The following is a 57671-nucleotide window of genomic DNA, read 5'->3' as shown; positions in this document are numbered from 1 at the left end:
TTATTATGAGTTCTGGTGTCAACGAAGCTAGAAAATCATTGTCCGCATCAGAATAATGATAATTAAAGTGCTTATAAATAGGTCCATTCTCAAGATAATATTTATCAAAATTAGCCAAATATAGCTGATAACACACCCCGACTAGAGCAAAAACACCAATACCGGTGAGCAAAATATTTTTTAATCGTTTTCCCCGAACAGCGTAAGCTAGCCAAACCGTGGCTAAGATAAATGGCGCCCAAAGTTCGGCAATATACCGGTGAGTAATAGTAGGGTAAGACAATTGAAAAAGAGCGCCCGCAGATAAAGCAAAAAAACCTAACAGCAAAACCTGATTTCTCAGCTGCTTAATACCTTTCATAAGTATACCAACAGAAGTGACGACACATAACAATGGAACTAACCACAAAATCCCCAAGGGAATCAAAGGTAGTTCCCAACGACCATACCCTGTTTTAAGATGCCAAGTTAAACTCCAATGCCCCTGCCAATCACCAGTGAGGTAGATATAAGAATTGGCGATAATTCGAAAGAACCGTTTATATTCTGTTGTGGGTATTATTTTACATTTTCTATCCGTAATACCTTCCAAAAATGAATAGCCATAATTTCCCCCCATAAAAGCCATAGGATCTGCATATTTGATGTAGTTCAAGACTAGAATACTCAAACCACCAATAAATAATGTCAATATAGACACCCAATACAAGCGAATACTAGCAATGGCCACAACTGCGATATTTGTCGACTTTCGATTAGAGACTTGAAAGCGATATGCCTGAACTAAAAAAATTATCCCAGTACATAAGAATAGTGCTAATGCCATTGGCATTCTAGTATGAATAGCTAAAGCAGCCAAAATGGCGTATGGCAGAAAATTAGAAGAATGATCCGCTGATTGAAAAAAACCATCTTTAATAAGCAAAGCTAAATAGAAATTAAATAAACACAAAGAAGCCGCATAGGGCTCATGATAAATAGTCCCACCTTGGGAAATCATAAAGGTGGCAGAGCCCAACCAACTAATAGTGGTTAATATCAGCCAAATAAGTCCAGATTGTGAAAAAAGCCCTTTATCTCTTTTATAAAAAGCTTCATTTAACGACCTTTGCAACATAAACAAACCACTAAGGGTAAAGAGCATAATACAGAACAAAGAAGTGGGAGTTTGAGTTAGATCGACAAACGGGTATAGAAAAACCCTAGCTAGAGCGGGCAATAGACCATAATACATGTAGGCTTTACCTTCATAAAAACCACCCTCTCGCCCAATACTTTCAACTGGTACATCAAACCCACCATCCAAGAGCGACAGGAAATAGTAATTGTAGGCTTTCCATAAAAACTGTGGAGCAAATAAATCAAATGTCCAGTTGGTGCTCAAAGCAACTAGCACAAAGGCAAACAACAAAGGAATAGCAAATTGGGGAAAAAACGCGCCCGCAAAGATACGCTTGTTCGGCATAACAGTGTCCTTTTTGAAAAACATCAAAACATAATTTCCTTTTTAGCATATTCGTTGTTCACATTCGAAAAGAAGCCATTTTGAATGTCGATTCGACTTTTACGGATAAAATTATAACGTAAATGACAAGTATTAAACTTAAAATGATTAGATTATGTTATCACTGTGTACACAAATGAAAACTAGGAAATACAGTTGTTTGTCTAATTAACTAACGTTATGCTCGTCGGTATTTAAACTCTACGAAGTCAATCGGGAAAAACACAAATTTCAAAGCGAGGTCAGTACATTAATACTGGCTAGAGAATAATAAAAATTAGTGAAATATTATGGAAGAACCTATACGAAGACGACAGTTAGTTTCATTGATCGCCCCAATGTACAATGAAGAAGAGGTAATAGGTGTTTTTTTTAGCACAATCGACTCAACACTAAAAGATGTCGATGTAGATTATGAAATTATTTGTGTAAATGATGGCAGTACGGACTCCACACTTGATATTTTAAAGTCGTACATCGAGCAAAACAATCGGATAAAAATAATAGACTTGTCTCGTAATCATGGCAAAGAATTAGCGTTGACGGCTGGTCTTGACTATGCCTCTGGTGATGCAGCCATTCCTATTGATTGTGATCTACAAGACCCTCCAGAAGTTATTATAGAAATGATAAAAAAATGGCAAGAAGGCTACCAAGTCGTGCTTGCAAAACGCATTGATAGAACATCAGATTCTTGGCTTAAGCGCTGGACTTCCTCTTTATTTTATAAACTAATTGATAATATTTCAGACATTCATATTCCAGCAAACGTTGGCGACTTTCGTTTACTCGACAGAGTTGCATTAGAGGTAATAAAAACCTACAGAGAACGAACTAGGTTTATGAAAGGACTTTTTGCTTCACTTGGCTTTAAAGAAACAACTATCGAATACATAAGAGCACCAAGAGCTGCAGGTGAAACAAAATGGAATTACTGGAAACTCTATAAGCTCGCATTAGAAGGTATTATCTCCCTAACATCCTTACCACTCAAAATATGGTCATATATAGGTGCTGGGGTAGCTATCAGTGGCTTTATTTATGGTGTTTATCTAATCGTAAAAACCCTTGTTTTTGGTGTAGATAGCCCCGGTTACGCGTCGCTTATGGTTGTTTTGCTCTTTATGAGTGGACTTATATTGTTGTGCTTAGGCGTAATTGGAGAATATTTATCGAGATTATTTGTAGAAATAAAAGCTAGACCATTATATATAGTGATGGAAACTGTTGGTTTTGATGAATCAAGTAATGATAGCTAATCGCCACATACGAGTATTACTTAAGTTTTTTAGTATTGGTGTGATAGCGACATTGGTGCACAGTGGAACATTCTCACTTTGTATTGCGTTGCAATTAATGTCAGCGCAGTGGGCTAATTTAGTAGCTTACTTGGTTGCGCTTACCGTCTCGTATTTTGGGCAGCGCTACTGGACTTTTTCATCCAGCGAACCCAATAAGCAAACTAACACATTGGTTCGATTTATTGGAGTTAGTTTGCTTGGCTATTGCCTCAATGCTTTTTGGGTTTACACCGTTACCAGTTTATTATCTTTTTCAGCTTATTACGCATTGCTAGGTATTGGATTTCTCACTCCAGCATTGACCTTTGTCTTGCTTAAATATTGGGTTTTCACTCGCTAAGACGCTTTAATATAGCTTAATGAAAGTCGCAAAAATGATGCATTTGAATTATTCGCAAAATTTGATAGGAAAGCAACAATGAACATGGAAAAAAAAGTAATAGAATGGTATCTCTCACCTTCATCTCGGATTACCTCTTTCTTACTACTTTTCTTGTTTGTCGCTTTAGTGTTAATACTCTGTTGGAACTTATTTTTATATATTTATTTTTTTGATTATGCACTTCCTGTTGCTGATGATATTTGCAGAGCTAACGTTAATGATTGGTTAAATCATACTATAGAGTTGTACTTTCAGTGGACGGGAAGATGGGTTAGCATGGCAATACATACGTTTACTCTAACGCATGTAAAAGAGTATATTGTTAGCGACTACTATCTGTTATTACTTCCAGTAAATGCCCTCTTTATTTCAGTATTTTTCTTAATCACCTTCTCTCTTTTGAAAGAAAAAAATAGAACAATAGAAAAAATATTTTTTTCTGTTTTCTTGATTGTAATTTACTTACTTAGTTTACCCTACCCCGGTGAAACATTGTATTGGTGGCATGGAAATATAGAATATCAATTATCTTTCTTTTTCTTGTTTGTTAGTATTGCTAGCCTCATCTGTTCCTGCAACATGAAACAACATCGTAAACAAAGAGTATATTTAACGCTTTTAGGCATAATGACTGGCGTGATTGTTACTGGCATACATGAATTAGCTGCCATCCTATATTGTATGGTGGTTTTTCTTGGTTTGTTATGGTCATACTTTTATAAAATTTTTGTAAAAACTTGGCTGACTGCACTTACCTTTGCGGGCATAGGTACAGCGATAACAATATTTGCCCCTGGAAACTTTGTAAGAGCCGAAAAAGGAGATTTCTCAGTCTCTTTTATTCAAATGATTCTAAGCATTTTTGACCAAGCAACCAAACTCTATGCTCCATGGCTTCTTGATCCAATATTTATATTTTCAATGCTTTTTGCTGTTTGCTTTGCCCTAACTAGGTTTGACTCGTTGAGAATAATAAACAGCAAAATTAAATCTAAATTTTTACTGTTCAGTTCACTATACTCAATTTTCATACTTGTGATTTTGAGCACTTTCATTGGACTAACTGTCGGTGACATGCCAAATGGCAGAACACAAAACTTTTTGTACACATCCTTTTTCTTCATCATGACTTTCAATGTCTTGATGTGGGCACAATTTTTTGTATCTCGAAATCCAGCAACAAAACAATTCGCCAATCCTAGACTCAATATATTTATATGCGTGGCTTTACTTATAACAATATTTAGTAACAGTAACTTTTCAGTATTGAACCGTTACTACTGGAATAAACAAGTAATCAAAACCTGGCACGCTCAGATGATAAAGCGTTACAGTGTAGGAACAAACACGGAACTTAATAATCGCGAAGTCGTGTTTCAGTCAATTGATAATATACCACTTATTTATTTTCAAACTGTCCACTTGACGGCTGAGTCATCCGACTGGAAGAATAAATGTTTTGCAAAATTCACAGGCGTAAATAGCGTGACTGTAAATGATAACTATTACCAATCAGAAATTTGGGGCAATTCTAACTAGAAAAATACTACATATTGGGCGTTAAATATAACCAACATTACGGTATACAAACTCAGATTATATGTTGCCCAATAACTTAGCAGACATTTCTAAAGCTAATTCCAGCAAAAGAACATTGCTTAGATAACGCTGTTGCGAAAAGTGTACGCCTCGCGAAGTGAAACTAAAGCAGGTTAGTTTGATTACATTGAAGTATTTACCGTCGTTACACAGGTACATAACATCTGGTCATGTGTATACAGATGAATTTGCATCATTTTCTCATAGGAAAGCTAATACCAAAACGGAGGAAAAATCAAAATGGCTTCTTAAACTATCTGCATTAGCTTTAGCAGGAAGATAGAAACTGCTTGACTCAAGAAAACGATGACAAACACAAAGCATGATGTTTCCATCTAGATAACTATTGTTAAATCAAACATGTTATGTATATTATTTGACCTAACATATCGCCAGTTGTTTTAATGTATCGCAAACTATAGAGTTACTATTGCGTAAAAAAGGATTGTTAAATGGACGTAATTTCTTGTAGGCAGATCGTTATCCAGGCATTGGAACTCACCAATCAGTCCCGAAGCGATGACACTCAAATCCCCTTAACGGATACAACGGTTTTATTTGGTCAAGATGGGCACCTAGACTCAATGGCCTTAGTTGCATTATTAATGGACATTGAAGATGCACTACAAGAACAATCAATCGATGTGTCATTAAGCGACGAAAAAGCCATGTCTTTGTCACGTTCCCCCTTTAAAGACATTCCCAGCATTACCCAATATATTTACGACGTAATTGCAGCCCAAGCCTAATGCAAGTTCGTAATATCATGATTACAGGTGCTAGCCGAGGTATCGGTAAAGCGCTAGTTGAGCACTTTTTGGCAATGGGTGACACAGTCATTGGTGTGTCGCGCTCCAGGTCAGACATCGTTTCGGAAAATTATCATCACTTTTTAGCTGACGTAGCCACAGAGGCTGACGCAAAACATGTATTTACTAGCGTAAAGAAGCAACTTGGTAAGTTAGATGTACTAATCAATAATGCCGGCATTGCCAGAATGAATGCGTTTGCTCTTACCCCTGTTAGTAACGTGCAAGAAATCATGAACACCAATTTTATGGGCACGTTTATCTTCTGCCAAAAAGCGATTAACCTCCTTAGAAAATCGCCCAATGCTCGTATAATAAATTTAAGCACAGTGGCAGTACCTTTAAATCTAGCGGGTGAAGCAGCTTATGCAGCTTCAAAATCAGCGGTTGAAACACTCACCCGTATTATGGCTAAAGAAATCGGCAGTTTTGGCATTACCTGTAATGCTATTGGCCCCTCGCCTATCGCCACCCAACTTATCAGCGGAGTCGGTGACGAAAAGATCAATAAACTCATCCAGCAACAAGCCATAAAGAAAATGGCTACAGTGGAAGATGTCACCAATATTGTGGATTTTTATTTAAACCCAAACAGCCACATGGTCACAGGTCAAATCATCTACCTCGGGGGTATCTCATGAGCATTGCGTTTTTAAAGACCAAGATGCGAGAAGCTGGCGCGGCAGACGCAGTGGCAATTGGTGAAAACTGTATTAGTTATCAAGTATTGAGCGAACGATTGGATCATTGGCAATCCTATTTACAACATTCTGTATTACCTGCAGGTGCTGTTGTGGCAATCAAGGGCGATTATTCAGCCGATGCAATAGCCCTGTTTCTGGCTTTAGCTGACTACAAAGCCATTATTATCCCTTTATCAAATGATTCTGCCACCCAGTTTGATGAGTTCAGTGAAATAGGCCAAGTCGAATATGAATTTGTTGCGGTCGACAATGAATACCAACTAAAAGCAACTCAAACTAAAGCAGATCACGCTATTTACCAGCAAATACGCCAAAAAGGTACACCAGGCCTAGTGCTTTTTTCCTCTGGTTCAACAGGTAAAAGCAAAGCTATTGTCCATGATTTGGAGGCACTGTTAGCCAAATTCACCGTGCCACGTAACACCATGCGCACTGTGTTATTTTTGCAGTTTGACCATATTGGCGGTATCAACACCTTGTTGTATACCATAGCTAACAAAGGCATGGCCATCATCCCTGAAAACCGCAGACCTATAACTGTTTGCAAAGCAATAGAAACACAGAAAGGTGAAGTGTTACCCACTTCACCTACCTTTCTTAACCTGTTGTTGTTATCGGGCGCGGCACACGAATGTGACTTAAGTACTTTAAAATTAGTCACTTATGGCACCGAACCTATGCCCCAAAGCACACTTGAGGCAATGAACAAACACTTTCCTCATATTCGTATGTTACAAACTTATGGCCTGTCAGAGGTGGGCATATTGCGTTCTAAGTCACGTGATTCAGATTCGCTATGGGTCAAAGTGGGTGGAGAGGATTATCAAACCAAAATAGTCGATGGCAAACTCTGTATTAAAAGCAAATCAGCCATGCTGGGTTACCTTAATGCGTCCTCGCCTTTTGACGAAGACGGTTATATGAACACTGGTGACCAAGTAGAGCAAGATGGCGAATGGATAAGAATACTCGGCCGTGAAAGCGAAATAATCAACGTTGGCGGTGAAAAAGTGTATCCCGCAGAGGTCGAAAGTGTAATTTTACAACTTGACGGTGTTGAAGATGTGGCGGTGTACAGCTTAAAGCACCCTATTACCGGCATGACCGTAGCCGCAGAAATCAAAATCACCACAGATGAGACTTTGCGAGAATTTAAAGTTAGGTTACGGAATCATTGCGCTAAACTAATACCAGCCTTTAAAGTACCTAGTAAAATCACCTTAATTGACCAATACACGCACAATGCAAGATTTAAACGAATGCGTAAACGTACGGACTAAATAGGACAATGTGCAGTCTCAAGCGAAGGAATATGCCATGCGACATCTAATTAAAATGATCATTAATCGGGTATCACAACTTATTGCCCTGCCATTTGTGATCACATGTTGGCTTGAGTCTTTAGTGAATAAAAAGGTAGAAGTCATCTTTGTGTTTTGGACTAATGTTTTCGCCTTATTACCAGGGTTACCTGGGGTTTTCTTACGCAGAGGATTTTATTCGTTAACACTGCATCAGTGCTCTTTAGACAGTCATATTGGCTTTGGATCGTTATTTAGCCATCGAAACTCAATTATCGAAAACAATGTTTATATCGGTAACTATTGCACTATTGGCTCAGCCCATATTGGTGAAAACAGTTTAATTGGTAGTCGTTCTAGTTTGTTAAGTGGCAGCGGTCAACACATTCACAATGACGAAACCGGTACATGGGGCGCGTTTTCCACCGACAACATCAAACAAATTAAAATTGGTAAAAATGTTTGGCTAGGAGAAGCCGCAATTGTTATGGCCGATATCGGCGAAGGCTGCCAAATAGCTGCGGGCACTGTAATCTCAAGCGATACTAAAAGCTATGTGATGCTGGGCGGTAACCCTGCACGCTTTGTGAAAAGCTTACCTTTGCCGGCACAGTTACAAACTCCAGCTTCACAACCTCAAGAAACACCCTTACCAGAAACTGTAAGCGAACTCCCTAATGAAAAACAGAGTTGATTTTATAGACTGGCTAAAAGCCGTTGGTATGTTTTTGATAGTATTAGGGCATTACTTCGGCGAGCCATTTGACCAATTCACTCAACCTATTTATCCCAAACAACTAGGTGTAGCTTTTTTTGTGTTTGTGATGGGTTGGGGTTTAGCTAGTGAAACACGCCCCCAGTGGCAAGTAGTCTACAACCGACTGTTCCCTATGTATTTTTGGGGAGTTGTCATTGCCATTTTTATTAGCCTTATTTTTATGTTAACCAAAGGCCATCCTGCTATCACCAATTACCTACCATTTATTGGTGGCATCAATGTTTTAGGTAACTTTTTCCCATCTAATCCCACCACTTGGTATATAGGCACTTACCTGCACATAATACTGCTATGGGCCCTAGTCATGCGTAAAGTAAATGTCACTTTACCATTGATACTACTGGTTTTATTTTGTGAAATAGCCATCCGAAGTATTTTCATCGAGTTTGAAAGACTGTTCACCGGCTACATGCTAGTTTCCAACTGGATAACGGTATTTATGCTTGGCATGTACATGCATCAACAAAAAGATAATCACAATAACCTAAAAGCCCTATTAATCATGGTGCTATGGGCATTATTGTTATTTACGTGGGCTAGCCTGCTTAATCCTCTTAATATTACTCAAACCTTTCCTTTTAGGCTGCCAGTAGAACATTCAACACTAATAAGCAGTCTAGTCGTATCTGTAGCGATCTCGACCGTTTATCTAAGCAATACTCTATTAGCAGTTAAATTCTTCAGCGGTATTCCAGCCAATCCAGTAGTACGTTTTTTCTCACGCAATACTATTTTTATCTTTATCGGTCACATGCCGCTGTATGATGTTGCAGAACCTATCGCCCTAATATTTGTAGAAAGTGGCTGGGGTAAACGTGCGATTATTGTGTTTATTATGTATGTGGGCTTGGCAGTAGTATCGGAGTTACTACATAAAGCTGTAAATATTGATAAACTGAAAAAGCACTTGTGGTTACGACTGAATTAGTTAGAACCAAATTCATTAAAGTATGATCCAACAAATCCAACAAATCCAACAAATCCAACAAAATTCACTTTATTTAAATCACTCATAACATGTAATTCTTTCAATAGTAGCTTCAAAACAATATCAACATAGCCTACTCCCCTTTTAGCCATTTATAAGAATATAAAGCTACCTTGGAAACTAGTTTAATAACTAGGGTATTTTTGGAAATTAATTTTAGAGATAACGTTTGGAGGTATTCAAAAAGACAATTAACATAGAGTGGTTTAGGTTGGTTAAAAAAATATTGCCATTTTAAGCGAGTGAATTTAAAAAACGGGGAACTGCAAAATGGGCAATAGCAACTTAAGACTAGATATTCAGGGTTTACGTGCTTTAGCAGTGTTGAGTGTGGTCATTTTTCATATTTCTCCTGACCACATAACAGGTGGCTATTTAGGTGTAGATGTATTTTTTGTGATATCAGGCTACTTAATTATGGGCCAGATATGGAGAGCTCTAAACGAAAGTCGACTTAGTTTTACTGAATTCTATACTAAACGCTTTCAACGGTTACTACCTGCTTTAGTCACGGTGTTAATAATTTCAACCTTAGCCGCCTACTATTTATTGTTACCTGGCGAATATCGCGACTATACGTATAGTGTATTTTCGTCTTTGTTCTATTTTTCAAACTTCTGGTTTTATACCAAATCAGGTTACTTTGATGCAGAATTACAAACGTCTCCCCTACTACATACGTGGTCTTTGTCAGTAGAAGAACAATTCTATTTCATTTTTCCGTTCTTACTCGTATTTTTATACAAAGCCTGTAGTACCACTAAAAAGGCATTGGGCGCATTGGTTATTATTGCCATTGTTACCTTATTGCTAAGTGAATGGCTGCTTAGTTACGACCAATCTTTAAGTTTTTATGCGTCGCCTACGCGTTTTTGGCAGTTTATCGTCGGTGGTTTGTTAGCCATTTCAAAGATTAATGCGCCAAAGCAAGGTCTAAGTCAGTTACTGTCGTTGATTGGTTTAGCTATTTTAGTTTTTGTGATTTTTACTTTTGATGAGAAAACTCCCTTTCCGGGTTTTATGGCAATTCCAGTGACTTTGGCCACGGCCCTAGTTATCTACGCTCGCGCTGAGCGTGGTATAATGGGTTGGGTATTGTCTAATCCAGTCAGCAATTTTTTTGGCAATATTTCGTATTCTTTCTATCTGTGGCATTGGCCAGTAATTATCTTTTATAAAATCTATTTATTTGATGAATTTATAGAATTTGAAAAAGTCGAAAAGTTAATAGCATTAATTATCTCAATTGTGCTTGCTTCCGTTACTTATTGGTTTATTGAAATTCCTTTTAAAAATAGAAAGCTTACTCCAAGTAGCTTTAAGCCTATATTAATATCTATGACAGTAACATTAGGGTTAGCATTCACCGTTGTAGGGTCTTCATATTTTCAACGAACCCACTTTACACAACAGACTATACAATATGAATCTTATCTCGCTTATAAAAATCCAGAACGTCAGACTGATTGTTTTTTAACCTCTCTTAGGAACAATTTCGACTTATTTAATAAAGAGAAATGTATTACCGCGAAACCAGGTAAATTCAATATTCTCTTACTAGGTGACAGTCATGCAGAACATTGGTTTACTGCAATCAAACAAAATCTACAAGAAAACCAAACATTGTCAATGGTTACGGCAAGTGGTTGTAGGCCGCTTCTTCCATTACAGGGAATTAAACGGTGCACTGATCTGATGGATTGGGCGATCAACGACGTTATCGCGAACACTAAAATAGATAAAATCATAATTTCAGGCCGTTGGATTGAAAGAGACATTCAATATTTAGCATCTACTATTACATTACTTAAAAAGCACACTGACCATGTTTTGGTAGCTGGTCCGGTGATTGAGTATGAATACCCCTTACCTATGTTATTGGCAAAATTTGGCGACTCCCCCAAGGTTATGCAATTTACTGATTATGCAAAACGTAAACATCTTGATTTAGAGTTAGCTAGAGCAACAAGCATGGCAGGTGGTGAGTATCAATCAACAATCGATTATATGTGCAGTAGTGAGTTAAAATGCCAACGAACAACGAGCGAAGGTGTACCTATGCAATTTGATTATGGTCATCTAACCCATGAAGGAGCTGTGACGATTATGGATAAGTATATTTCAGAAAAATAACTTACTTCGTTAATACTCTTTAGTCCAACCTTCACATTTAGACAAAATAAAATCTATAGAACCTAATAGCGCTTATAAGAAAAAGGTATGTTAATAATAAATTACAATGACTATTAATTAACATGTGAGCTCAAGCTCCAAAGGTCCTAATCTCTATTATTTAAGAAAATATAAAGTGAGATTTATTTTTAAAACGTTTAAAGTCTAAACATCAAATTGATTCGCTAAAAAACACCTAGCTTTATTTGAGCTCCTTTCCTCAAACAGAATAATTAAATTTAAATAAGGACAATATTGTAGTGAAAAACAAGACATTTTTGGTGACTGGCGGCGCAGGTTTTATAGGTTCAGCAGTTGTCAGGGAGTTGATCAACAACACCCAACATAATGTCGTTAATTTAGACAAATTGACCTATGCAGGCAATTTGGAATCACTGCAAGATATTGAAAACAACGAGCGATACACTTTTATTCAGGCGGATATCTGTGATGCAGATAAAATGGATGCCGTTTTTGCAAAGTACAAGCCAGACATCATGATGCACTTGGCGGCTGAAAGCCATGTAGATCGTTCGATTGATGGACCAGCAGAGTTTATACAAACCAACATAGTGGGCACCTTTAACCTATTAAACTCAGCCAAAAAATATTGGGCAATCTTATCAGCTGAGCAAAAAGGTCAATTTAGATTTCACCATATTTCGACCGATGAAGTGTATGGCGATTTAGAGGGTACAGATGATTTATTTACCGAAACCACCTCTTATTCGCCTAGTTCGCCCTATTCAGCCAGTAAAGCTAGCTCTGATCATTTAGTAAGAGCTTGGTATCGCACTTACGATTTACCTGTAGTAATTACTAATTGTTCAAATAATTATGGGCCTTATCATTTTCCTGAAAAACTGATCCCCTTAACCATATTAAATGCCTTAGAAGGCAAACCATTACCCATTTATGGCCAAGGTACACAAATTAGAGATTGGTTATACGTTGAAGATCATGCCCGTGCATTAATTAAAGTCGCCACCCAAGGTAGCGTGGGCGAAACCTACAATATTGGCGGTCATAATGAAAAACAAAACATCGAAGTGGTTAAAACCATTTGCGCCATTTTAGAAGAACTCAAGCCACAAAAACCGGCAGGATTAAGCAATTTCGTTGATTTAATCACCTTTGTCACCGACCGCCCTGGGCATGATTTACGTTATGCAATTGATGCCAGTAAAATAGAAAAAGAATTAGGTTGGACTCCTAAAGAGACCTTTGAATCGGGGTTAAAGAAAACCGTTGAGTGGTATCTAACAAATACTAACTGGTGGCAAAGAGTAAGAAGTGGCAAGTATCAAGGTGAACGTTTAGGGCAGCTATGAATTTTTAGCTAATTTCATTGGTAACTAACCAAATAAAAATACTATTTTCTATCGCTACCGTCAGACTGGTTTTACAACAACTTTTACGATAAATTCAAATAACTGATTTGGCTAATTAGAATTTTTTAAATAACAGTAGTTAACGTGGCCATCAACAACATAAGTGAAAACGGATAATACTCAATGACCAAAGGAATTATACTTGCAGGTGGAAGTGGAACACGGCTCAATCCCCTCACCATAGGTGTATCGAAACAACTTCTCCCTGTATACGACAAGCCGATGATTTATTATCCATTGTCAGTTTTGATGCTAGCAGGTATCAAAGATGTACTTATCATTACCACGCCAGAGGATCAGGCCAGCTTTCAACGATTATTAGGTGATGGCAGCCAATTTGGAATCAACCTTAGCTATGCCGTTCAACCCTCTCCTGACGGGCTTGCCCAAGCCTTTATTATTGGTGAGCATTTTATTGGCTCAGATAATGTTTGTTTGGTATTAGGTGACAATATTTTCTATGGCTCTGGGTTAAGTCCCAAACTTAAATCTGCAGTACAACGAGATGTTGGCGCCTCGGTATTTGGTTATCAAGTAAAAGACCCCGAACGCTTTGGTGTAGTCGAAGTATGTAAAGAAACCAAGAAAGCCCTAAGTATTGAAGAAAAACCAACCAAACCTAAGTCAAACTATGCAGTCACTGGATTGTACTTTTACGATAACAACGTCATCGATATCGCCAAAAATGTTTTGCCCTCAGACCGTGGTGAATTAGAAATCACATCAGTCAATAACGAATATTTAAAACAAAATCAGCTCAATGTAGAAATATTAGGCCGTGGCTTTGCTTGGCTCGATACTGGTACCTACAATAGCCTGCTTGAAGCCGCGCAATACGTCGAAACAATAGAACGTTTGCAAGGTTTTAAAATAGCCTGTCTTGAGGAAATTGCTTTTAACAATGGTTGGTTGTCAAAAGAAGCAATATTAAATAAAGCGCAATCAACCATGAAAAACAGTTACGGCGAATACCTAATGAGTTTATTAAACTAGATGATTGCACTAAATAGCCCGCTTAAACCTGATCTTAAAAAATTACATCAATACTTAGAAAAAGTGAATTCATCTGGGTGGTTTACCAACTTTGGCCCATTACACAACGAATTAACAGACAGGCTTGAAGACTACCTAGGCGTAAAAAACCTACTCTTAGTCTCTAATGGCACTGTAGCGTTACAACTGGCAGGCCGAGCATTGGGGGTCGATAATTTAATAACGACACCATTTAGTTTTGTTGCCACTTCTAGTGCGTTTCAGTGGCAAAAAGACACGATTTCGTTTGCTGATATAGATCGCCAAAGCTATAACCTATGTCCTGACGCAACAAGCCGAGCCTTAACTCAAGATCCGGCCCTTGATACAATATTGGCAACCCATGTATACGGCAACCCCTGTGACGTTAAAGGTTTTGAATCACTCGGCAAAGAAAAAAATGTCAAAGTCATATACGACGCAGCACATACCTTTGGTATAAAAGTTGGCGACCAATCAGTACTTAGTTACGGCGATGCCAGCACCTTAAGTTTTCATGCTACTAAGTTATTTCATACTGTCGAAGGTGGCGCAGTGGTTTTCAAAGATAAACAACATTTTGAAAAAGCTAAGCTCCTGATTAACTTTGGTATTGAACCAGATAAAGGCATTGTAGAAACCGGAGTAAACGGCAAATTAAACGAATATCAAGCCGCTGTTGGATTAGTTAATCTAGAGCGAATGGATATTGTTTTACAGCACAGAGCTGAACTTTTCAGTCAATATATAACTGGTTTAAAAGATGTGGTTGAATTGCCAAAATGGCATTCAGAAGCAAATTACAATGGCGCTTACATGCCCATAAAACTTAAAAATAGCCAGCAAGCCTCTAAATTAATTACTAAGCTCGCTGAAAGCAATATTCAAAGCAGAACTTATTTTTCACCAGCTCTAGATTCAGTATTTACTGAATGTAAAAACCATGGCACGCCTAATTCTGATGCTGTTACCGATGGTGTACTTTGTTTGCCTTTGCATGTTGAAATGACGGCAGAGGATGTGGACAAAGTCATTTGTAAAATTAAAGAATCAGGTGTTTTGTAAATGATTAAATTGATAGGTTTGGAAAGTCTACCCATAATGCCCGCAAACCGGACGTTGATATGATTTTAGCTGTAATGCAACCTTATCTATTTCCATATTTAGGCTACTACCAACTTGCATACCATAGTGACAAATTTATTTTTTATGATGATGTGAACTTTATAAAAGGCGGTTATATCAACCGCAACAATATTCTGACTAATGGACAGAAACAGTTGTTTACTGTGCCAGTAGAGAAAGCATCTAGTTTCACTAAGATCAACGAACTTCACTTTGCCGCCAATCGAAAAAAAGTAATAAAAACTATTGAACAAAATTATCGTAAAGCACCTCACTTTGAAGCAGTTATGCCTGTAATAAGTCAAATATTTGCATCAAAAGAAACACAAGTTGCTCAGCTTTGCAGTAACTCCGTTTTGGCTGTTTTTAACTACCTTGCAATTGAATTAGATTATAGCTTTTCAAGTGAGTTAGATTACGATAAAAGTGCTTCTGCTGCCGAAAAGTTATACGCCATGTGCTCTTTAAATAATGCAGATAAATACTGTAATATGAAAAATGGCGAAGTACTTTATAAAAAAGAACAATTCAAGGCGAATAACATTGAATTATCATTTTTGGAAATGGGCGACGTAGCTTATCACCAAGGCAAGCATGAGTTTGTTAGTCATTTATCAATCATTGATGTGTTGATGTGGAATTCAATTGACGAAGTCAAATCGCTTTTGCAAAAATATGTAATTTCATAGGTACCGTTGATGAATCATATAGCCATACATTCTGTCCCAAGATCAGGTTCTTCTTGGCTTGGCGAAATAATAAATAGCTCACCTCAGGTGAAATATGCCTTCCAACCGTTATTCTCCTATAAATTTAAGGGACGATTAAGTACCGCAAGTACTCTAAAAGAGATCGATTCCTTTTATCAAGACATTGAAGTAACAGAAGACGACTTTGTCACTCAGATTGCAGGTAGACAGGCGGGTATAAAACCGCTGTTTACAAAGAGTCAAATCACACATGTGGCCTATAAAGAAGTCAGATACCACTATGTATTAGACAATCTACTAAGACAAAATCCTGCACAGAAAGTAATTGCCTTAGTACGTAATCCATTGTCGGTATTGAGCAGTTGGAAGAATGCACCGAAAGAATTTAGAGCCGATTTAGGGTGGTCTTTTGAAAATGAGTGGAAAGAAGCTAATTTGAAAAATCAACAGAAACCAGAAGAATATTTTGGGTTCGACCGTTGGAAAGAAACCACTCTACTATTTAAAAGGCTAACAGCACAATATCCTGATAAGGTTCGACTAATTTTTTATTCAGACCTTGTAAGTAATACTGAAGCTATTGTTAAAGATATATTCAACTTTGTTGAATTAGATTACTCATCACAAACTCAACAATTTGTTGCACAATCAATTAAAAAAGAGGTTGTTGATACGTACTCGGTTTATAAGCAAAAGCAGGGAACTGATAACAGTTATATGGGAAATATTTCAACAAAAATTATCGAGGACGTTAATAGGAATTGTGAGGTTGCTGGACTAGGAGAGTTTCTGCTCTAAGTTAAACACAGTTTTGTAGTTAGTTGCCTTAGATAATAAATAACTCAATCTCTTCTTAAAGTGATATGGCTGATGAACATCCTAATTTTCCACTCGCTAATGTTGAATCCTTAATAAAATCTATACCTACAGGTGCTGGAGCATAAATTAAATCTAATTCAGGTAAATTACATTCAAATGTCTTAGCTAGCTATTAGCAGATCTTAGCTAGATTATCATTTAGTGTTAGCGCCTCCTTTAAGAAGTAAAATAAACAAGATATTTACTGGTAAAAAAACTACCAATAAACGCTTCCAATGTACAACATCAGTTCTAAATGTTCTACATACCATTTGTTGAGTTTATAAACTAAGCAGCTTAATATAAGTTTCGATCTCAGTTTATTAACAACCTCGGTTGTCAATCAATTACTTAGTAGATGTATTAATGAAAAAGGATTTATTCAATCAAGTTGCACTGGTTACCGGTGGGAATGGTGGTATAGGCACAGCAATTTGTAAATTACTTGCAAGCCACGGTGCGAAAGTGGTAATTCATTGCCATTCGCGTTTAGAATTGGCCAACGAACTAGCAGCAAGCTTGCCTACTGAATCACTTGTTGTCCAACAAGACTTGTCACAACCCTACGCGTCTCAAGTGCTAATAAAAAAATGCATCGACCATTTTGGATCACTTGATATTTTGGTGAATAATGCCGGTTGGACTAAAGCGATCCCAGCCAGTCAACTCAATGCATTAGATGACGAACTTATAGCAAAAACTATGCACCTTAAAATCAATGTGCCCATTAGATTGGTAGACGAAGCGCGCACCTACCTTGAGAAAAGTGATAACGCCAATGTCGTCAACATTACTTCTGTGGCGGGTATCGCGGCTAAAGGCAGTTCGATAGTTTATGCTGCAGCCAATGCAGCATTGTCTAACCTGACTCGCTCACTTGCTAGAGTACTTGCACCAACTATAAGGGTGAATGCTGTTGCGCCCGGTTTTGTTAATACTGGGTTTGTATGGCCCACAGATAGCAATGCCGCAGAGCATGTTAGTAAACAGAACTACATTGGCCGAACGGTTGAACCCGAAGACGTTGCAAAAGCGGTATTATTTTTGGTTGCAGACGCCCGAGCAACGACAGGGGAAGAAATGGCTATCGACGGGGGAATTGCTCGTTTGGGGAACCGTCAGTAAGCATGAATGTAGTTACTTACTTAATTGAAGAATTGCGTTCCCAAGGGGTTAATAAAATATTTTTGACCTATGGGTCACATATTGACCCTTTCGTATGCGCCCTAATGAACAACAACAAAATCTTGCCTATAGGCTGTGCACATGAAGCAGGAGCGGGCTTTATGGCTGTAGGATACGGTCTTGCAAATAATTGTGTGGGTGTTGCCGTTTCTATTGGTGGCCCTGGATTAGCCAACATGCTTCCCTCGCTGTTATCTGCAAAACATGATGAACGCCCGTTATTAGTGATTACCGGTGACGTAGCTACCACACATCATCAGTTACCCGCATTCCAAAATGCTGGGGGCAATTTTATGGCAGACCTGACCCTAACCCAGCTCTTTTGCAAATCTGCTACTAGAATAAATAAACCTGAAGAGCTTCCTAAAGTACTTGCAGAATCTCTGGCTTTAGCCCAAACCCTCCCCTGTGGCCCTGTGCATATTCAGATCCCTAACGATCTATTTAATCAACCGATTTCAACCACTAAACAGGAATTATCTGTTAACACTTGCAAAGCCAAGTGCAGACTAGATAAATCGTTTGAAGACGTGGCTAGATTACTTGAACATGCCGAAGCCCCACTTATTTATTTAGGCGGTCGAGTTTCCCATTGGCTTGATAACAAACAATTACAGACTTGGCTTCAACAAATGCAAGTACCTGTTATTAGTACGATTTATGCCAGAGGCTTTTTACCTGAAGACAGCCCTGTCTTTATTGGTTCGGCAGGATTTGCTGGCACTACTCACGGCAACGCGGCCCTATTGCATGAGCAATGTGACACCTTAATTATTATTGGTGCAGACCTAAGCGAACGAAACTTTTTAAATTGGCATGCCGCTATTTTTGTTGCTAAGCGACAAATTGTGCTCATTGATGACAAATATGATCAGGCTATTGTAAATCGATATCCAAATATGAGCAGTCTGCCCTTTCCATCTGGTTTAACTCCCCCTCGAAAAATAACTAAACAGTTTAAACAAAAAAGAAAAATGTGGTTAAACGCGTTACAAAATGACTTTGTTAGTCACCACTATTTAGCCAAAATTCAAGAGTTTGTTGGAACAACAACACAACTCTTTGTAGACGCTGGCTCTGCAAAGGCGCTTGCTACCAAACATTGGCAAGCAAACCAAGCGAACTCGATAGTGATGTCCGAAAACACAGGAGGCATGGGCTGGGCCATGTGTGCCGCTATAGGCGCCGCGATGAACAAGGACGAAAAACCCGTAATTGCCCTTGTTGGTGATGGTTCGACTAGAATGTTGGGCATGGAATTATCTACTGCAGCGCAATACAACAGCCCCGTTTTATTTTTAATCAATAACAACAAACAACAAAAATCCGTTTACGATAGAATGGAAAATACAACAACAAGAAAGAAATTAAACGAAACCCATCCAGACATTAGCTGGACTATGCTAGCAAATTCACTAAATATTGAGGCCGCAAATGTTTCTTCAATAAGCGCTTTAATGTCAGTAATTGAAGATATTTGGCCTATAAGCAAACCTTTTTTAATTGATATTACAATGCCCGAAGACGAGTAGATTAACCCCATGAAAAAAACAAAAATATTATTACTCAGTGCCGGAAGTTTATTAGGAAAAGGGGTGATTGATTCACTCGCATCAAGACGCAATCACATAGAATTTTTTGGCCTAAACACCAATGCAGATGCTCCGCAACTATACCAGTGCGACCAAGTACAATTAGTTGCCAACTTAGCTGATGAGCATTTTGAATCTAATTTTTTGGATATTGTTGAACAATATCAACCTGACATTATTTTACCTGGACGAGACGACGATATTGTATTTTTGGCGACGTTTTCAGAAAAGCACTCTCAACACTGTCATAGGATACCAGCCGGTAGCTCGAACATAGCGAAAATTATCAGAGACAAGTTTTTAACTTATGAATGGGCCACCGAAAAGCAACTCCCTTTTGTTGAGAGCTTTTTTTATCAAGGCAAAGAAAGCCAGTCAGGTCTTAAGAATTTTGTCAGTAAATGTGGGTACCCTGTTATTGCCAAACCACGAGAAGGCTTTGGCTCAAATGGTATATATGTTGCCATGTCAGATGAGCATATTGCGGCGTTAACCTCTATTGAACAACTCATGTTTCAAAAATTGCTGATGCCGTCTAAAGAACTGCCTGAACTAATTAAAAAATGTAAAATTGCTATTCCACTTTATTATCAAATAGCGGATGAACAGCAATATGCCGCGCAAACCCTGATAAAACCAAATGGCGAAATTATTGAGCCTTTTGTATCAGTAAGCAAAATGGTATTGGGGAGGTGTGAGAGCCTAAGAAGGCTGGAAAACACCGCAATATCAACAATGGCCAAACTCTACGCTTTGGCCCTTGCCAAAGAAGGTTGGCGAGGACCAGTCAATATTCAGTGTAAGCAAGACGAGCAAGGTAACTGGCTAGCTCATGAACTAAACCTGCGATTTAGTGGCGGCACATCTTCGCGATTATTATTAGGGTTTGACGAAATTGGCAATTTAGTTGAATCGTTTTATCCAAATGTAAATCTAGAAAATTTAAGTCGCAATGTCAGCGATGAATTAGTGGTGCGTTACTTAGGTGATCATTTAATGCCAGCAACATCACAGAAGACGCTACAAACTAAAAAATATTGGAAAAATACTTGAGCGACTTAAAGAAGCAAGGAATAGCAGCCCTAATTTGGGATTTTTTTGGCAAGCTTAGCACCCAAGGCATGGGATTTATAGTAACCATAGTACTTGCTCGGTTATTAGAACCTAGTGATTTTGGCCTTATCGCAATGATCATGGTAGTGGTCGGTATGGCACAAGTTTTTACCGATATTGGTTTAGGCGGCGCCCTAATACAGAGAAAGGAAGTCACGCAAACTCATTATTCCTCAGTATTTTATTTTAATATCTCAGCGGCAATACTTTTAACCCTTTTAACTTACTTCTCCGCTGAATCCATTGCTAGTTTTTATGAAAATCAGCGATTAATTCCTTTGATAGAAACCATTAGTGCGCTTTTCATTTTTAGTGCATTTGGCAGTGTTCAAACCATAAAACTTCGCAAACAATTAAAGTATGCCCATATTACCAAGGCGGCTTTTGTCTCTGCCATTTTAAGCGGCGTGATCGGCATTACATTGGCACTTTACGATGCTGGCGTTTGGAGTTTAGTTGCACAACTACTTAGCCAAAGTATTTTTAATAGTACTATTTTGTGGTTAATCGCAGGCTGGCGCCCATCGTTTTTATTTTCGCTTACTGCTTTAAAGCAATTATGGTCTTTTGGTTTTCGAATGTTTTTATCAAGTTTACTCGACGCTATTTACTCTAGGGTTGATTATTTAATTATTGGTAAATTATTTCCTGCCGCCACTTTAGGTTATTTTCAACGTGCCAAACAATTTAACCTATTAGTCATTCAATATACCTCTGGCAGCTTAATGTCAGTTTTGTTTCCTATTTTAAGTAAAATTCAGGATGACCTGCCGCGTTTTCAAATGGTCATTTTAAAATCTTTACATACACTCTGTTTTGCGGTGTTTTTTCTACTTGGTGGATTATATTTAGTGTCTGAAGAGGTAATTGTTTTTTTATTTACTGAAAAATGGTTGCCCTCAGTAAATTATATGCAACTTCTTTTACTCAGCGGCTTTAGCTACCCCCTCAGTGCTTTGTTGGTCAATATACTTAGCAGTAGGGGTAAATCTAAGGCATTCTTGCGATTAGAGATTTTAAAAAAGCTAGTAAATTCACTCAACTTTATTAATGCTATTTATTTTGGTATGGAAAGTTATTTATTTGGGCTTGTTATAACTGCCTTCATTGGCATATCGCTAAATATAATCTTTGCAGCTAAAGAAATAAGATTAAAAGTAATAGACTTTTACAAACCAATTATTATTCAAATGGCGCTATGCGTATTTTGCGTCTATTGCATCTTATACTTTACTAATATGTTAGAACTTGGCTACCTAATTGGATTCTTTGTAAAAGGGAGTTTATTTGTGGTGCTTTTTACCTTACTTAACTTCGTATTTAAAACTGAGAGTTTTAAGGTAATATTTGATCAATTTTCACCATTTATAAAAAGAAAAATAGGAAATGGACATGCTAAATATTAGCCAAACTCTGCTTAGGAAAGAGTGCGATATCATCTCAACATGGGATGATAAAAATAACATAAAGGTCAGTATTCTATGTGCAACATTCAATCAAGATTCGTATATAGAAGATGCGATAAAAGGCTTTCTGCTACAAGAGACAACTTTTGCTTATGAGATAATTGTCCATGATGATGCTTCAAGCGACAATACGCCTCATATAATCAAAAAATATCAGGCGTTATATCCAAATATAATTAAACCGATTATACAAACAGAAAATCAATTTTCTAAAGGAAATTTCAAACCAAGTGCTTATATGGCAAAATTAGCTAATGGTTTATATAGTTGCTTGTGCGAAGGTGATGACTATTGGATAGACAAAAACAAACTGGAATCGCAGTTCAAAGCCTTAGAAAATAACAAAAATATTAATTTGTGCGTACACGATGCTTTTACTATAAACCAAAAAGATGGCACATTAAGTAATAAATTTCCTAAACGAAAAAACAGAGAGTATATTATTCCTTTTAAAAAAATATTTACAACATCTGGACAATTTTCGCCAACCGCGTCAATGATGATAAGAACAAATGTAATACAAAATTTGCCAGCATTTTTTATGACCGCACCGGTTGGCGACTTTTTTTTAGAGGTTATTGCGGGGCGTAACGGTATTTATTATTTACCGCAAAAGATGTCAGTTTATAGAAACGAAACTGTTGGCTCTTGGTCAATTCAAGTGTTAAAAAAGGCTAAAAATAGAATTGAGATGTACAAAGCGTACCTTTCATCTTTAAATGAATTGAAAACATATCTTACTGAGCAAGAGGCTATTTTCGTAAAATATAAAATCCAAATGATCTACAACAGGTTGGCGATTGCTTATCTAAGTGTGAATGATAGAAAGTTGGCTTTGAAATATTATATTTATTCATTTCGAGGGCAGTTTCGGACCAAAGATAATATTATATTCATAGCTGAGTTTTTAGGATTTGATCATATTTTTAGAGTTAAATTAAAAAAATTATTACAATCTTTACGAGTAAGCAGGTAACGTTTTACCCAAATGCCACTTTTACTCAAAAATTAGCAACAGTTATTTTTTTTCGCATTGACGTTTAGATTATCTAAAATTATGTTGACTAGCTCCACAAGCATACTTTCCTGTTTAAGTTTGATTTCTTGGTATCTGTCCAAACCGCTTTGCTTCAATGATTCTAGCTTTTCAGTATCAAACACTATCTCGGTAATTCTATTTTCGATTTCAGACACATCATATGGATTAAAATAACTTACAGCGTTACCACATACTTCAGGAACGGAGCTAACCGCACTCGCTAATACTGGCGTCCCGTGCTTCATGGCCTCAAGTGGTGGATAACCAAACCCCTCATTGAGAGTGGGATAAATAAGGGCATAGGCAAACTTAAAAGCCGATTCTAACTCGCTACGCTCTACATAGCCTCTAAATATAAAGTTAGGATTATTCGCGAATCTTTTTGGAGGAAACTGCACTCCAAGTATCAACGTTTTTATCCTACAATCTGGATGTTTACTATAAAAATGTTCAAGCGCTTGCAACGCTCTGTAACTATTTTTAATCCATCTATTGCAATTAATTACTAGAAAGAATGGTTGTTCAATTGGAGCAACATACGCAGCCTGAGAGGCATCTTCACCTTCTAGTAATGGTGAGTAAAATACATCAATATCATCTGCTGTAATTTGTGAGCAAAAGAAGTTTAGCAAGGAATACTTACTATGGTTTGATACCGTAATCACTCTACTATTTGGCTTGTTCAGTAATGTAGTTATTTTTTTCTTAGTCTGGTAAGTAAATGTTCGAGTAAACAACATTGCCCATAACCATTCTGTCAGTCTTTTCCAATGTGAACTGTAACGCCATTGCTGGATAGAGTAAGGAACTTCAAGCTCTCTTAGTCCATGTATCGTATAAACAAAACGAACAAGCTTAGTGTCTATTCCAGTGAAGTGCCCGTAGGGTAAAGCTGAATATAGAGTATGGAAATCTCCTGAATCTAACAACTTTTGAACATCTTCCATCGCTCGGATTGGATGTTCAACAATCTGATATTTTTGGCACAAGGCAATGATTTGAGGTGAAATGACTTTATTAGCAAAATAGAAAACTTCGACTGTATTTTTTTCTGCCATGGATAATAATTGCTTAAATACCACTTCGGCATAGACCCCTCCTCCATGAACAGAGCCTAGTTTACCGGGATGCGTGGCGGCTAAATCGTACAAAACTTTTTTCATTCAAATCCCTTCATTTATAGCGCAAGTCTGGAAATATCTAATTTTTGTATAATACGCGTGCAATTTGGTTTGCCAAAATAACTATGGTTACTTCTTGAGCTACAAGTTTTCAATAAGAGAGTTCAGCTGTTTGGCAGAATACTCAATTCGATATTTCGAACCTACAATATCTATTGCTTGACTCCGCATCTGTTGATAATCGTTTGGGTTTAAATCTAATATATTTTGTATACCTTCTGCCATTGCATTATGGTTTCTGGTTTGGACTAGTAGCCCCGTTGTAGCGTGCTCGACAATCTCTCTATTACCGGTTGGACAATCTGTAATCACAGCAGGAACACCTAGACATTGTGCCTCTATTGCGGCATTGCATAATCCTTCAAAATCACTATTCAAGACAAATAATTTTGCGTTTACGACAAACGGGTAAGGGTTAGTCACATAGCCTTTGAACACTATCTTATTTGCAATATTCAACTCTATTGTTAATTGCTTTAACTCATTTCTTAATGGGCCATCACCTAAGATCACCATGGGAATTTGATATTTTATATCTAAACTAGCGTAGGCCTTGAGTAACAGATCGTAACGTTTCTGTGCTGACAGAGAGCCGACAGACACCATATAATTTTGGTTTAATTCAAAATCATCATCCAGTTTAATCTTAGATTTTTGCTGCAAACTGGCCAAGTCAAAGCCATTGCGGATCATGTGAGTTTTACCTTTTGAAAAGGGGTAATAGGCGATAAAGTTTTTTTCTAGGTCATCACATAACACAATATAGCGCTGAGCATGTCTATACAGCCATGCAAATATTTTTTTTCGCCAATCATCTTCCTGATCCGCTGGATTATTCGCAACACGCACAACCCAGTTTGTTTTTAAGCGCGTGAACTTAAGGGCAAGGCCAGTTAATAAGCTCGGGAAGGACCAGACACTGATTAGTACGTCAGGCTTAAGTTCTATTAAATTACGCACTAAAAGTAAAAAACAAATTGGCAAATAAATAGCAGAACGCTTACGCAAGTCGATTATATTCACATCTTCCGGAACTGGATAGGTAACTATGCCATTTAACAATAAAACGGTAATACAGAGGTTTTCTCTGTCCATGTTACATAACAAATTACTAAGTGCCCTTTCTGCACCACCACTAGACAATGTGCTACTCACAAAACAAACACGTTTGGTAACTTTATTGTCAGTCATCTTAGATGTCATTTTTAACTTCCTTGTGCATTGTTAAGATGTACTTCAACTTGAAGTGGTCATAAACCCGCTCACGTATGTCTTTCGAAAATAAAAATAACAGCGTTAAATAAAAAACTTTTTTTATAAAACTATTTTTTTTCGTTCGTCTTAATTTTGCCAATAAGTCATTAATTTTTGAATTATCTTTTGTTTTCAGTAAATACTCGTTTAAAGTTGATTTATTAAAAGTATCTAGCCCTAAACGCATCCTATCGTGATGCATTTTATGAATATAATGCCTCACTTTGTAACGATTAAGACTAAATCCCCCAGTAATACTTTGCTGATGAACACGATAACGAAGTAAACTCGATTGAATATTACTAATTTTTTCACCTGCATCTAAAACCCTATATAAAAAATCATAGTCCTGGGCAGTAAATAAATCCCTGTACCCTCCGATTTTTGTATGCAAAGCCTTATTAAACATCCATGTAGGGTGGCAAGTAACAGAAGAATAGGGAATGACTTTTTTAATTAAAGTTTCGTCTTGATAATAACGTTTGTGCCCTATGACAGTCCCGTGTTCATCAATCAATTTAATCGCGCTTCCAACTAAACTAATGTGTAGATTTGCCATAAGAAAATCTATTTGCATTTGCAGTCTATTTTCCTCGGCAATATCGTCTGCATCCATCCGAGCTATAATATCTGCCCTAGCGTTTTCTATTCCGCGATTAAGCGAAACAGCTAAACCTACATTTTCTTCGTTTATTAGTAGCTTAATTCGGTTGTCTTTTTCAGTATAAGATTGGACTTTATCTATAAGCGATAAATTCTCAGGATCATCAATAATAATTACTAATTCAAAATCAGCCATGGTCTGATTTAATATTGAATCAATGCCTTCACAGAGCCAATTTAATGGCTCTCGGTAACACGACATAACAACTGAAACTAGCGGTAACGTTGATGTGATACTGTTTTTGGGATTTAAAGTATTTTTATCGTACATCTATTGAGCAGCCCTGCGATTTAATTACATCTATAAATCTACTTACTGTGTTTTGGATTAAATATGTACTGTAAGCGAACTCTTTGGCTGTCTTAACAACATTAGCTACATCTTCAGTATTGCTAAATAGTACTTTTCCAATTGTATTAGCCAGGGAATCGACGTTATTTGGTTCAACCAACCAACCAGTTTGCTCCGGAATAACCGCATCAATAATCCCCCCACTATTTGAACCAATAACAGGACAACCTGCCAACATAGCTTCAATAAATGTTAAGCCTTGTGCTTCTACCTGACCATTTGCGGCGGTTTTTGATGGCCCTACAAATACATCGCAAGCTGAAAAATAATAATAAACGTCTTTATTTTCAATCCAACCTAAAAAGTCGACATATTCGTTAATACCCAAATCGCTAACCACTTTTTTAAAGTCTTCTTTTTCATGGCCTTCACCTATAACAATCAGGCGAAGTCTTAATCCTGCATCTATTAATTTGGCTGTGGCTTGAATAGCTTCTCTCACACCTTTTTCTTCTGACAAACGACCAACAAAGAGAATAAGTTTTTCGTTTGAATTTTTTTGTAAATGAGTTCTTAGGTTAGTAACTTTTGTTTTGTCTAAAACAGGTAAAGGTAGAATACCTGTTGGTAACTTTAAAAAAGGAGTTTGAGTGCCAGGTGCGAGCTCTTTGGTTACTTTTTCGGTCACGCTACTATTAACGGTAACTAAAGTTGAATTATTGATAGCAAATTTCTTAAGCTTGCGAAACAAAGGGGAGTTTAATGCAAAAACATCACCGCCATGTACAGTCGCCACATGTTTACTACGCGTTAATTTACAGGCTAAAGCGGCCACAAATCCCTGAGGCAATAACCAATGAGAATTAACCACATCTGGCTTCCAAAAAATAATTTCTTTTAGCGTGATCACTAATTCAGATAAAACTAAAATAGGGAGTTTTAATTTATTAATAGGATTTTTACTAAGGTTACCTAAGGCACCACCTTGATAACATACAGTTTGGCCACTAAGGGGCAACCAATAGCGAAAGCGCCTTATTTCAACTCCGTCTACAACTTCTTTGGTTTTTGCACCAACAAAATGCGGGGCAATTACACGCACTTGTATGCCTTGTTGAACCAATTCCCGAGCAAAATTATGCACAAATGGAGTAGTGGTATCACGTTCCCAACGAGGGTAGTTGGACGTGACAATCAGTAGTTTCATTCCTTGTCAGCGGCCTTTTTTTCTAATTCAAGTTGATTCAATTCCATTCTGCGCACTTTTTCTAAGGTCTGTTCAATAAGTTGACGATTAAAGTTAATTAAGTCTGCCAACAAGGCGATTAAAAAGGAGATAAAACCCAAAATTGTTAATACTCCACCTAGTACTAAAGATTGCAAGTGCCCTTCACCATCGCCCGTAAAATAAAAATAAAAGAAACGGATAATGGGAATGACGCCTAATAAAGACAGCGTTAAACCAATTATAAAGAACACCCTTAATGGCTGATACATGGCGTACATGCGAATAATGGTGGTTAACTGCCGCTCAATAAATTTGGGGATACTACTAAAAAGTCGTGACTCTCTGGTCTTTTCGTTAGTTTCTACCGGAACAGAAGCAACTGCCATGTGTTTTTTCCCAGCCTGAATTAAAGCTTCGATAGTGTAACTAAAAGGCGAGACAATATTTAATTGTAAAGCAGCATCGCGGCTATAGGCCCGAAAACCACTTACAGCGTCGGGCACCTGTACCCCAGATAGTGTTTTAACGACATAACTACCAAGCCGTTGTAGAAACTTTTTAAAAGGCGAAAAGTGCGCTACTTTAGCAGTATTTCTATCACCCACTACCACATCAGCTTTACCATCAAGTATCGGCTGGATCAGTTTGGGGATGTCCCATCCTGCGTATTGGTTATCACCGTCAGTATTGACAATAATATCAGCACCCAACTTTAAGCATTCATTAATACCGGTTCGAAACGTTCTAGCTAACCCCTTATTTTTCTTATTAGCTACAATGTGATGCACACCCAATGCTTCAGCTACTTCAATAGTTTTGTCGCTGGAACCATCATCGATAATCATAATTTCAACTAGGTCGACACCATCAATTTGTTTGGGAATGTCGCTAAAGGTTGCTGGTAACGTCTCTTCTTCGTTAAAACAGGGAATTTGAACAATTAACTTCATTGGGATTTCTTAACTCGCTCGGTCAATGCACTTTTAATTTGAATGTAGGTTATTTTAACGGCTAACGACTTTAAAGCCTGTGTAGTGAAGTATTGCATTGATAATCCTTAACTTCTAGGATTTGTGCTAGTAAGTTATGAAGTTTCATTCAGATTTTTTAGCCCATATAAGTCGTAATGCAGTATCACTTAGATCAAAATTCATATTATTTTATCGGGTTATATTAGTTACTAATCAACCGCTAGTATCTAGGGAAAATAGCGAACAGGTCTCCTAAAAATACTATTGTTTAGCCTTCACCTGATAACCAATAATTAATGGTGGGGTGTCATATAGACCAATTTGACCTGCACCACTGACGGCTAAATACAGTATGTTGTTTAGCTCATCAAAAGCTCCTCCAATCACTCCACGAACACCTTTGTTATCATAGGGGTGGCTCCATTTTCCGTAACTAACAGGTTGTACTAACCACGGCTCATCGGCGCTGAGCATATCCTCAACATCAAAAAGCCAAAAATAATTATAGATATCGTTTCTATCATAAGAACAAGGACCGCCACAAACGTTGCCATTACTCTGGGTGATTTTGTAACCGATACCACTATGTAAACCTGTGTGCTGACCAACCGCTAAAAAGTAAGTTGTGCCTGGAATAATAAACCCAAATTTAGCATTAGTAACTGGCCCCCAAATCGGCGATATATCTAAAGAGTAGTGATCGGAATTCGCGACCAAATGTTTACCTTCAGAAAAAGGGAAAACCATAATGGCATCAGTATCAATTGTTCTATCGACTGAAATTACAGAATCAATGGCTTGTTGAGGATCAAAACGATATAAGCTAGGCCCTTGGGAGTACCGTGAAACGATAGAGTAATTAGTTGCCCAGCCAGTTAAATATTCAGAGCCAATTCTTTCTCTCAACTCGGTGGGTACTTTAAACATATAACCAGCGGCTCTTGCTTGCCCTTCAAGTTGCAACATTCCTTTATATGAAGACGAACTGATATTGAGTGCATCTGAAAAAACTTGCAAGTTATCAGCATTATTGGCAGACCCATCATACCAAATCTCTGAGGTCACCAATAAGTTCTGATTAAGATACAAGAGGCCGTTAATTTTGTCGGTCTTATTCCCTATATCTTTCTTACTCAATACCTGCACATAAGGTTGAAGAACTGCGGCCTCTGGGATCCTTGCCGGTTCCGTTTCAAACGACAGATTAGAAGGGACTGCAAATTCTGCTATAGCATTATGATGACTATGACCGACCATAAATAAACTATTATTGTCAGGATTAAACCCCAATGCTCCTATCGCATAATCCGAAGTAGATTGCCCATCTGCATTCACCCTAAACGCACCTAAATACTCAATATCGAAAGCTGCTTGCAAACCTAACGGAAGGTTAATATCGTTTGGTTCTGACTGACGAATGTCTTCAGCGATATCTTCTTCAAAAAGCACTTGAATGTTTTCTTGGGGTGTTTCGGTCGGCGTTTCTATCTGTGTCGGTGGAGTGTCGATCTTAACCGAAGTACTTGAACCTCCACCCGATCCACAAGACAATAAAGATAAGCTCAAAACTACCGACAATGCTAATTTTACTGACATTTGTAAAGTTTTCATAACCACACATCCCGAATGACTACTTATAACTCAACAACTTACTATAAACATGCCGAATCAAAGGTATTTTAAATGATAGAAAAGTAGTTGGGATTTTAGTCTCTTAGGGTTCGTGAGTCAAAAGCAGTCGGTAAAAACTAACCTTTTAAATTCTATATTGTTATTACTGTACCCAATTATAAAAATCCGATATGTTATGATTCTATTTTTTTATATTTAGATCAGGGACTTGGGACACTAACACTGTGAATATTTTGATACTTTCTCATAGGGTACCTTTCCCGCCTAATAAGGGTGAAAAAATTCGCACTTTTCACCAAATCCAACATTTGAGTGAACTGGGTCATCAGATACATCTGTTTTCACCTTTTGAAGACCCCGCAGAGTTAGCGTATTTTACGGCTTTAGGTGAGTCTTTGTGCCAGTCGGTTTCTGCAACGCCTCTTAAAAATAAAGTAATTCGTTTGGTAACTGGACTATTCAAAGGTCAGCCCATGAGTGTGGCCAATTTTTATGATAAAACTTTGCAACATAAATTGGATGTATTTTTATCGACTAATAACGTGGATGCCATTGTATCTAGTGCCTCTTCGATGGCTGAATACATTTTTAAAAGCACTGTGCTAAATACTTTAGATAAAAAGCCTTTGCTGATCATGGATTTTATGGATGTGGATTCTGACAAGTGGAGCCAATACCAGCAAAGTAGTGCATTTCCGATGAGTAGTGTGTATGCCAGAGAACAAAAACTCTTAGCTCGATACGAAAAACAAATTGTTAAAGAGTTTGATGCCAGTTATTTAATCGCACAGGCGGAAGTTACACTGTTTAATCAAAAAGTCATAAAAAGTGACAAAGTCCACGTTATGGGAAATGGACTCGACACATCAACCTTTTACCCACCGAACTTAAAGCAGCCTAACCCTTCTCCCGTCTTTTTATTTACCGGTGTTATGGATTACAAACCGAACGAAGACGCAGTAATTTGGTTTGTAAAAAACTGTTGGTCAACCATTACCTCACAGCATGCTGATGCCAAGTTTATCATTGCAGGCATGAATCCAAGTGCCGACATTTTGAAGCTTGCAAGCGATAAAAGTATAGAGATCACTGGCTTTGTAGATGACATTTTGCCCTACTATCACCAAGCTGATATTTTTGTGGCGCCTTTTAGATTAGCTCGAGGCGTACAAAACAAAGTATTACAAGCCTTTGCCTGTGCATTGCCGGTAATTTCTACCCCTATGGGCGCAGAAGGCATATTGTGTCAAGCAGACCAAGACATTCTCATAGCCACTAATCCAGATGAGTTTGTTGCTCAGGCAAATCGGCTCATTGAAAAAGCCGAACTTGCCAAATCAGTTGGCCAAAATGCTTTGCAACTGATCCAAAATCATTATTCTTGGCAAGGTCAGTTACAGCCATTAATTAACCTACTTGGCACAGAGTGTAAGCAATGAAACAAGTCATCAAAGAGCTACTTTTTGTAGTATGTGCACTGCTAATGGCACCTATAACTCTATTGTATTTTGTGTTTGCAATCATACTAAAGAAAGATGCAGTGCTTAGCAGCTATAGCCAATTATTAAGTTTAATGCCGGGCAAACTAGGTGTGTATTTACGGGCAGGTTTTTACCGATTTGTTTTGACTCACTGCAGTCCTGACGCTGTCATTTCATTTTTAGTGCTGCTATCACAGGCAGACACTGAAATAGCTGAGGGCGTATACATAGGCGCCCAATGCAATATAGGCCGATGCAGTATAGGCAAAAACACTCTTTTAGGCAGTGGTGTAAACGTGATGAGTGGCAAAGGTCAGCATAATTTTGACGATCTAACACAGCCCATAAAAGACCAAGGTGGATATTTTGAAAAAATATCCATTGGTGAAAATTGCTGGTTAGGAAATGGTGCCATGATAATGGCAAACATAGGGGATGGGTGTATTGTAGGTGCGGGATCAGTGGTGATTAATGACATGCCTGCTCATTCCATTGTTGCGGGCAATCCGGCAAAGGTGATCAAAAATAGGTTGGACTAAGTTATGGGTAGACACTTGTTAACGTTATTCACCGTAGTGATTGTTTATTGTACTTTAACGGGGATAGTGCAATCAGCCCCTGCAGTGCACACCATACAGGTAAACAACACAGCGCAACTTTATAAAGCAGTGAATCAAGCCAACCACGCAAAAGGTGCTACTAGTATTGTGCTTGCAGATGGCCGTTATAATCTTAACCAAAGGCTGAGTTTTAGTGGCTCACATATCAAGTTAACATCAAGGTCGGGTGATCCCACTTTAGTGATACTGTCTGGCCAAGGCATGAGAAAAACCCCCTCGGCCGAGATATTAATTGATGTCAGTGGTTCAGATATTAGTTTGTCGGGCGTCACGTTACAACAATCTGCTAACCATCTTATTCAAGTGCGGGCCGAAAAAAACGCCGATAATTTTAGTTTGAGTAACTGCGTGTTGCGTGACTCTTATGAACAGCTGTTAAAAGTGTCATCTTCACCTTCTAGCAAAGCATTTGCAGACAATGGCAGTATAAAAAACTGTGTATTCGAGTATTCGGCCGGTGTAGGGCCGCAGTTTTATATTGGCGGAATAGATGCACATAGCTCACGGAATTGGACAATAGTGGGTAATACTTTTAGAAATATCGCCAGCCCATCGCAGCATGTGGCTGAACACGCAATTCATTTTTGGCGAAAAAGCGCCAATATTACGGTGCTTAATAACACTATTGAAAACTGTGACAGAGGCATTGGTTTTGGCTTAGGTAAAGACGTAAACAATCAAACAGTTGGTGGTTTAATCGCTAATAATAGTATTTCCAATAGCAATCCCTTACATCAATTTGCTGACGTTGGGATCGCAATCGAAGCCAGTCCTAATATTGAGATCAATAACAACAAAATTATAATAGAAGGTCACTACCCTAATGCTATTGAGTATCGCTTTGCGGCAACTAAAAATGTTGTCATCAAAAATAATGTGACGAATAAATCCATTGTTTCCAGAGATGGCGGTCAAGCAGAATTGTCAGGTAATCAACAAGCGAACGTATTGAGTCAGGTAAAACAAAATCTAGAGTATCTTATTGAGCGCTTTTAGTTTGGCGATACTCTGCCAATAGGTTGCGAACTGTTGTGCCCATTATCCGCGGTAATAAGATAACCAACAAAGTGGCGTAAGCACTGCAAAATAGCACACCCGAAAACAAAAACGATGAGAATTGACCTAGCGCGACTTGCTTGGTGAACCAACCTGTCAGGGTGATAGCCATACCAGACATGGCTCCCGAAAGAATCAACGCACCCGCAATCTGCAGACACTTTAGTGGCACAATGATATGTAAGGCAATGCCAATCACTAAGGTTGAAACCACTCCAATTGAGACTCGCAACCACAACATAGTGGTTAAATCATCATACATCTGCAAATAGCTTAGTAAGATGGCCACAATCACCAGCAAACTTAGGGTATCAAACACAAAGATGGTTTGTACTTTCCCCATTGCTGTTAAGGCACTTTCGATCACTAGCAAATAGCAGTAATAGAAAAACAATAACGACATAACGCTAAGAATTTCGCCTGCAATGCCCCATTGTGAGCCAAGTAATACATCAACAATCAATGCAGGATAAAATGCAATGTAAGTGGTGATTGGCATCACAATAAAACTCACTATGCATAATACTTTGCTGACTCGGCGACCAAGTTTAATGGGGTCTTGTTTATAGTCTTTAAAGTCGGCTAAAAGTGGCTCTATGGCTGGCCCTATAATGTTGTATCCAGGCAACATAGCCACATCTCGGGCCATATGATAATTACCTAACTGGGTAGGGTTAAAAAACTTAGCAACTAGCACAGTATCAATCTGCGAACGTAAATACCCTATAATGCTTTTACCCAATAGCCATTTTGAAAATAGCCATTGTTCACTCACTTTGAGTAAACTAAAAGCTGGGCGAAACGGCTGAATTTTATAGGCACCTAAGGTAAACACAGCGGCTCCCACTAAATCAGCAATCACAAAAGCCCAGTAGCTCTGCCATGCCAGTGCTAACACTATGACAGTGACAAAACTGGCCACCTTTTGCACCAAAGACAGATAAAACACCTTTTTATAATCTAGATCTCTTTTTAATAACAACAGGCCTGGATTTTTAAGGGCATTAATAATAAGTGTGAACGAAGCGACTTGCATGGCAAATCTAAGGTGGGGTTGCTCAAAGAAGTCGGCAATAAAGGGCGCCAGTACAATCAAAAATAAACACATTGATGACTTTAATAAAATGTCTAATGTCCAAGCAGTGTTCAAATCGCCAGCCAACACTGCTGACTTTTGCACTATATATTGCTCTGAACCTGTATGTGACAAAATATCAAATAGGTGCAACACAATGGCAATAATAGCGATCATCGCAAAATCGGTGGGTGTGAGTAGGCGCGCTAGAATAAGGGTGCTGACTAACCCAATAAGGCGACTTAAAAATTGAGCACCACTAGAAAAAGCAGCGCTGGCTAATAACCCTTTTGCTGCTATCACTGGTTAAACAGCATGCTGGCCTTTTGAACATGTGCCTGCCAATCTAATTCAGACTCTACATGTTGACGACCAACCTTACCCATGTTTGCACTGAGGACCGGGTCGGCTAATAGCTTGGCAACAGTACGAGATACTAATTGTGCGTCAGTGCAATCGATCACAAAACCACTTTGGTTGATAAGCATGGTTTCTTTGGTGCCACCAGAGTCACCAGCAATTACGGGTTTACCACAAGCTTGTGCTTCAACCAACACCATACCAAAGCCCTCAATATCATTCCCAATGGTGCGATTAGGTAAAATAAACACATCACTTTGTTGATAACATTGAATCATTTGCGGATCGGTGACTTCAGTTAAAAATTGTACGTGATCGTTCACACCTAACTCTAAAGCTAGAGCCTTAAGGCTTTCTAAACGATCACCTCGCCCGATAATGGCGTAGAGAACTTCTGGAAACTGTTCTTTTAACAACACAATGGCGCGGATCATCATATCCTGCCCTTTTCGCTCTTGTAGCCGACCTACGGTAATCATTACTTTGCGTTCGTGCCAGCCCATTAGCTGTTTAAAGTCTTGATCTTCAGCCATAGGCACAAACAAAGAAGCATCCACTCCAGGGTGAAGTACCTCAATTTTATCGTCACCGGCGTAGCGCAATCTTTTTACAATTGACGCGCTATTTTGACTATTGCAGATTAATCTCGTGGCATGTTTACATACCTGTTTGACCATAAGGTTGTGTTCACCACTTGTGGCGGCTGTTTCCACATCTTCACCGTGTACATAACATAAATAAGGCGTGCCTGTGATTAGCTTTAGCAGCCAAGCGGTAACACCTTCGTGAATCACACGGCCACAATGAATATGAGTGATCTGATGCTGTTTAGTTATTTTTTTGATTTGCCAAACTAAGCGCCAGTAAAACTTTATTCCTGTAAAACTTTTTAATCCCCACTCTGCTGATTTAAGTGGCATACGCAGAATATTTAACTGATGAGTTTTGTCAAAGTCAGCGGCACCTTCAACCTCATCAGCCAAAATCAGGTATTTTTCCTTAGGCAATCGCGAATAAAGTTCCCAGAACCAGCGACCACTTCCCCCTGAAATAGGCGGAAAGTTTTCAGTTAGCACTAACACTTTTTTATTCATTATTTACCTAAATTTTAACCTTTAACACTAAGTGTATTTCAAAGTTTTGGGCACCCGAAATAATGTACCTAAAATGTTTATTAACGAGATACACCGATAATATCATATTGCCCTATTGGAACTTGTTCAAACAAACCTAGTTTACGGTTCACTCGCTTATTTTGATGAAGTGGCACAATCCAATCAAAATCTCTGTACTGTTCGGCTGTGACGAACAAATCGTCAGGTGTATGCTGAGTTCTGTTTAACACTTCTGGATGTACTTCAATTAATATAATCACTTTATGCGCACTTTTTATCAGCGCTTTTGCACCTTCTAGCAGTTGTATTTCTTGCCCTTCTACATCAATTTTTAGCGCTAATGTCTCTTCCAATTCGAATTCATCGCTGGCGTTTTGATTTTCTCGCCAAATATCTAACGACGTAACGGCTGTGTCCCCTACGCCGCTAGTGTCGATATAACCTTCATGGTCATTTAATCGTTCGGTATCCCTGTGAAAGGTAGTAGAGCCTTCAAAGTTAGAAACAGCCGATTTAACACATTTCACTGGTTGTTTAAGGTTATGTAAATTGGCACTTAGTACATCAAAGGATTTAGGGTTGGGTTCAAAGGCTACTAGATTCTTGAGGTTTTTGCAGTGTACTGCCACTAATGAAGATACCGCCCCAATATCGGCTCCCAAGTCAAATAAAGTAAAAGGGGTGTCTAATTGGTTCAACACCTCACAAAAAGGTAAAAACTCTTCTAGGTAGTAGTTTTCTGGCCCTTTTTCTAACCAAAAGCACCATTCACCTACTGGCACACTAAAAGGTCTATCTTCAATTGTGTGAGTAACAACTTTATTGCCAAACCTTTTAGCTAGCCACAGATAAAACCGGTGTTTACCCCGCCATTCTGTCTTTTGCAAAAACACTAAAACAGCATTTAACCAAACAGGAAAAACTTTACTTGGCTCCATAGACTAGATCTGATTATTCAAAAACAAAATATTGATTCAACTCAGACAAATTATCTCGAGTTAAATCGGCAAACGAAACAATGTCTTGAGATTCAGATGTGTTGCTCGTTACCTGCGAGATTGCCACTAACCCACTGCCCACGTAACGTCCAATAAGAATTCTGTAAATTTCATATAATTTAGCCATTCTATTGTTGGTAAACATTTTGCCATCAACCAAATACCAATAGCTCAATAAACGCTTACCTCTAGGATTGACTATAGTCGATACCCCCATGTTTTGACCTTGTTTCAAAGGATAGGAGCTTTTTGTCTCTAGAGTCCATGCCTTCTCGGGATAAAGCCTATTTAGCGAGCTAATTAACTCCCCATGCCCTTTGGGGTACCACACCATGTAAATATCTACTGGCACAGTGTTTAGTTGTCTAACAAATTGAAATTCTTGGTAAGCCTGATTAAATTCCGGTTTCCAAGCATTTGAATATCGGGCATTTGACGCTTCTTGCTCAGCTTCTAATTGCGCACTAAGCCTATATTCGTTGGTTGGTATGCTTAGTTGCGAATTTATTGAATAAAACCATGCCAAAAAGACTAGCATGATGGCAACGATACTGGTGCACGAACGGTAACAAGCTTTAAAGTTCAGTTCTGCCGCTGGTGCCGTTTCAATTTGCCCGGAATCATCAGTGTTAAATTGTTTTTCTCGTATTAATTCGCCTATACCTAATAAACACACAATAACAAGTGAGAAAAAGATCCAGCCATACACCAAATGGTCTGCGCCAACTGCATGCTCCATATCGCTAAGGTAGCCAGTAAGAATAATACCAAACACGCGAATCGCATTGGCAATAATAGGAAAAAGTATCGATATCGCCATAAATACGATACGGCGTTTCGCCGAATACATATTAAGGTAGGCATACAATGAACCTATCACGATAGAGGCAATAAAAAAGCTTATGCCTGAACAAGCCTCAGCGACTAAAAATTGCCCTTGAGGAATTTCAATGTACAAACCACTTCTATAAACAGGAATGCCACTCCACCCAAGCATTACCATGGCGAGATCAGCAGTGACTTCTTGCAACGCTGGAATGAGTTCTTCCCCAATAGGGATACAAAATAGAATAAAAACCAAGGGAAACAGAATTTTGTATGCCAACTTATTACCAATAAATGCCCAAATGCTTAAGGGTAAAAATGTAAAAGTGGCCACATGCATAAAGAGTTGTACATCACCAGCCAGTCCTATGGCGTAAAGAAATAAACTGCCAGTACATAATACCAATACAAAATAATTGGGCTTTAAGGCTGCAATATCCAAATCAGTTCGTTTTAAATAAATCAGATATAAAACGCCAGGAAGTACAAACAAACAATGATTGAAAATATCTGAAATAATCCAGATATCGACCGCAGTAGTCACGCCTTGCCAAAATACAACAACCCAAGCTGCGACTATAAGTACTAAGCAACCTAACACAGGCTTTACATCGAAAATGGTCGTTTTGTTTGAGCTATCTGTTGTGTAATCCTTCACTATAACGCCTTTTATTTTGAGGGAATGTTATATACATCTTTCATCGTGCCCCAAGAAAAGTCAGTTAACAGTCGCTCTAGTTTGCCGTAGGTCTTTTCTAAGTTCACATAATGTCTAAATTTCGACTTCATAGGAGCATGACTCAGTCGCGGCTGTTGGTGATCAATTTCCCAAGGATGGAAATAAAATGAATAAGGTTGTTGCTCTTTCGCGAGGTATCGGGACAGCAAAAATTTATTCAAAAAATAAGGGTAAAGTCTAAAATAGCCACCACCACCAATAGGTGTTTGTTTACCCAGCAACTTTAAGGTGGGGATTGGAATTTCGATAAGACCTTCTTTACGTTTATACGCAAATCTAGGCCAATCAGGAGTACCATATAAGTCGTGTTTTACAGGATAAGTACTGGAACTATAACCAAAGTCTAATTCAGCTAGCACTTCAAAAGCCCATTCGTTGTCATAACCTATTGAAAAGCTAGGTGCTCGATACCCTGTAATTCGCTCTCCCAATAGGTTTTCGAGATGATCTTTGGAGCGTTTAACATCGTCAAAAAACACATCTCGGCTCTGCTCCGTTGCTCTACGGTGAGCATAACCATGACTGGCGACTTCATGCCCTTGACGATGGATTTCAGTGATGAGTTCAGGATATCGTTCTGCCACCCACCCCAACACAAAAAACGTAGACTTCACATTATGCTTAGCAAATAAATCCAGTAGTCTTCGGGTATTGGCATCCACTCGAGGTTGGTATTCATGCCACTGCGAAGGATCTATAATTGAATCAAAAGCTGAAACATGAAAAAAATCTTCCACGTCCACTGTCATAGCATTGAGTACCGGGTTAGGCAATGTCTATCTCCCTTTGCCGAAGAGCACAACCTCAACGGTTCTTATTAAAATAAGAATATCTAGCATCAAACTTTGGTGTTTCACATAATACAAGTCGAATTTGAGTTTCTCCATCGAGTCTTCAACACTGGCACCATATGGATAATTAAGCTGTGCCCAGCCAGCCAAACCAGGCTTAACATTATGCCTCTGATTATAATAGGGAATCTCTCGGATTAATTGTTCTACAAACTGAGGCCGTTCAGGCCGCGGGCCAATAAACGACATTTCACCACGAAAGACATTCCAGAGTTGCGGTAATTCATCAATTCTAAATTTACGGATAAAATGCCCTACTTTTGTTACCCTGGAATCATTGGCTGTTGCCCATTTCGCGCCGTCTTTTTCGGCATCAATGCGCATACTGCGAAACTTAATGATATTGAACAGTTCCCCATTTAAACCGACTCGTTCTTGTTTATAAAATACTGAAGCATTCTTAACGTTAACATCTTCAAAAAATATAATAATTGCGGTTATCAACATGAAAGGCCACGCTAACAGCAGCACTATTGTTGCCATTAAACAATTCATCGAGTAATCAAGGGCATCTCGTAAGTAGTTTTGTGAGTTAAAACCATTTGAATAAATGACCCAACTTGGATACATCAGATTAACCACAATCTGTCCGGTTTCTCTTTCCATAAAGTCAAGTAAGTCGGTAACACCAACCCCTCTGAGTCGGCAATCGAACAGGATTTCTACAGGTAAGGTACCACGCCTTTGATCACAGGCAATCACCACTTCATCAATGTCATTATCTGCAATGAAGTTTCTAAAGTTTTCGTCAATTTTTACATGTATGAGTTTCTCATTTTGAATGCCTTCTTCTCTGTTATCCCCTGGAATTGGAATAAAACCGAGCAATTCAAATCCAAATCTGTCAACTTCCCTTCGCATTCTTTTTTCAATGATAGACGCCCTTTCACCGGCACCAATCACTATTATTTTTGACTGCCCTAATCCAAGAATACCCAAGCGGTTAATAAAGTAACGAAACACAACTAAGGCAATAATAGTCACCCCGGCATAAGTGGGCAGGTAATATTGACTTATCTCGATATTTGTAAGAAACGTGTTGGTGATAACTTCAATGACAAAGTAGCTAATCGCTACGCTGACAAAGATTCTTCGGATAACGCCTCTAAAAGTTTCCCTTAGTTTGGTTTCATACAGTCCAACGGATAGAGCGGCAAGCACGACCAGTATAGTAAATAACGCTACTTGGGAAACAAAGTCTGTTAGCGGGATATCAAAAAAAGAGGTTCCAAAGAAATATTTGACCAAAACAGAAGACAAGTAACCCATATAACCAATAATGATAGCTTCGAGCAACATCATTATATTTGAGCGACGTATCTCTTTACGATTACCAAAGCTCATTAATAAATCACCCTATTCGACAAAATTAATAAGAATACACATGATTTAACATATCTATAATCCATTTTTTTCAATTTAATCATCATATTATAGTTGTCTAGCCTGCCCAAAACTTGCTACATTGCGCCCATGGGTGCAAATATTAATGGATGGTAATTTACATGAAGACTAGCAAAATAGCATGGTCAAATTTGATATTTTTTTTAATGTTGACCACTGTAGGTTGTTCCAGTAACAGCGGGAAGTTACCCAGTGCAACAAACTATAATTCTATCACTACGTCGGTAGATGATTATCAGTATATAATTGGTCCTGGTGATAACCTAAGTATTTTTGTTTGGCGTAACCCTGATATTTCGGGATCGTTTATTGTACGTCCAGATGGAAAGGTCACGACTTCACTGGTGGAAGATATTGAGGTATCAGGCAAAACTCCTACCGCATTAGCTAGACAACTTGAAGAACAATTGGGAAAATACATCAACAACCCAAGAGTAACGGTTAGCGTAAGAAACTTTTCTGGTCCCTTAAGTGAGCAGGTTCGCGTGATTGGAGAAGCCTCTAATCCCAGAGCGGTTAATTATACTGAAAGAATGACATTGTTAGACCTTATGATTGCGGTCGGTGGACTAACTGAGTACGCCTCAGGAAACGACGCTAAATTAGTAAGAATGGTTTCAGGTGTACAAAAAACATTTGAGATTCGCATCGATGATTTGATCAAAAACGGCGAAATAGAAGAAAACATTGATATGTTGCCTGGTGATATCATTATTATTCCAGAAGCATGGTTTTAGTCGTTAGTAAAAAAATGGATATTTAGATGCAAGATCTTCAAAAAACCCTTGATTTAATCATTGGGTATATCAAGGGTGTATGGGTAAAAAAGCGCTATATCATGATATGCAGTTGGCTTATTTGTCCGATTGGTTTTTTCTATGTCGCTTCTCAACCCGATGTTTACCAATCTTCAGCAAGAGTCTATGTTGATACACGTTCTGTATTAGCCCCTATGTTAAGAGGGCTTGCGCTACAATCTAACCCTCAGGAAGAAGTGTCCATGATGGTTAGAACATTGTTGACGAGACCCAATTTAGAAATCATTGCTCGCAACTCTGACCTTGACATCACCACCACCAACGAAGAGCAATATGAAAACCTGATCACCTCGTTATCCAGAAGTATTCGTTTGCGAAGAGCTGGACGAGAAAATTTATATACCATATCTTATCGTCATAGAAACCCTGAGATGGCAAGAACCGTCGTACAGGAAACCCTTGATTTATTTGTTGAAGGAACCAAAGGCAATAATAGAAAAGAAACAGATTCAGCGAATCAATTTATTGATGAACAAATAGATGAGTATGAAACTAGGTTATTAAACGCGGAACAGCGATTAGTTAATTACAAAAGAAAATATAATACCTTATTGCCGAACCAAGGCAGTTTTTATGCAAACTACAATACCTTGAGTGCGCAACTCGAACAAACACGACTCACAATAAAAGAAACCGAACAACAAATTGCATCGCTGTCGAAACAAGTCAGTGCCAGCCAAACGAAAACGGTGGATTCTGCAGTTCGTAACTTTGAAGGCCCCTCGTCCTTTACAACTCGATACGATAATCGCATCAAAAATTTAGAACAAACCTTAGACCAGTTGATGCTCAAATACACCGAATTGCACCCAGATGTAATAGAAACCAGTAATTTACTTGATTCATTAAACGAAGCGAGAAAACAAGAAATTGAAGAGTTTATAGCCGCCGATAGCGGCACTGCAACCCCAGAAAAAGTGGGTTCAATCGCCAATGAACTCACTTTAGAAATAAGCAGACTACAAGGGCAATTAGCCTCTCTGCGAGTGAGAGAGTCAAATTATGCGACAAAAGTCGACGACCTAAAGCAAAAGATTGATTTTGTACCTCAAGCTGAAGCAGAGCGCACCGCATTAGACAGGGATTATAATATCACCAAAAGGAAATACGAAGGACTACTTAACAGGAGGGAATCATCAGAACTAGCCAGGAAAGCCGATGTTTCAACTGAGAGTGTTCAGTTTAGGATCCTAGATGCCCCTAGAACACCCAAAAATGCCGCCTTCCCTAACAGACCATTGGAATATACTAGTGTACTATTCGTTGGTTTTGCTGCTGGTTTAGGCTTAGCTTTTTTAATCAGCCAATTGAACCCTGTATTAATTAAAGCGAATCAATTAACTGCTTTGACTTCGTATCCGGTATTAGGCGCGGTAAGTCATTTGAACAAAAAACACATTTTGAAAGTGAAACGTACAAGGCTACTGGTATTTTTACTATCGTCCAGTATCATCGTTGGGATGTATGCAGTACTCATGGCAGCGGAAATGATGCAGATTAATATTTACGCGAGGTTATTATCATGAACTCGATAGAAAAAGCACTGCAAAAACAGCAGAAAGAAGCAGAAGCAAAAAATAAAAACCAAGCGATTCAAACAGCCACTACCACTGAGCCGGTGCAAGCAGACAATTCAATTGAGAAAGCACAAACCCAACAAGATGCAGGTCAAACCGAGCAAGTAACAAGTCAAAAAGTCACCCGGGCTAAGACCCCAGTCAGTGATGGTATTGTATCCAATACACAGATCGAAATTGATCTCGATATGTTGGCTAAGAAAGGGTTTGTGTCCACTGATTCAAACCGACAGGTAATCAACGAAGAGTATCGCGTAATAAAACGTAAATTGTTAGATAATGCCTTCGGTCCTTTGTCTAAATCGTTGAATAACAGCAACGTTATTATGGTCACCAGTTCGCGTCAGGGAGAAGGAAAAACTTTCACAGCGATCAATTTAGCCTTAAGTATCGCCTTAGAACAAGATAAAACCGTGCTGCTTGTGGATGCCGACGTATTACGGCCCAACGTAATGCGCACTTTAGAACTAAAGAACGAACAAGGTCTAATGGAATATCTGCTAGGTGACAAAGAGAATATTTCCGAAGTCATGTGTAGAACCAATTTAAACAATTTACGCATCATTTCTGCCGGTAAATCTCATCACCTGTCTGCCGAACTCTTAGCCAGTGAACGAATGTTTGACGCGGTAGAAGAATTTGCCAATCGCTATCCCGACCGAATTGTAATTGTTGATACCCCACCACTTTTGGGTATAAACGAAACCGCAATTTTGGCTAATCTCGCCGGTCAGGCCTTAGTCGTAACTGAAGAATTTAAAACTAAGTTATTTGATGTTGAAAACGCGGTTAAACACTTAAATCCAGAAATGGCCATAGGTTTCGTTGTCAACAAGACCGAACAAGTCAACTTGGAAGGTGGTGGTTATGGTTATTATTATGGAGGAGCAAATTAGTGTTATTGCGGCCTTTATTTAAACATCATCAATCGGCCCAAAAAAACCAACTAATTACCTATGTCTCTGCGCTATTGGTGAGTTTACCTTTCGGTGTTTTTTGCCAAGAAGTTGATGTCAGGGGAACAATAAACACAACAGGTTATATTTACGAAACTCAAATAGGGGACAATGAGTCCACACAGAGTGATTCAATTCTCGTCAAACCTTCTATAGTAGCTAGCTATTCGAGTCGGCGCTTTTCCGCTGCAATTACCGCCAATCACTCTATAGTAAAAAATAATAGTGAAAGTATCGTTGTTGAAGACGCCGATGTAGATGAAGACTCTGACCCTGCTATTGAAACTGATAGTGAAACACAAAATTACACAGACTTACGATACACCAGTACTTTGGAACTCATTGACAATGCATTATCTCTCACCTTAAATGGCGCCCAAAGTTATCGCAACGTGCAACAACAGCAAAATTATTTTAGCGATCAAATTTTAGCACCAGAAGGGTTAACCAAAACCACTAACAATAGTGCGCAACTCAACTTTTCTATTCCCAATCCAATAATTTTAGGGTTCAACTTACAGAGCACCTATTCACAAACCAAAACAGATCAGTCCCAAGAAAGTACCTCAGGTTTAGACAACGACAACTTGGGTGTGACCGCTAGGTTGTATCAAGGTAGGAATATAAGAAGTATGAGTTTTGATGTTTCGGCTCAGTACAATGATACGGGTCGCACAAATTCTCAAAATTTCAAATCGACAATAGTACAGACCGAAATTGGCTTTCCTATTATTAAAAAACTTGATTTTATTCTTACAGGCAATTTATCGGAATACGATGCGGGTACTACCGAGTTTGCGAGTCGCACCAACCTAGACAGCTCCAGTTATGGAGCCGGTCTAAAGTGGAGTCCCAGCAACGAGCGCAATATTACTTTGACTTATAACCAACTGGAGGAAGGTGACAATCAAATTGAAACTGGTAATGAAGAAGAGGGTGACGACAATCAATCTGACGAAACAGATAAACGTACAGAATTTGTAGGGCTAAATATCGATTGGGCGTTTACTTCTAGAACAGCACTGAATTTTGATTACAGTAAGCGTTTTTATGGTGACGCTTTCAACTTTAACTTTTCCCATAACCTTAAATCCCTCAGGACCTCGGTTTCCTACTCCGAAAGTGTTACCAGTTATTCGCGCCTTGGTGCGTCTACCACTACAATAACGGGTATTTTTGTGTGCCAATTTGGGTCTACTGACCTCGCAGATTGTTTTCAACCTGATAGCCTAGATTACCAATTACAGGCCGGTGAAGAATTTAGAGCCACTACCGAAATAGATACCGACATCACTGAAGAAGTATTATTTCGTAAATCAGGTACGGCCACAATCGGTTATGACAAACGTAAAATCAAAATATCTATCAACGCTAATTATAGCCAAACTGAATATCTAGAGTCGGATCGAATAAACACTAATCGCAGTCTTGGCTTCAATTTGAATTATTCCTTAGGCCGGAAAACCAATCTGAGTTTTGCCTCTACCCTAACCGAAAATCAACGCAGTGAACTCGAGGAAGCAGATACCATAGTGACCAACAGTTTGAATTTTAATAGAAACTTATCTAGAAATTTAAAGTTAGACCTTGGTTTGAGAGTATTGGATAGAGAGTCTGATGATCTTGACCGTGATGGCAGTGATAAGCGCATAACGCTAGGACTCAATTATACTTTTTAAGCACAGCGGATTCAGATCCTAAAACACTTTAACTATTGTTTCGCAAAGAATTTTTCGTATTTATTGTTGATACTCCTCTTTTCACAAATATCAAAATTAACATTTCTGTAACAGTGCTATACTCTTTTCGTGGTTACTTTTTAACCATTAGTCTATTGATAAACGCGTCAGGAGAAGATAGCTATGCAAAGACATTATTACGTTAGTGACGATTTAAACGACCTCAAAGCAGTAGAAAAAGAGCTTGAACAAAGTGGAATCAGTTCACCGCAACTCCATGTACTGAGCGAAAATGATGCAGAAGTAGAAAAGCATCATTTACATGCCATCGAAGCCGTCCTCAAGCAAGATGTAGTTCATTCTACTCAACTTGGTGCGGTAGTGGGTGTGATTGGCGCGGTATTTATACTTGGCATAACATACTTGATGCAATGGCATACCACTGCGGCAGGATGGTTACCCTCTGGATTTTTAGCCATAGTAGTTTTAGGTTTTTGCACTTGGGAAGGAGGTTTAGTAGGGATCCAAATACCCAATTATCAATTCAAACGTTTTCAAGCCTTACTAAAACAAGGTAAACACGTATTTTTTGTAGATGTAGACCTTAATCAATATGATATTTTAAGTGAAGTAGCAGAACGTCATCATTCACTAGTCCATGCGGGCACAGGTGATGCCACTCCGGCGTGGGTTGTTAAAGGTCAAGAAAAGTTTAATCAAGCGATGAAAGCCCTTCCGTAACCTTCGGTCCACTTTAGCCAATTATCGAAAAGCCAAAGCTTTTACTTTTGGCTTTTTTCATTTTCAGCGTCATCAAATTGTTGCAGGATAGGTAACTAGAGGTGTTTGATACATTTTTTGCTGTCTTAATCCTGCACGTTTCTCTCGTAGCAGGAGCAGTAGCGATTGCCAACCCATAGGACAATCCTTCTCTAATCTAGCCAAGTACTTTTGTTGATTATCAGGGTAATGTTGGGAAATTAACTGCCGGCTTAACCAATTGTATTCGGGTAACAGTATATGAGTGTAACCCGCGCTAACCGCTATCCGTAAACCAGCTAAATCATAATCACCAAAGTAAATAGCGGGCTTATACTTCTGAGTAGTTAACCAATTCATGATTAAAGTTTTACACGCCTTGGAGTGATGCTGATCACCACGGTAAACCACCAATGTTTTAGGTAATTTCACGTTGCGCTTAAAGTCAAACCAATCGTTAAAACTATCACGATTTTCAACTACAACTAGGCTGTCAAAAGCACCCAAGTTCAAGTGCTGCACATCTAATTCGATATTAATTTGTCGACTGGAATAGAAACTTTGCTGCACTACCCCAAGCATGGCAGAGTCTGTGATTGCAGCGAGTACTAAGTGCTGAGTGGGTTTAAGTTGCCCTTGTTTTTCATTTGGATTTCTTTGGGCCGCGCTTCTATGCGTATCTTGGCTAAAATCATCAAAAATACTGGCGTATTTTTCATCTAATAAGGTTTGATTGATTTGCGCGATATAATCTATATCAAACCTATAATGCTTATCAAACTTGAGCCATTTCCCAGGCTGAAACTCCAAATTATCGCACCAATCTAGAATCTCATACAGAACACTACTTGTATTCGCCACCGCTTTTTCATCAAACAAAAGTTTATGATGCTGCGCCGCTAACAAACGTTTTGCTTTTAAACTGAGATCATCCGCCATAACTGACGTTAGCCTGCGGCCTGAAAGTCACCAAAAAAGCGCATCCCTACCGTCACGTCTTGAATAATATAAAGCTGATTAAAACGGCTTTTAGGGGCACTGTCTTTTTCGAGCATAAAACTTTGTTTATTTTGTTCCGGTAAACCTTGATACTCAGCCACAATTTGGAACAGCCACATTTCTGGCTCCCAAGGTAGCTCCTTTTCAGCTAAATAATCGACACCGCTTAGTGCCTCTGGACTTTCTATTACATGTATAAAAAAATCTTCTACGTCTTTGGCGAGTTGTTTTTGCTCAGTGGCGACTAAGCTTTGTAGCGCCATAGAAAAACCTTCGGTTTGTTTTTCAGAATTTGAGCCTTGTTCTTGCTCCCTAGGCACGGCTCTCGCCAACTCTGCTAGGGCGTAACTATCTTCAGCTCTATCTAGGGCAATAAAAGCCTGAGCACTGATCCCATGCGCCTGATTAACAACTGCGGGTACTTGACTACGATTAGGATAATCTCCTACTTGAAAATTAGGATGTTGACGTAAAAAAGCGCTCATACGATTAATGAGTAACGCTTTGTCTTGCTGTTGGCGAAAGCGCGACATCAATAATACTAAACGTTTTTGTACTTCTAATAAGGAGCCAGAATGCTCAGAAATACGCGCCTGAAGTTGACTCACCAACAACTTTCGCAATGAACCATCACTACCCGCTAATTGAATCAGGTCGTCAAAGTTGATAATGCCAAAGCCGTCGAGTATTCGCCTAAGTTGGCGTTGAGCAAGTTCAATTTCTAAAATTTTGTCGTCTAAACTACTAACAAAACCAAACTCAGTATTGAGTCTATGCCATAAGCTTTCGATGGCATCACCAAACTGCCCAGTCATGTCATTCACACGCTCTGTAAGTAACTGTAAGTGATGTTCGCTGGCAGCATAGTCGCCTTTTTGTCTTGCCGCTTGTAACGACTGAACCCTAGTGTGAATTTGGTCAAGGTGTTCACCCACATCCGAGTTAATTTGGCGTTTTCGCTCATCTTGAGTCAAGCTGGCAATCAACTCGTTAACTATTGGCCGTAATCGTAAGGTCTGTTCATCAGGATAATCCAATACTCGGCTATCCAGCAATTTTTGAAGTGCTTGTTCTGAAAACGCTGATTCGTTAATTTGTCCATCTAAATACCCTTGCATTAAGGCATCAGCATGTTTTCCTATCAGCTCTAAGCGCTCTTTTCCTAAGGCAAAAAGTGGATTACTTTGGGCGCCGCTTTTTTGTTTAGGTATGTGACTCAAAACATCACCTCTTGTTCTGGGATGTCGTCGTCAATGGGTAGATTTTCTTCATCTTTGATAAACCGCACTAACTCAATAAGCTGTTCGACTTTGCCAGTAACGAGGTAAAACAATCTGTCTTTATGGGGCTGATGCAAATATCCTAACTCTTTGATGCGCTTAAAGACTTGTTTGATCTGCATTTCAGGTTTATCACTAGTCGACTTAAACAATTTATCGCTAGCCAAATGCGCCAAACGCTGGATAAGTGACTGGTTATCTACCACTTTAGATTCAAAATCTTGCAACTTAATGGTATCCCCTAAGCTAAGGGCGCCATCTCGACCAAGGGCTTCTTGCACCAATTGCATCCATTCCAACATAGGTAATAAAGATTGCACTGTGCTGGTAAATTGCTGACTAAGCTGCTGGCGAGCATTTTGGGTTAAATCACAATAAGCTAAGAAGTACACCGAACCATCATCATTTTTAGCGACTCTTCTATTTAAAGGTCGTAAAAAGTGATTTAAGTCATCCACCAACTCATCGTTTTGCAACTTATGAAAACTATGTTCATCGGTGATGGAGCAAATATATTCGCCTTCTAACAAACGTTCTAATAATGGACCATTTTCGATCATGAGGTCACCTGTGATGATTCAGAGATTGGGTTTTTATTTTGTTGCAAACGCTCGGCAATACGACTGAGTTTCGGCTCAATTTTTTCTAAGTGTTGTTTCTGTTTATCAATCAAGTATCGATGTTTAAATAACATCAATACATCTGATTCTGGATTCGGGAACGCGCCCAAAATGTGAATATGATTGGTATCACAAGCCTTAAATAGTTTTTCTACATTGTGATAGGCCAAGGTGCCAATTTCATCAATAGGCCAATGTACGTGAATATCGGCTTGATTACGCAACAAACGGGTGAAGGCCAATAAAAACTTACACAAGATCAAATAGGCCATACCGTGGCTAGATGATTCAAGTAATTGTCTGTCATTTTTGATCACTAAGTCTGAACCGCCTTCATTCAAGTGAAGCTCTAGTCGAAGCAGCGACTCAATACTGTAATTTGCATCGTTGGGTAACACTTCGACTACGTCAGCCAGATTATCTAAATATGCCTCACTAGGCAGAAAATCGTCTGAGGTGTTCCACTTATTGTACTGCTGCGCAAACCGCTTTAGAGGTGCCCAAAAATTTAGCTCATCAACAGTAGAAATAATTTTTACTTCTGAACGAGCGATCCCATCTAGGCTTAAATCATCGGAGACTTCATCAGTTAAGCGTTTGCTTTGCTGCGCAATTTTGCGGTTAATGTCACTAAATACAGTAAAGAACTTATTTAAATCGCCACCTATGGTTTCACCTTGCTCTACTATTTGACGTTGACGTGACTCCAAAATACTTAATAAACGTTGCAAAATAGGCAAACGCTCGCGAACATTCGCCTCTTCATCTAATACCGAAAATGCCTGTAACATAGTATCCAAGAAGTCTTTACCTGCATCTTTTCCTAGGGTAGCTTCAAATTCAATTAAGGATTCTTTGAGTTTCTTTTCACCACGGCTTCTACTTTCAAGGGCTTCGCTACAACGGTTTATTCTCTCAGCCTGATCACCCAAGTTAACGTCTTGCTGATCTGTTGCCTTAAAGGAAAATACAATGTGACCAAGCTGACGTACCATAGGCTCAATTTCTGTCATTAAAGAACTGCAGTTAGACAAACTTTTTTCCACTTCCAGCAACACTTTAGATAATTCGCTGCGTTGATTCTGGTATTGATTCCGCAAAGTGCTCTGTTGTTGCTCTAACTGCTGCATCAATGCCTTTAACTCAGCCTCCTGCTCGAGCAATTCTGGTCGTTGTTTCGACCAATCTGTGTGCATAAAGGTTTTGTATTCGTTTAGCTCATCACGTCTTGCGGTAACGACTTGAAGATGGTTTTTTAATGACTCGATTTGTTGCTTAAGCTCCCGCAAGGTATTGGGATCAATATCTTTATTGGCTAACTCTTGATTAAAGGCATCTTCGAGTTGTTTAATCTGCTCGCGGTTTTGCTGCCGTTTATAATCAACTTGACGCTCTAGCTCTTCGATTTGTTCATCTAAAATAGCCAGCTCATCTTGCCAACCGGTCTTAAATTCTAAGAGCTGCTCTTCAAAGTCCGACTTCAATACATCAATGGCACTTTGTTTCTGGGCTAAAACTTGTTGTTTTTCATCTACATACTGCTGCAAGGCGAGCTTAGCTTGCTGCTTACGCTTGTCTAGTTCCGCTTTTAGTTCTTCTGCAAAACGTTGTTTTGCACTTTGAGCGTAAGCCACCTCTTGTTCTGCTTGTTCAAACGCGCGGTTCTTTTCAGCCACCACTTCTCGCTGTAATTCAGCTTCTCGATGGCACTCGTCTAATTCGGCCTCAGCGTGTTTTTGTTGCTTTTCGGCCGCTGCTAAGTGTTTTTTAGCTTGCTCTAAAGATACAGACAGCGCGGTCTCATCTTGAGCATATTCAGGTGCATCAATGGCCGCTAAATTTAGTTTTACGCCTAAAAAGCTATGCGCTTGCTCTTCACTGAGATCCGCAATAATTTGTGGAGACAAGTCTTTTTTGTTCAGTAAAGGCTCATTGATTAGCTTACCAATGGTCTGTTCCCAGCCAGGTTTATGGTCACGTAAAAACTGTCTTAGGCTATCTTGCTCAGGTGAAAGTTGCTTATGTAACTGTTGTAAACGCTCCTTGGCTTGTCGCGCTGTTTGTCGCGCCTGATGTAAAACCTTGTCTGCCTCTTCACGTTTATCTCTAAGATCTTGATAACGATTTTCGCCGTCTTTTTTAGCGGCAGAACCTTGTTGCCATGCTCGCTGCGCGAGTTCAAGACGTTTGTCGGCCAGCGCGCCGTTTTCTATCTCTTGCTCTGTTGCTGAAGCTTGCTTGGCCTGATGCTCTTGACGCACAATGCTACGTTCTATTTCCAGTAATTGCTGATCGAACTCTTTAGCTTGTTGTTCCCTGCGTTGTTCAAACTGACCACGTAAATCCACTTCTTTTTCACTGTGAATATTACGCACCGTTTCTTTTTGGTGACTAATCGTTTTGACTTGTGCCTGATTTTTACGAGATAAGCGCTCTAAGGACTCAGACAACTTGAATTTCTGCTGCTCAAGCTGACTTTGTAAGTCTTTATGTTGCTCAATTAGCAAATTATATTGCTCTAATTTTTGTTCGTATTCTTCGCGCTTTAGAGGCAAGGACTCCATATCTTTTTGCAACTGATCGATATCCGAATCTTGATATTTTTCATATTGCTGTTGGATATGGTCTAATCGTGACGATTTAGCTTTAAGGTTTTCTACCGTTTCACTAATACGGCTATTTAACACGCCTTCTGCTTGTTCGAAGGCTTCTTTTTCGGTGCTTTGCTGGACTTTAATTTTACTACGCTGTTCTTGAGCATCCGCTTTTTGTGTTGCCAGCGATTGCAGATCTTTCTCTAGAATAGGTTTGAGCTGTAGTAATTGATTTTCAATGTTATTGAGCGTTTCAGTTTGTGCTTGAATTTTTTGATATTCGTTTTGCATTGCCTGTAAACGCATGGTCTGGCGCATCTGCGTGATCCATTCACGGGCCTTAGTATTTTTGACCGTGGTGCTGGGTTGAACTAACCCATCCTCTTCAAAAATTGCCGCGAGCATAGTACGTAACGTGTCCATTTTTCCTTCTTTGGCATGGACCGCACTGACTAGCTTTTCCATATGTCTAATACGATGTTGACTAGCCACCAAACTATAACGGCTAGCTAATTGTCTTAATTTGGTACTTTCTCGCCCTGCACCACGACCAGCACTAACATCGTTTTGAATGATGCTACGAAATTCACTAGTGGACTGGATTTTGTGAGAAGAGTCTATGCTTAAGTGTCTAAGCTGTTTTATCCATTGTTCTGGCGACATCGCTTGTACATTGCCGTCTTCTGCATCCACCAAAATTTGTTCTTGATGGTACGGGGCTTCGACAAAGCGATATTGTACCCCATCGCTACCTTTGCGAGTTAAAATGACTTGGCAATCTTGCCCGCCTTCACGCTGATATTCGTAAATCAAATAACTGTTAGCATGGGGTAAATAAAAATCATCAAACTTTTTACGGGTTTTGGGTACCACTTTACTGGGTAACTCACCATAAAAAACAGGGATCAAACGTTGCAACGTGGTTTTACCCGATGCATTGGTACCACAGATATTGCTGTGACCAGATACATCAAGTTCAACAAAACCAGGAAGGTGACAATTAATTAGAATAATACGGTGTAACCCAGGCATAGATTTCCTTCAATCAAGGGTGTAATAACCGCCGAATTTTACCAAGAAGTGACGCTATTTAACACCATAAACGCCTCTAATCGCTACTTTTTCAATGCATACCTACTACGACATTTTGTACACTTAGTCTCAACTCGAACAGCACCTATACCTTAGTGTCGTAGTCTGACAAAATGGTAATCTGCTACATACAGGAAAGCTCACATTGAAAAATATTTTTGCGTTTGCCGTTGTTCACTTTTATTTATATACATTAGGACTCATCCTAATTACGCCTACCGTTTCTGCCAACGAAACTAAGCCGAGACCCAGTGCAATTCAAAACGCCGTTATTTCAACCTCTATGGGAGAAATACACATTGAACTTTATGCCGGTGATGCGCCCATTTCTGCGAGCAACTTTATACGCTATATCAAAGCCGGAGCGTTTAATAATGGGCGTTTTTATCGAGTTGTGCGTTTAGACAATGATAATGGCGCGCCCAAAATTGAAGTGATACAGGGTGGTGCCAATCCTGAATTCAAGGACTTTGCGGCAATTGAACTTGAAACCACTCAACACACCGGCATTCAACATTTAGATGGCGTGTTGTCTATGGCTCGCGGCACGCCTGACAGCGCGACTTCTGAGTTTTTTATCTGCGTGGCTGCACAACCTTCTTTAGATTTTGGAGGAACGCGCAATCCAGACGGTCAAGGCTTTGCAGCCTTTGGTCGAGTGACTAAAGGAATGCCAATTGTTAGAAAGATCCATCAAATTCAAGATGCATTGGAAGTCGAAGACAACTATGTGAAAGGACAAATGTTGGCGCAACCTGTCACTATTTCAAAAATTCGATTGGTAAACTGATCGTCTTAGTCACTTGGTGAGTACCTAATGACATATCACGCTAATTTGTCGAGAGAGCCATGTTCAGTTTTTTAAAAGCAGACCCTGCCAAAAAATTACGTAAAACCTATGACCAAAAAGCCACAAAAGCCATGTTGGCGCAACGTAAAGGCGACATTAAAACCTATTCCCTACTCACCGCCGAAGCAGAACAAATTTGGGAAGCCATACAAAAACTTGAAGCGAATAATAAATGACAGTTGAAAAAACGAAGGTAATATCATTGCTGCATGACTGCACCTCGATTGAAAACGGCTGGGGCATTCTGAGTCGTTAGTTATCAATACGGCTTGGTATAAGTTAAGCACCACGTCAGATAGATATTCTCTACTCGCTAGTAGTGGTTTTCAATCCAGCTTTCAAAAATTAGGCAGGCAGAGACACTGTCTATTTTTTGTTTATCTAACTTTTTGTAACCGCCAAGTTCAAACAATCGGGCCTTGGCATCTACCGTAGTTAAACGTTCATCACACGTTTCTATCGCCACTTTGTATTTAGCGTTAAGCCGATTAGCGAATTTTTTGGCTGAGAATGTCACTTGTTGGCTACTACCGTCCATATTAAGCGGCAAACCTACCACAGCTAATTGCGGCGACCATTCAGCAAATAGCTGAGCCACTTCATCCCAGTTAGGAATACCATCGACTGCCTTTAGTGCATTTAGCGGAGAAGCGGTACCTGTTATTTCTTGCCCAACGGCAACACCAATGCTTTTAGTGCCAAAATCGAAGGCTAAAACCGTTCTTTGCCCTTGCTTGCTCATTTAAGCACCAACATCATGCATGACCTACATCTGGCCCTAACTGCCACACATCTATACCTAAACGCTGCACTGCAGTTTCCCATTTTTTATGGATAGGCGTATCGAATAATATATCGCTATCCGCTTCGACCATTAACCATGAGTTAGTTTGTATTTCTTCTTCCAACTGCCCCGCAGTCCAGCCCGCGTATCCGAGCATAATTAACGATTTTTCAGGGGCCTCTTTATTGCCCAAAGAAGAGATGATGTCTTTAGAAGTAGTCACCATCAATTCAGGGGTCATAGTTAAACTTGAAGCCCAACCTGATTGTGAACTATGCAAAATAAAACCACGGTCTTGGCTAACAGGGCCACCAGCTAAGATAATATCTTGTGCCTTTTCGTCTATGACCTCGGCTTTATCGTCAACTTGTTTAACCAACTCCTTTAATTTCATGCCAACAGGTTGATTAATTATTAGGCCCATTGCGCCGTGCTCATTGTGTTCACAAATATAGGTCACTGTACGAGCGAAATACGGATCGTCCATGCTCGGTGATGCGATAAGTAAATAGTTTTGCAAACTTTGCATTATAGCAGTTAGGCTCCTTTACCCGTGGCCAGACGTTTTTCAATGGCATCGAATAACATTCCGGTAATATTCACGTCGTACGCCGCCTCAATCTCGCGGACACATGTTGGACTAGTGACATTGATTTCAGTGACTCTGTCTCCAATTACATCTAAGCCAACAAATATCAGGCCTTTTTCTACCAATAGTGGCGCAATGGTTTCTGCTATTTTCAAATCTGACTCTGATAGGGGTTGCGGTCGACCTGTACCACCAGCAGCCAAATTACCGCGATTTTCACCTTTAGTGGGTAATCTAGCTAATGCATAAGGCACCACTTGACCATCCACAATTAAGATACGTTTATCGCCGTCTTTTATCTCAGGTAAAAACTTTTGAAACATAGCATATCGGGTGCCTAACTCTGTGAGTGTCTCAATAATTACCCCTAGGTTATTACCATCTGCTTTTACCCTAAAAATAGAGGTACCACCCATTCCATCTAGGGGTTTACAAATAATGTCTTGGTGGGTTTGATGAAACTCTCTAATTAAGTTTGAATCTCTTGTCACCAATGTATCCGCAACCAAATCAGGAAACCAAGACGTAAACAGTTTCTCATTAAAATCTCGCAAGCTTTGTGCGCGATTCACCACCAAAGTCCCCGCTTGTTCAGCCAATTCAAACATGTGAGTGGCATAAATAAACTCGTTGTCTACTGGCGGATCTTTGCGCATTAAAATAACATCTAACTCAGCTAAACTTTGCTGAACGCCGGCACCTAAGGTAAACCACTTATCTGCATTAGATTCAACAGCCAACTCTGCCATACGTGCCATTGGACGACCATTTTGCAAATACAAGTCGCCCATTTCGATATAAAACAATTGGTAACCTCGTTTCTGCGCGTCGAGCAACATTGCAAAACTGGTATCTTTTTTAATGTTGATGTCCTGAATAGGATCCATCACTATGCCAAGTTTAATGGTCAAAATTGTTCCTTAGAGATGTTGTTCAAGGTTAATTGAACAGATAAATGATTGGTACATACAGATGAACCTGATCTTGAGGTATTTGTTGCATAATTCAAGCATCTATTTTCTTCAAAGCAAGAAAATTTGATTATTCACCTAAGCATTATAATGGCTCAGGTGAATGTATAAGGCTAGATTCGCTTCGCCGCTTTTTTAGCTTGTTTTGCCAGCTCTTGATTATCTGTCTTAGCCAAACGTTGATAAATTTCTTTCGCTTGTACCTTTTTAGCATTAAGAGCAAATAAATTAGCTAAACGAAATTCAGCCCAATCCTTAGGTGACATGCCGTCCAAGTCTGGCGCTTCAACAATATATTGTTGTAATGCCTTGATACCCTCTTCAACGTTACTTTCACTTAGTACAGCGGTTTTACCTAATTGGTACATAGCGTTATATTTTGCGGTGACACTTTCTTGCGTTTCGGCAGTTTTGCCAATAGCGAGACTAAACTCTTCAAATGCCGCTTCAAAATTCTCTTTTTGCTGATGAACAATGCCTGCTAAAAAGAAAAAGTCGGGAATATCTTTGTATGTCAGTTTTGCTTGTTGCAAAAGACTAGCTGCTAGCGCGTCGTTATCTTGGGATAGTTCATAATTGATTTCGGCTTCTAACCCCATTTTGGGATCTAGAAGTTTAATTTGTTCTACTTGAATTTTAGCAATTTTAAGATCGCCGCCCGCGATGCTAGGAGCGCTAGTATGAAACTGCATTAAACCTTTACGGTATTTAATTGAATCTGGCTCTAGCTCAACTGCTTTGGCAAAACTATTCTGCGACTTTTCAGCATAACTCAATGCTGAAAAAATCGAATTGGCAGCTTGCCTGCCCATAATGGCGCCGCGAACGTAATGGGCTTCAGGATCATTAGATTGCGATTCTACCGCTTTTTCAATCCATTCTTCAGCGTCATCTAAATCAATGTTCATATAGATTTTGGCAAGATAAACCAAAGCTTTGGGGTTACCAGACTGTTTCTCAAACAATGCTATCGCCTGTTGCGTTTTCCCTGAGTCTAATACTGCAATAGCGTTATCCAGTGACGAAGAAGCGCTGGCATAGGTGACAGATGAGAAACTCAAATAACTTGCGAATATGATCTTGGTGGTGAAATTCATTGACTTGTTTTTCCTTAATTCTAATGATTCTGACTAATTATTTCAGTTTTCAGACGTTTCGTTGAGTATTCGGTTCAAAACTATTTAGGTGTTTATACCAATTCATCTTATCAATTAGTCACTCAGAGAACACCAGCGACTTTCAATCGAGGCGTAGTCCTGCAGGAATGGCTACCCCCTTTCAAAGGACTAGAACGAAGAGTGAAAGTCGCTGGTGTTCTCCCTTTGGGCGA

The 57671-nt window shown here is 39.0% G+C and carries 50 protein-coding genes (1 of these 50 running past the window's edge); 29 read left to right on the top strand and 21 right to left on the bottom strand.

The annotated features are described in order from the left end of the window. A protein-coding gene (locus tag ABJK37_RS10790; protein ID WP_348353151.1) for a hypothetical protein crosses the window boundary here: on the bottom strand, positions 1–1465 show its 5' portion. 95 nt of this gene lie to the left of the window's left edge; 1465 of the gene's 1560 nt are visible here — the first part of the coding sequence; it begins with the start codon at positions 1463–1465; its stop codon lies beyond the left edge, outside the window. Positions 1466–1794: 329 nt separating this feature from the next. Here ABJK37_RS10790 and ABJK37_RS10785 point away from each other — a divergent pair, with 329 nt between their 5' ends. The 19 genes from ABJK37_RS10785 (at position 1795) to ABJK37_RS10695 (ending at position 22965) form a co-directional block, all read left to right on the top strand. Further along, positions 1795–2763 (top strand): glycosyltransferase family 2 protein, encoded by a 969-nt coding sequence (locus ABJK37_RS10785; RefSeq protein WP_348353148.1) that lies wholly within the window; start codon positions 1795–1797, stop codon positions 2761–2763. Continuing rightward, positions 2741–3145 carry a GtrA family protein gene (locus ABJK37_RS10780; RefSeq protein ID WP_348353145.1) on the top strand — a complete coding sequence of 135 codons (405 nt, stop codon included), beginning with the start codon at positions 2741–2743 and terminating at the stop codon, positions 3143–3145. Before ABJK37_RS10785 ends, ABJK37_RS10780 begins: the two co-directional genes overlap by 23 nt. A 78-nt stretch (positions 3146–3223) precedes the next feature. Continuing rightward, positions 3224–4726: a DUF6056 family protein gene (locus ABJK37_RS10775; RefSeq protein WP_348353142.1), complete on the top strand. Its 1503-nt coding sequence runs from the start codon at positions 3224–3226 to the stop codon at positions 4724–4726. 512 nt (positions 4727–5238) lie between these two features. Beyond that, positions 5239–5535 carry a hypothetical protein gene (locus ABJK37_RS10770; protein WP_348353139.1) on the top strand — a complete coding sequence of 99 codons (297 nt, stop codon included), beginning with the start codon at positions 5239–5241 and terminating at the stop codon, positions 5533–5535. Next, positions 5535–6236: an SDR family oxidoreductase gene (locus ABJK37_RS10765; RefSeq protein ID WP_348353136.1), complete on the top strand. Its 702-nt coding sequence runs from the start codon at positions 5535–5537 to the stop codon at positions 6234–6236. The genes ABJK37_RS10770 and ABJK37_RS10765 overlap by 1 nt, the downstream gene beginning before the upstream one ends. Then, positions 6233–7579 (top strand): long-chain fatty acid--CoA ligase, encoded by a 1347-nt coding sequence (locus tag ABJK37_RS10760; RefSeq protein ID WP_348353133.1) that lies wholly within the window; start codon positions 6233–6235, stop codon positions 7577–7579. The genes ABJK37_RS10765 and ABJK37_RS10760 overlap by 4 nt, the downstream gene beginning before the upstream one ends. A gap of 37 nt (positions 7580–7616) precedes the next feature. Then, positions 7617–8294, top strand: a complete 678-nt coding sequence (locus ABJK37_RS10755; protein ID WP_348353130.1) for a DapH/DapD/GlmU-related protein — start codon at positions 7617–7619, stop codon at positions 8292–8294. Continuing rightward, positions 8278–9306: an acyltransferase family protein gene (locus ABJK37_RS10750; RefSeq protein ID WP_348353127.1), complete on the top strand. Its 1029-nt coding sequence runs from the start codon at positions 8278–8280 to the stop codon at positions 9304–9306. The genes ABJK37_RS10755 and ABJK37_RS10750 overlap by 17 nt, the downstream gene beginning before the upstream one ends. Positions 9307–9636: 330 nt before the next feature. After that, positions 9637–11499: an acyltransferase family protein gene (locus ABJK37_RS10745; RefSeq protein ID WP_348353124.1), complete on the top strand. Its 1863-nt coding sequence runs from the start codon at positions 9637–9639 to the stop codon at positions 11497–11499. Between the two features lie 299 nt (positions 11500–11798). Beyond that, positions 11799–12869 carry a dTDP-glucose 4,6-dehydratase gene (rfbB, locus tag ABJK37_RS10740; RefSeq protein WP_348353121.1) on the top strand — a complete coding sequence of 357 codons (1071 nt, stop codon included), beginning with the start codon at positions 11799–11801 and terminating at the stop codon, positions 12867–12869. Between the two features lie 183 nt (positions 12870–13052). Next, positions 13053–13922 carry a glucose-1-phosphate thymidylyltransferase RfbA gene (gene rfbA / locus ABJK37_RS10735; RefSeq protein ID WP_348353118.1) on the top strand — a complete coding sequence of 290 codons (870 nt, stop codon included), beginning with the start codon at positions 13053–13055 and terminating at the stop codon, positions 13920–13922. Next, positions 13923–15005: a DegT/DnrJ/EryC1/StrS family aminotransferase gene (locus ABJK37_RS10730; RefSeq protein ID WP_348353115.1), complete on the top strand. Its 1083-nt coding sequence runs from the start codon at positions 13923–13925 to the stop codon at positions 15003–15005. It begins immediately after the preceding gene. 59 nt (positions 15006–15064) lie between these two features. Next, complete coding sequence (locus tag ABJK37_RS10725) at positions 15065–15754, top strand: WbqC family protein (protein WP_348353112.1); 690 nt, start codon at positions 15065–15067, stop codon at positions 15752–15754. Positions 15755–15763: 9 nt separating this feature from the next. Continuing rightward, on the top strand, positions 15764–16573 hold the full coding sequence (locus ABJK37_RS10720; protein WP_348353109.1) for a sulfotransferase domain-containing protein: 810 nt from the start codon (positions 15764–15766) through the stop codon (positions 16571–16573). 426 nt (positions 16574–16999) lie between these two features. Next, positions 17000–17758 (top strand): SDR family oxidoreductase, encoded by a 759-nt coding sequence (locus ABJK37_RS10715; RefSeq protein ID WP_348353106.1) that lies wholly within the window; start codon positions 17000–17002, stop codon positions 17756–17758. A gap of 2 nt (positions 17759–17760) precedes the next feature. Next, positions 17761–19350 carry a thiamine pyrophosphate-binding protein gene (locus ABJK37_RS10710; RefSeq protein WP_348353103.1) on the top strand — a complete coding sequence of 530 codons (1590 nt, stop codon included), beginning with the start codon at positions 17761–17763 and terminating at the stop codon, positions 19348–19350. Positions 19351–19359: 9 nt separating this feature from the next. After that, positions 19360–20463 (top strand): hypothetical protein, encoded by a 1104-nt coding sequence (locus ABJK37_RS10705; RefSeq protein WP_348353100.1) that lies wholly within the window; start codon positions 19360–19362, stop codon positions 20461–20463. After that, the gene (locus ABJK37_RS10700) at positions 20448–21929 is read left to right on the top strand and encodes a lipopolysaccharide biosynthesis protein (protein WP_348353097.1); all 1482 of its coding nucleotides are present in this window, start codon (positions 20448–20450) and stop codon (positions 21927–21929) included. Before ABJK37_RS10705 ends, ABJK37_RS10700 begins: the two co-directional genes overlap by 16 nt. Next, positions 21916–22965, top strand: coding sequence for a glycosyltransferase (locus tag ABJK37_RS10695; protein ID WP_348353094.1), 1050 nt, complete (start codon positions 21916–21918; stop codon positions 22963–22965). Before ABJK37_RS10700 ends, ABJK37_RS10695 begins: the two co-directional genes overlap by 14 nt. 32 nt (positions 22966–22997) lie before the next feature. Here ABJK37_RS10695 and ABJK37_RS10690 read toward each other — a convergent pair whose 3' ends face one another. The 6 genes from ABJK37_RS10690 to ABJK37_RS10665 all read right to left on the bottom strand — a co-directional run bounded on the left by ABJK37_RS10690 (position 22998) and on the right by ABJK37_RS10665 (position 30228). Then, a complete protein-coding gene (locus ABJK37_RS10690; protein WP_348353091.1) occupies positions 22998–24191 on the bottom strand; it encodes a glycosyltransferase in 1194 nt (397 codons plus the stop codon). 99 nt (positions 24192–24290) lie between these two features. Next, entirely contained in the window at positions 24291–25412 is a 1122-nt protein-coding gene (locus ABJK37_RS10685) for a glycosyltransferase (protein ID WP_348353088.1), read from the bottom strand. Then, a complete protein-coding gene (locus ABJK37_RS10680; RefSeq protein ID WP_348353085.1) occupies positions 25402–26397 on the bottom strand; it encodes a glycosyltransferase in 996 nt (331 codons plus the stop codon). The genes ABJK37_RS10685 and ABJK37_RS10680 overlap by 11 nt, the downstream gene beginning before the upstream one ends. Further along, the gene (locus ABJK37_RS10675) at positions 26387–27625 is read right to left on the bottom strand and encodes a glycosyltransferase (protein WP_348353082.1); all 1239 of its coding nucleotides are present in this window, start codon (positions 27623–27625) and stop codon (positions 26387–26389) included. Before ABJK37_RS10675 ends, ABJK37_RS10680 begins: the two co-directional genes overlap by 11 nt. Further along, on the bottom strand, positions 27622–28596 hold the full coding sequence (locus tag ABJK37_RS10670; protein ID WP_348353079.1) for a glycosyltransferase family 2 protein: 975 nt from the start codon (positions 28594–28596) through the stop codon (positions 27622–27624). Before ABJK37_RS10670 ends, ABJK37_RS10675 begins: the two co-directional genes overlap by 4 nt. Before the next feature lie 282 nt (positions 28597–28878). Then, the gene (locus ABJK37_RS10665) at positions 28879–30228 is read right to left on the bottom strand and encodes a hypothetical protein (RefSeq protein WP_348353076.1); all 1350 of its coding nucleotides are present in this window, start codon (positions 30226–30228) and stop codon (positions 28879–28881) included. 245 nt (positions 30229–30473) lie between these two features. Between ABJK37_RS10665 and ABJK37_RS10660 the strand changes: the two genes are divergently transcribed. Genes ABJK37_RS10660 through ABJK37_RS10650 form a run of 3 tightly spaced genes read left to right on the top strand, consistent with a single transcriptional unit; the run spans position 30474 to position 33346 of the window. Next, positions 30474–31688 carry a TIGR03087 family PEP-CTERM/XrtA system glycosyltransferase gene (locus ABJK37_RS10660; RefSeq protein ID WP_348353073.1) on the top strand — a complete coding sequence of 405 codons (1215 nt, stop codon included), beginning with the start codon at positions 30474–30476 and terminating at the stop codon, positions 31686–31688. Next, on the top strand, positions 31685–32269 hold the full coding sequence (locus ABJK37_RS10655; protein ID WP_348353070.1) for an acyltransferase: 585 nt from the start codon (positions 31685–31687) through the stop codon (positions 32267–32269). The genes ABJK37_RS10660 and ABJK37_RS10655 overlap by 4 nt, the downstream gene beginning before the upstream one ends. 3 nt (positions 32270–32272) lie before the next feature. Then, the gene (locus ABJK37_RS10650; RefSeq protein ID WP_348353067.1) at positions 32273–33346 is read left to right on the top strand and encodes a right-handed parallel beta-helix repeat-containing protein; all 1074 of its coding nucleotides are present in this window, start codon (positions 32273–32275) and stop codon (positions 33344–33346) included. On the opposite strand, the gene ABJK37_RS10645 is transcribed toward ABJK37_RS10650, so the two are convergent. The 6 genes from ABJK37_RS10645 to ABJK37_RS10620 form a co-directional block, all read right to left on the bottom strand. Then, positions 33330–34784 (bottom strand): oligosaccharide flippase family protein, encoded by a 1455-nt coding sequence (locus ABJK37_RS10645; RefSeq protein ID WP_348353064.1) that lies wholly within the window; start codon positions 34782–34784, stop codon positions 33330–33332. The genes ABJK37_RS10650 and ABJK37_RS10645 overlap by 17 nt on opposite strands. Next, complete coding sequence (locus ABJK37_RS10640; protein WP_348353061.1) at positions 34781–35935, bottom strand: glycosyltransferase family 4 protein; 1155 nt, start codon at positions 35933–35935, stop codon at positions 34781–34783. Before ABJK37_RS10640 ends, ABJK37_RS10645 begins: the two co-directional genes overlap by 4 nt. An 80-nt stretch (positions 35936–36015) precedes the next feature. Continuing rightward, entirely contained in the window at positions 36016–36894 is an 879-nt protein-coding gene (locus ABJK37_RS10635; RefSeq protein ID WP_348353058.1) for an FkbM family methyltransferase, read from the bottom strand. Between the two features lie 13 nt (positions 36895–36907). After that, positions 36908–38437: an exosortase A gene (xrtA, locus tag ABJK37_RS10630; RefSeq protein WP_348353055.1), complete on the bottom strand. Its 1530-nt coding sequence runs from the start codon at positions 38435–38437 to the stop codon at positions 36908–36910. A gap of 11 nt (positions 38438–38448) precedes the next feature. Continuing rightward, positions 38449–39291 (bottom strand): XrtA system polysaccharide deacetylase, encoded by an 843-nt coding sequence (locus tag ABJK37_RS10625; protein WP_348353052.1) that lies wholly within the window; start codon positions 39289–39291, stop codon positions 38449–38451. 3 nt (positions 39292–39294) lie between these two features. Beyond that, positions 39295–40713 (bottom strand): TIGR03013 family XrtA/PEP-CTERM system glycosyltransferase, encoded by a 1419-nt coding sequence (locus ABJK37_RS10620; RefSeq protein ID WP_348353049.1) that lies wholly within the window; start codon positions 40711–40713, stop codon positions 39295–39297. Positions 40714–40874: 161 nt separating this feature from the next. Between ABJK37_RS10620 and ABJK37_RS10615 the strand changes: the two genes are divergently transcribed. From ABJK37_RS10615 to ABJK37_RS10595, 5 genes are all read left to right on the top strand, one after another. After that, positions 40875–41510, top strand: coding sequence for an XrtA/PEP-CTERM system exopolysaccharide export protein (locus ABJK37_RS10615; protein WP_215930142.1), 636 nt, complete (start codon positions 40875–40877; stop codon positions 41508–41510). Positions 41511–41536: 26 nt separating this feature from the next. Further along, positions 41537–43117, top strand: coding sequence for an XrtA system polysaccharide chain length determinant (locus ABJK37_RS10610; protein ID WP_348353044.1), 1581 nt, complete (start codon positions 41537–41539; stop codon positions 43115–43117). Continuing rightward, the gene (locus tag ABJK37_RS10605) at positions 43114–44064 is read left to right on the top strand and encodes an XrtA-associated tyrosine autokinase (protein ID WP_348353041.1); all 951 of its coding nucleotides are present in this window, start codon (positions 43114–43116) and stop codon (positions 44062–44064) included. Before ABJK37_RS10610 ends, ABJK37_RS10605 begins: the two co-directional genes overlap by 4 nt. After that, on the top strand, positions 44064–45803 hold the full coding sequence (locus tag ABJK37_RS10600; protein WP_348353038.1) for a TIGR03016 family PEP-CTERM system-associated outer membrane protein: 1740 nt from the start codon (positions 44064–44066) through the stop codon (positions 45801–45803). Before ABJK37_RS10605 ends, ABJK37_RS10600 begins: the two co-directional genes overlap by 1 nt. Before the next feature lie 183 nt (positions 45804–45986). Then, positions 45987–46544, top strand: coding sequence for an NAD/FAD-utilizing enzyme (locus ABJK37_RS10595; protein ID WP_348353035.1), 558 nt, complete (start codon positions 45987–45989; stop codon positions 46542–46544). Positions 46545–46616: 72 nt separating this feature from the next. On the opposite strand, the gene ABJK37_RS10590 is transcribed toward ABJK37_RS10595, so the two are convergent. From ABJK37_RS10590 to ABJK37_RS10575, 4 genes are read right to left on the bottom strand one after another with little or no spacing between them, the layout of a single operon-like run. Then, positions 46617–47501 carry a hypothetical protein gene (locus ABJK37_RS10590; RefSeq protein ID WP_348353032.1) on the bottom strand — a complete coding sequence of 295 codons (885 nt, stop codon included), beginning with the start codon at positions 47499–47501 and terminating at the stop codon, positions 46617–46619. 8 nt (positions 47502–47509) lie between these two features. After that, entirely contained in the window at positions 47510–48781 is a 1272-nt protein-coding gene (locus ABJK37_RS10585; RefSeq protein WP_348353029.1) for a hypothetical protein, read from the bottom strand. Continuing rightward, positions 48778–49401 (bottom strand): hypothetical protein, encoded by a 624-nt coding sequence (locus ABJK37_RS10580; protein ID WP_348353026.1) that lies wholly within the window; start codon positions 49399–49401, stop codon positions 48778–48780. The genes ABJK37_RS10585 and ABJK37_RS10580 overlap by 4 nt, the downstream gene beginning before the upstream one ends. Next, positions 49398–53087 carry an ATP-binding protein gene (locus tag ABJK37_RS10575; RefSeq protein ID WP_348353023.1) on the bottom strand — a complete coding sequence of 1230 codons (3690 nt, stop codon included), beginning with the start codon at positions 53085–53087 and terminating at the stop codon, positions 49398–49400. The genes ABJK37_RS10580 and ABJK37_RS10575 overlap by 4 nt, the downstream gene beginning before the upstream one ends. 205 nt (positions 53088–53292) lie before the next feature. Here ABJK37_RS10575 and ABJK37_RS10570 point away from each other — a divergent pair, with 205 nt between their 5' ends. Next, the gene (locus ABJK37_RS10570) at positions 53293–53937 is read left to right on the top strand and encodes a peptidylprolyl isomerase (RefSeq protein ID WP_348353020.1); all 645 of its coding nucleotides are present in this window, start codon (positions 53293–53295) and stop codon (positions 53935–53937) included. A gap of 59 nt (positions 53938–53996) precedes the next feature. After that, positions 53997–54173 (top strand): DUF6435 family protein, encoded by a 177-nt coding sequence (locus ABJK37_RS10565; RefSeq protein ID WP_348353017.1) that lies wholly within the window; start codon positions 53997–53999, stop codon positions 54171–54173. A gap of 137 nt (positions 54174–54310) precedes the next feature. Here the strand turns inward: ABJK37_RS10565 and ruvX are convergent, their stop codons facing one another. From ruvX to ABJK37_RS10545, 4 genes are all read right to left on the bottom strand, one after another. Then, positions 54311–54739: a Holliday junction resolvase RuvX gene (ruvX, locus tag ABJK37_RS10560; protein WP_348353014.1), complete on the bottom strand. Its 429-nt coding sequence runs from the start codon at positions 54737–54739 to the stop codon at positions 54311–54313. 13 nt (positions 54740–54752) lie between these two features. Next, positions 54753–55310 carry a YqgE/AlgH family protein gene (locus ABJK37_RS10555; protein ID WP_348353011.1) on the bottom strand — a complete coding sequence of 186 codons (558 nt, stop codon included), beginning with the start codon at positions 55308–55310 and terminating at the stop codon, positions 54753–54755. 8 nt (positions 55311–55318) lie between these two features. Next, positions 55319–56281, bottom strand: a complete 963-nt coding sequence (gshB, locus tag ABJK37_RS10550; protein WP_348353008.1) for a glutathione synthase — start codon at positions 56279–56281, stop codon at positions 55319–55321. A 173-nt stretch (positions 56282–56454) separates the two neighbouring features. Continuing rightward, on the bottom strand, positions 56455–57438 hold the full coding sequence (locus ABJK37_RS10545) for a tetratricopeptide repeat protein (protein WP_348353005.1): 984 nt from the start codon (positions 57436–57438) through the stop codon (positions 56455–56457). Between the last annotated feature and the right edge of the window lie 233 nt (positions 57439–57671).

This window comes from Paraglaciecola sp. (assembly GCF_039964565.1).
Classification (GTDB): Bacteria; Pseudomonadota; Gammaproteobacteria; order Enterobacterales; family Alteromonadaceae; genus Paraglaciecola.
The sequence above is the reverse complement of the archived record's forward strand: the minus strand, read 5'-3'. Positions and strand labels throughout refer to the sequence as shown.

Coding starts and splice junctions, on each gene's coding strand:
- ABJK37_RS10785 (WP_348353148.1), top strand. CDS start 1,795: ATGGAAGAACCTATACGAAGACGACAGTTAGTTTCATTGATCGCCCCA.
- ABJK37_RS10780 (WP_348353145.1), top strand. CDS start 2,741: ATGAATCAAGTAATGATAGCTAATCGCCACATACGAGTATTACTTAAG.
- ABJK37_RS10775 (WP_348353142.1), top strand. CDS start 3,224: ATGAACATGGAAAAAAAAGTAATAGAATGGTATCTCTCACCTTCATCT.
- ABJK37_RS10770 (WP_348353139.1), top strand. CDS start 5,239: ATGGACGTAATTTCTTGTAGGCAGATCGTTATCCAGGCATTGGAACTC.
- ABJK37_RS10765 (WP_348353136.1), top strand. CDS start 5,535: ATGCAAGTTCGTAATATCATGATTACAGGTGCTAGCCGAGGTATCGGT.
- ABJK37_RS10760 (WP_348353133.1), top strand. CDS start 6,233: ATGAGCATTGCGTTTTTAAAGACCAAGATGCGAGAAGCTGGCGCGGCA.
- ABJK37_RS10755 (WP_348353130.1), top strand. CDS start 7,617: ATGCGACATCTAATTAAAATGATCATTAATCGGGTATCACAACTTATT.
- ABJK37_RS10750 (WP_348353127.1), top strand. CDS start 8,278: ATGAAAAACAGAGTTGATTTTATAGACTGGCTAAAAGCCGTTGGTATG.
- ABJK37_RS10745 (WP_348353124.1), top strand. CDS start 9,637: ATGGGCAATAGCAACTTAAGACTAGATATTCAGGGTTTACGTGCTTTA.
- rfbA (WP_348353118.1), top strand. CDS start 13,053: ATGACCAAAGGAATTATACTTGCAGGTGGAAGTGGAACACGGCTCAAT.
- ABJK37_RS10730 (WP_348353115.1), top strand. CDS start 13,923: ATGATTGCACTAAATAGCCCGCTTAAACCTGATCTTAAAAAATTACAT.
- ABJK37_RS10725 (WP_348353112.1), top strand. CDS start 15,065: ATGATTTTAGCTGTAATGCAACCTTATCTATTTCCATATTTAGGCTAC.
- ABJK37_RS10720 (WP_348353109.1), top strand. CDS start 15,764: ATGAATCATATAGCCATACATTCTGTCCCAAGATCAGGTTCTTCTTGG.
- ABJK37_RS10715 (WP_348353106.1), top strand. CDS start 17,000: ATGAAAAAGGATTTATTCAATCAAGTTGCACTGGTTACCGGTGGGAAT.
- ABJK37_RS10710 (WP_348353103.1), top strand. CDS start 17,761: ATGAATGTAGTTACTTACTTAATTGAAGAATTGCGTTCCCAAGGGGTT.
- ABJK37_RS10705 (WP_348353100.1), top strand. CDS start 19,360: ATGAAAAAAACAAAAATATTATTACTCAGTGCCGGAAGTTTATTAGGA.
- ABJK37_RS10695 (WP_348353094.1), top strand. CDS start 21,916: ATGCTAAATATTAGCCAAACTCTGCTTAGGAAAGAGTGCGATATCATC.
- ABJK37_RS10690 (WP_348353091.1), bottom strand. CDS start 24,191: ATGAAAAAAGTTTTGTACGATTTAGCCGCCACGCATCCCGGTAAACTA.
- ABJK37_RS10685 (WP_348353088.1), bottom strand. CDS start 25,412: ATGACATCTAAGATGACTGACAATAAAGTTACCAAACGTGTTTGTTTT.
- ABJK37_RS10680 (WP_348353085.1), bottom strand. CDS start 26,397: ATGTACGATAAAAATACTTTAAATCCCAAAAACAGTATCACATCAACG.
- ABJK37_RS10675 (WP_348353082.1), bottom strand. CDS start 27,625: ATGAAACTACTGATTGTCACGTCCAACTACCCTCGTTGGGAACGTGAT.
- ABJK37_RS10670 (WP_348353079.1), bottom strand. CDS start 28,596: ATGAAGTTAATTGTTCAAATTCCCTGTTTTAACGAAGAAGAGACGTTA.
- ABJK37_RS10665 (WP_348353076.1), bottom strand. CDS start 30,228: ATGAAAACTTTACAAATGTCAGTAAAATTAGCATTGTCGGTAGTTTTG.
- ABJK37_RS10655 (WP_348353070.1), top strand. CDS start 31,685: ATGAAACAAGTCATCAAAGAGCTACTTTTTGTAGTATGTGCACTGCTA.
- ABJK37_RS10650 (WP_348353067.1), top strand. CDS start 32,273: ATGGGTAGACACTTGTTAACGTTATTCACCGTAGTGATTGTTTATTGT.
- ABJK37_RS10640 (WP_348353061.1), bottom strand. CDS start 35,935: ATGAATAAAAAAGTGTTAGTGCTAACTGAAAACTTTCCGCCTATTTCA.
- ABJK37_RS10635 (WP_348353058.1), bottom strand. CDS start 36,894: ATGGAGCCAAGTAAAGTTTTTCCTGTTTGGTTAAATGCTGTTTTAGTG.
- ABJK37_RS10620 (WP_348353049.1), bottom strand. CDS start 40,713: ATGAGCTTTGGTAATCGTAAAGAGATACGTCGCTCAAATATAATGATG.
- ABJK37_RS10615 (WP_215930142.1), top strand. CDS start 40,875: ATGAAGACTAGCAAAATAGCATGGTCAAATTTGATATTTTTTTTAATG.
- ABJK37_RS10610 (WP_348353044.1), top strand. CDS start 41,537: ATGCAAGATCTTCAAAAAACCCTTGATTTAATCATTGGGTATATCAAG.
- ABJK37_RS10605 (WP_348353041.1), top strand. CDS start 43,114: ATGAACTCGATAGAAAAAGCACTGCAAAAACAGCAGAAAGAAGCAGAA.
- ABJK37_RS10595 (WP_348353035.1), top strand. CDS start 45,987: ATGCAAAGACATTATTACGTTAGTGACGATTTAAACGACCTCAAAGCA.
- ABJK37_RS10590 (WP_348353032.1), bottom strand. CDS start 47,501: ATGGCGGATGATCTCAGTTTAAAAGCAAAACGTTTGTTAGCGGCGCAG.
- ABJK37_RS10580 (WP_348353026.1), bottom strand. CDS start 49,401: ATGATCGAAAATGGTCCATTATTAGAACGTTTGTTAGAAGGCGAATAT.
- ABJK37_RS10575 (WP_348353023.1), bottom strand. CDS start 53,087: ATGCCTGGGTTACACCGTATTATTCTAATTAATTGTCACCTTCCTGGT.
- ABJK37_RS10565 (WP_348353017.1), top strand. CDS start 53,997: ATGTTCAGTTTTTTAAAAGCAGACCCTGCCAAAAAATTACGTAAAACC.
- ruvX (WP_348353014.1), bottom strand. CDS start 54,739: ATGAGCAAGCAAGGGCAAAGAACGGTTTTAGCCTTCGATTTTGGCACT.
- ABJK37_RS10555 (WP_348353011.1), bottom strand. CDS start 55,310: ATGCAAAGTTTGCAAAACTATTTACTTATCGCATCACCGAGCATGGAC.
- ABJK37_RS10545 (WP_348353005.1), bottom strand. CDS start 57,438: ATGAATTTCACCACCAAGATCATATTCGCAAGTTATTTGAGTTTCTCA.